The 57,671-nt window shown below is 72.5% G+C and carries 46 protein-coding genes (1 of these 46 running past the window's edge); 25 read left to right on the forward strand and 21 right to left on the reverse strand.

From position 1 onward, the window contains the following. Positions 1-201: 201 nt before the first annotated feature. The 3 genes from AB0C38_RS33785 to AB0C38_RS33795 all read right to left on the reverse strand — a co-directional run bounded on the left by AB0C38_RS33785 (position 202) and on the right by AB0C38_RS33795 (position 5,129). Entirely contained in the window at positions 202-3,384 is a 3,183-nt protein-coding gene (locus AB0C38_RS33785; RefSeq protein WP_360681391.1) for a TIM-barrel domain-containing protein, read from the reverse strand. Between the two features lie 195 nt (positions 3,385-3,579). Beyond that, the gene (locus AB0C38_RS33790; protein WP_360681393.1) at positions 3,580-4,068 is read right to left on the reverse strand and encodes a DinB family protein; all 489 of its coding nucleotides are present in this window, start codon (positions 4,066-4,068) and stop codon (positions 3,580-3,582) included. 17 nt (positions 4,069-4,085) lie between these two features. Further along, complete coding sequence (locus AB0C38_RS33795) at positions 4,086-5,129, reverse strand: LacI family DNA-binding transcriptional regulator (RefSeq protein ID WP_360681395.1); 1,044 nt, start codon at positions 5,127-5,129, stop codon at positions 4,086-4,088. A 132-nt stretch (positions 5,130-5,261) separates the two neighbouring features. Here AB0C38_RS33795 and AB0C38_RS33800 point away from each other — a divergent pair, with 132 nt between their 5' ends. From AB0C38_RS33800 to AB0C38_RS33815, 4 genes are all read left to right on the forward strand, one after another. Next, positions 5,262-5,654, forward strand: coding sequence for a hypothetical protein (locus AB0C38_RS33800; protein ID WP_360681396.1), 393 nt, complete (start codon positions 5,262-5,264; stop codon positions 5,652-5,654). 10 nt (positions 5,655-5,664) lie between these two features. Then, complete coding sequence (locus AB0C38_RS33805; protein ID WP_360681398.1) at positions 5,665-6,741, forward strand: sensor histidine kinase; 1,077 nt, start codon at positions 5,665-5,667, stop codon at positions 6,739-6,741. Then, positions 6,738-7,346 (forward strand): response regulator transcription factor, encoded by a 609-nt coding sequence (locus AB0C38_RS33810; protein WP_360681399.1) that lies wholly within the window; start codon positions 6,738-6,740, stop codon positions 7,344-7,346. The genes AB0C38_RS33805 and AB0C38_RS33810 overlap by 4 nt, the downstream gene beginning before the upstream one ends. Positions 7,347-7,412: 66 nt before the next feature. Beyond that, entirely contained in the window at positions 7,413-8,009 is a 597-nt protein-coding gene (locus tag AB0C38_RS33815) for a DsbA family protein (protein ID WP_360681401.1), read from the forward strand. Here AB0C38_RS33815 and AB0C38_RS33820 read toward each other — a convergent pair. Next, complete coding sequence (locus AB0C38_RS33820; RefSeq protein ID WP_360681403.1) at positions 8,006-8,767, reverse strand: NPP1 family protein; 762 nt, start codon at positions 8,765-8,767, stop codon at positions 8,006-8,008. The genes AB0C38_RS33815 and AB0C38_RS33820 overlap by 4 nt on opposite strands. 182 nt (positions 8,768-8,949) lie before the next feature. On the opposite strand from AB0C38_RS33820, the gene AB0C38_RS33825 reads away from it, so the two are divergent. Next, a complete protein-coding gene (locus AB0C38_RS33825; RefSeq protein ID WP_360681404.1) occupies positions 8,950-9,123 on the forward strand; it encodes a hypothetical protein in 174 nt (57 codons plus the stop codon). 125 nt (positions 9,124-9,248) lie between these two features. Here AB0C38_RS33825 and AB0C38_RS33830 read toward each other — a convergent pair whose 3' ends face one another. From AB0C38_RS33830 to AB0C38_RS33870, 9 genes are all read right to left on the reverse strand, one after another. After that, entirely contained in the window at positions 9,249-10,646 is a 1,398-nt protein-coding gene (locus AB0C38_RS33830; protein WP_360681592.1) for a rhamnulokinase family protein, read from the reverse strand. A gap of 5 nt (positions 10,647-10,651) precedes the next feature. Next, positions 10,652-12,073 carry an L-fucose/L-arabinose isomerase family protein gene (locus AB0C38_RS33835; protein ID WP_360681406.1) on the reverse strand — a complete coding sequence of 474 codons (1,422 nt, stop codon included), beginning with the start codon at positions 12,071-12,073 and terminating at the stop codon, positions 10,652-10,654. 19 nt (positions 12,074-12,092) lie between these two features. After that, positions 12,093-14,111, reverse strand: a complete 2,019-nt coding sequence (locus AB0C38_RS33840; protein WP_360681408.1) for a bifunctional aldolase/short-chain dehydrogenase — start codon at positions 14,109-14,111, stop codon at positions 12,093-12,095. 2 nt (positions 14,112-14,113) lie between these two features. Then, the gene (rhaI, locus tag AB0C38_RS33845) at positions 14,114-15,289 is read right to left on the reverse strand and encodes an L-rhamnose isomerase (protein ID WP_360681409.1); all 1,176 of its coding nucleotides are present in this window, start codon (positions 15,287-15,289) and stop codon (positions 14,114-14,116) included. Further along, positions 15,286-15,630 (reverse strand): L-rhamnose mutarotase, encoded by a 345-nt coding sequence (locus AB0C38_RS33850; RefSeq protein ID WP_360681411.1) that lies wholly within the window; start codon positions 15,628-15,630, stop codon positions 15,286-15,288. Before AB0C38_RS33850 ends, rhaI begins: the two co-directional genes overlap by 4 nt. A gap of 65 nt (positions 15,631-15,695) precedes the next feature. Next, positions 15,696-16,757 carry a rhamnose ABC transporter substrate-binding protein gene (rhaS, locus tag AB0C38_RS33855; protein WP_360681412.1) on the reverse strand — a complete coding sequence of 354 codons (1,062 nt, stop codon included), beginning with the start codon at positions 16,755-16,757 and terminating at the stop codon, positions 15,696-15,698. Between the two features lie 5 nt (positions 16,758-16,762). Next, complete coding sequence (locus AB0C38_RS33860; RefSeq protein WP_360681413.1) at positions 16,763-17,776, reverse strand: ABC transporter permease; 1,014 nt, start codon at positions 17,774-17,776, stop codon at positions 16,763-16,765. Beyond that, positions 17,769-18,806, reverse strand: a complete 1,038-nt coding sequence (locus AB0C38_RS33865) for an ABC transporter permease (protein WP_360681415.1) — start codon at positions 18,804-18,806, stop codon at positions 17,769-17,771. The genes AB0C38_RS33860 and AB0C38_RS33865 overlap by 8 nt, the downstream gene beginning before the upstream one ends. Then, positions 18,803-20,320 (reverse strand): sugar ABC transporter ATP-binding protein, encoded by a 1,518-nt coding sequence (locus AB0C38_RS33870; RefSeq protein ID WP_360681416.1) that lies wholly within the window; start codon positions 20,318-20,320, stop codon positions 18,803-18,805. Before AB0C38_RS33870 ends, AB0C38_RS33865 begins: the two co-directional genes overlap by 4 nt. A gap of 161 nt (positions 20,321-20,481) precedes the next feature. Between AB0C38_RS33870 and AB0C38_RS33875 the strand changes: the two genes are divergently transcribed. Beyond that, positions 20,482-21,516: a LacI family DNA-binding transcriptional regulator gene (locus AB0C38_RS33875; RefSeq protein ID WP_360681418.1), complete on the forward strand. Its 1,035-nt coding sequence runs from the start codon at positions 20,482-20,484 to the stop codon at positions 21,514-21,516. Positions 21,517-21,623: 107 nt separating this feature from the next. Then, positions 21,624-24,014: a glycoside hydrolase family 2 TIM barrel-domain containing protein gene (locus AB0C38_RS33880; protein ID WP_360681419.1), complete on the forward strand. Its 2,391-nt coding sequence runs from the start codon at positions 21,624-21,626 to the stop codon at positions 24,012-24,014. Between the two features lie 11 nt (positions 24,015-24,025). On the opposite strand, the gene AB0C38_RS33885 is transcribed toward AB0C38_RS33880, so the two are convergent. Then, entirely contained in the window at positions 24,026-24,391 is a 366-nt protein-coding gene (locus AB0C38_RS33885; RefSeq protein WP_360681421.1) for a DUF488 family protein, read from the reverse strand. Positions 24,392-24,447: 56 nt separating this feature from the next. Between AB0C38_RS33885 and AB0C38_RS33890 the strand changes: the two genes are divergently transcribed. The 6 genes from AB0C38_RS33890 to AB0C38_RS33915 all read left to right on the forward strand — a co-directional run bounded on the left by AB0C38_RS33890 (position 24,448) and on the right by AB0C38_RS33915 (position 33,388). Continuing rightward, a complete protein-coding gene (locus AB0C38_RS33890) occupies positions 24,448-25,038 on the forward strand; it encodes a hypothetical protein (RefSeq protein ID WP_360681423.1) in 591 nt (196 codons plus the stop codon). A gap of 218 nt (positions 25,039-25,256) precedes the next feature. Beyond that, entirely contained in the window at positions 25,257-28,205 is a 2,949-nt protein-coding gene (locus AB0C38_RS33895) for a BTAD domain-containing putative transcriptional regulator (RefSeq protein WP_360681425.1), read from the forward strand. 106 nt (positions 28,206-28,311) lie between these two features. Next, a complete protein-coding gene (locus AB0C38_RS33900) occupies positions 28,312-29,883 on the forward strand; it encodes an acyl-CoA synthetase (RefSeq protein WP_360681427.1) in 1,572 nt (523 codons plus the stop codon). A gap of 200 nt (positions 29,884-30,083) precedes the next feature. Further along, positions 30,084-30,305 (forward strand): hypothetical protein, encoded by a 222-nt coding sequence (locus tag AB0C38_RS33905; protein ID WP_360681428.1) that lies wholly within the window; start codon positions 30,084-30,086, stop codon positions 30,303-30,305. 107 nt (positions 30,306-30,412) lie between these two features. After that, positions 30,413-32,485 carry a putative Ig domain-containing protein gene (locus tag AB0C38_RS33910; RefSeq protein WP_360681593.1) on the forward strand — a complete coding sequence of 691 codons (2,073 nt, stop codon included), beginning with the start codon at positions 30,413-30,415 and terminating at the stop codon, positions 32,483-32,485. A 39-nt stretch (positions 32,486-32,524) separates the two neighbouring features. Beyond that, on the forward strand, positions 32,525-33,388 hold the full coding sequence (locus tag AB0C38_RS33915) for a GNAT family N-acetyltransferase (protein WP_360681430.1): 864 nt from the start codon (positions 32,525-32,527) through the stop codon (positions 33,386-33,388). On the opposite strand, the gene AB0C38_RS33920 is transcribed toward AB0C38_RS33915, so the two are convergent. After that, positions 33,313-33,693, reverse strand: a complete 381-nt coding sequence (locus AB0C38_RS33920; RefSeq protein ID WP_360681431.1) for an MmcQ/YjbR family DNA-binding protein — start codon at positions 33,691-33,693, stop codon at positions 33,313-33,315. The genes AB0C38_RS33915 and AB0C38_RS33920 overlap by 76 nt on opposite strands. Here AB0C38_RS33920 and AB0C38_RS33925 point away from each other — a divergent pair. Beyond that, on the forward strand, positions 33,692-34,516 hold the full coding sequence (locus AB0C38_RS33925; RefSeq protein ID WP_360681433.1) for a fructosamine kinase family protein: 825 nt from the start codon (positions 33,692-33,694) through the stop codon (positions 34,514-34,516). The genes AB0C38_RS33920 and AB0C38_RS33925 overlap by 2 nt on opposite strands. Here AB0C38_RS33925 and AB0C38_RS33930 read toward each other — a convergent pair. After that, the gene (locus AB0C38_RS33930) at positions 34,513-35,181 is read right to left on the reverse strand and encodes an HNH endonuclease family protein (RefSeq protein ID WP_360681435.1); all 669 of its coding nucleotides are present in this window, start codon (positions 35,179-35,181) and stop codon (positions 34,513-34,515) included. The genes AB0C38_RS33925 and AB0C38_RS33930 overlap by 4 nt on opposite strands. Positions 35,182-35,263: 82 nt before the next feature. Next, entirely contained in the window at positions 35,264-36,322 is a 1,059-nt protein-coding gene (locus AB0C38_RS33935; RefSeq protein WP_360681437.1) for a hypothetical protein, read from the reverse strand. Positions 36,323-36,469: 147 nt separating this feature from the next. Between AB0C38_RS33935 and AB0C38_RS33940 the strand changes: the two genes are divergently transcribed. From AB0C38_RS33940 to mftB, 4 genes are all read left to right on the forward strand, one after another. Then, on the forward strand, positions 36,470-37,300 hold the full coding sequence (locus tag AB0C38_RS33940) for an urea carboxylase-associated family protein (protein ID WP_360681438.1): 831 nt from the start codon (positions 36,470-36,472) through the stop codon (positions 37,298-37,300). Positions 37,301-37,401: 101 nt separating this feature from the next. Beyond that, on the forward strand, positions 37,402-39,006 hold the full coding sequence (locus AB0C38_RS33945) for a helix-turn-helix domain-containing protein (protein ID WP_360681439.1): 1,605 nt from the start codon (positions 37,402-37,404) through the stop codon (positions 39,004-39,006). A 93-nt stretch (positions 39,007-39,099) separates the two neighbouring features. Further along, a complete protein-coding gene (locus tag AB0C38_RS33950; protein ID WP_360681440.1) occupies positions 39,100-40,212 on the forward strand; it encodes an NDMA-dependent alcohol dehydrogenase in 1,113 nt (370 codons plus the stop codon). Between the two features lie 20 nt (positions 40,213-40,232). After that, entirely contained in the window at positions 40,233-40,496 is a 264-nt protein-coding gene (mftB, locus tag AB0C38_RS33955; RefSeq protein ID WP_360681441.1) for a mycofactocin biosynthesis chaperone MftB, read from the forward strand. Here mftB and AB0C38_RS33960 read toward each other — a convergent pair. Beyond that, positions 40,493-42,226, reverse strand: a complete 1,734-nt coding sequence (locus AB0C38_RS33960; protein ID WP_360681444.1) for a pyruvate dehydrogenase — start codon at positions 42,224-42,226, stop codon at positions 40,493-40,495. The genes mftB and AB0C38_RS33960 overlap by 4 nt on opposite strands. Before the next feature lie 71 nt (positions 42,227-42,297). On the opposite strand from AB0C38_RS33960, the gene AB0C38_RS33965 reads away from it, so the two are divergent. The 3 genes from AB0C38_RS33965 (at position 42,298) to AB0C38_RS33975 (ending at position 45,421) form a co-directional block, all read left to right on the forward strand. Then, a complete protein-coding gene (locus AB0C38_RS33965; RefSeq protein WP_360681445.1) occupies positions 42,298-43,200 on the forward strand; it encodes a LysR family transcriptional regulator in 903 nt (300 codons plus the stop codon). 51 nt (positions 43,201-43,251) lie between these two features. Next, the gene (locus AB0C38_RS33970; RefSeq protein WP_360681446.1) at positions 43,252-44,346 is read left to right on the forward strand and encodes an ionic transporter y4hA; all 1,095 of its coding nucleotides are present in this window, start codon (positions 43,252-43,254) and stop codon (positions 44,344-44,346) included. A gap of 190 nt (positions 44,347-44,536) precedes the next feature. Beyond that, entirely contained in the window at positions 44,537-45,421 is an 885-nt protein-coding gene (locus AB0C38_RS33975) for a cobalamin-binding protein (protein ID WP_360681448.1), read from the forward strand. Here AB0C38_RS33975 and AB0C38_RS33980 read toward each other — a convergent pair. Beyond that, on the reverse strand, positions 45,405-47,804 hold the full coding sequence (locus tag AB0C38_RS33980) for a SpoIIE family protein phosphatase (protein WP_360681450.1): 2,400 nt from the start codon (positions 47,802-47,804) through the stop codon (positions 45,405-45,407). The two genes, AB0C38_RS33975 and AB0C38_RS33980, sit on opposite strands and share 17 nt — an antisense overlap. Next, positions 47,801-52,348, reverse strand: coding sequence for a HAMP domain-containing protein (locus AB0C38_RS33985; protein ID WP_360681452.1), 4,548 nt, complete (start codon positions 52,346-52,348; stop codon positions 47,801-47,803). The genes AB0C38_RS33980 and AB0C38_RS33985 overlap by 4 nt, the downstream gene beginning before the upstream one ends. A gap of 321 nt (positions 52,349-52,669) precedes the next feature. On the opposite strand from AB0C38_RS33985, the gene AB0C38_RS33990 reads away from it, so the two are divergent. Then, positions 52,670-53,824, forward strand: a complete 1,155-nt coding sequence (locus tag AB0C38_RS33990) for an FAD-dependent oxidoreductase (RefSeq protein ID WP_360681453.1) — start codon at positions 52,670-52,672, stop codon at positions 53,822-53,824. On the opposite strand, the gene AB0C38_RS33995 is transcribed toward AB0C38_RS33990, so the two are convergent. Continuing rightward, a complete protein-coding gene (locus AB0C38_RS33995; protein ID WP_360681455.1) occupies positions 53,819-54,790 on the reverse strand; it encodes a magnesium transporter CorA family protein in 972 nt (323 codons plus the stop codon). The genes AB0C38_RS33990 and AB0C38_RS33995 overlap by 6 nt on opposite strands. 75 nt (positions 54,791-54,865) lie before the next feature. On the opposite strand from AB0C38_RS33995, the gene AB0C38_RS34000 reads away from it, so the two are divergent. The 3 genes in view from AB0C38_RS34000 to AB0C38_RS34010 are tightly spaced (each overlapping or abutting the next) and all read left to right on the forward strand, a layout consistent with a single transcriptional unit that may run on beyond the window. Next, positions 54,866-55,813 (forward strand): acyl-CoA dehydrogenase family protein, encoded by a 948-nt coding sequence (locus AB0C38_RS34000; protein WP_360681457.1) that lies wholly within the window; start codon positions 54,866-54,868, stop codon positions 55,811-55,813. Beyond that, the gene (locus tag AB0C38_RS34005) at positions 55,810-57,051 is read left to right on the forward strand and encodes a PIG-L family deacetylase (RefSeq protein ID WP_360681458.1); all 1,242 of its coding nucleotides are present in this window, start codon (positions 55,810-55,812) and stop codon (positions 57,049-57,051) included. Before AB0C38_RS34000 ends, AB0C38_RS34005 begins: the two co-directional genes overlap by 4 nt. Next, a protein-coding gene (locus AB0C38_RS34010; protein ID WP_360681460.1) for a glycosyltransferase crosses the window boundary here: on the forward strand, positions 57,048-57,671 show its 5' portion. The gene runs 93 nt beyond the window's last position; the window shows 624 of its 717 coding nt (coding positions 1-624); it begins with the start codon at positions 57,048-57,050; its stop codon lies beyond the right edge, outside the window. The genes AB0C38_RS34005 and AB0C38_RS34010 overlap by 4 nt, the downstream gene beginning before the upstream one ends.

A 57,671-nucleotide genomic window follows, 5' to 3' on the forward strand; every position in this document is an offset into this window, starting at 1 on the left:
CATTGAGGGACTTGAAGTCCCTCAATGTGGCCTTCACGGACTTGCGATTGAAGCTACAGCCTGAGCCGTGCGTCGATGTGAGCACGGATCGGGTTGTGGAGAGGGCCACCAACCCCACAGGGTGGCCGAGCCGGGCGCCGTCGGGGCCGCCACCCCACGTGGTGGCCCCGACGGCAATACCGGCTCCGCCCGCCGGCAGTCTCAGTACGTCACCGTCACCGGCCCATGCCCGCCGCCGTGGGCCGTCACGGTCAGCGTCTGCGTTGCCGCGTCCCACTTCCAGCTCTGCGACGGTGCCCAGCCCTCGCCGACCCGCACCCGGGAAGGTGCCGACGCCACGCCGAGGAACTTGACCGTCCACTCCCGGGAAGCGACCTGGGACCGGCCCCGGGTCGGCTCGACGGTCACCGTGTGGGCTCCGCGCCGCTCGGTGTACGAAATCCGCGTCGTCGCACTGTGCGAAGACGAAGTCCCGTTGTCCTCGTACAGCGAGAACGAACCCGACGCGCCCGGCGCCACCGTCACCGTCGCCCGGTTCAGCGGGCTCTGGACGTCGTTGGGGACGTCCGCCGTCCGGGTCACCGTGATGCCGCCCGCTCGCACGAACACCGGCATCGTCCCGAGGTCCGACGTCACCTGCTGCGTCGTGCCGCCGGCGTACGACTTGCCCGTGAAGTAGTCCGTCCACTGCCCCGGCGGGAACCACACCGAGGTCGTCGCCGACGTCCCCGGCGACGTCACCGGTGCCACCAGCATGTCCGGGCCGTAGAAGTACTCGCTCTGCGCCGCGGTGTACGCCGCCGGCTCGTCCGGGTACTCCACGTACGTCGGCCGCACCACCGGCACGCCCGTCGTCGCCGCCTGCTGGGCCAGCGTGTAGGTGTAGGGCACCAGGTTCTCGCGCAGGTTGAGGAACTTCGTCGCCGACGCCTTCGCCGCGTCGCCGTACTGCCACGGCAGCCGGTCGCTGTGGTTGCTGTGCAGCCGGTCGATCGGCTGGAACGCGCCGAGCTGGACCCAGCGCGCGTACAGGTCGTCGGGCAGCTTGAACGTCTGGTGCTGCTGCCCGCCCGAGGTGTACGTCTCGCTGCCGCGCAGGCCGGTCGTGTCGTTGTGGCCGCCGATGTCGTGGCTGATCGGCGACAGGCCGGTCGCCGCCGACTCCGCCGGCGTGATCCCGACCTCCATCCGCAGCGTGCCCCACGTCGACGACGTGTCGCCGGTGAAGTGGACGGTGCTGCGCTTGTCGGCCCACGGTCCGGTCGACAGCCCGACCGGGCCGCCGTACCCGCCGGCCTGCAGCGAGCCGTACGCCCGCGACGTCACGAAGCCCCGCTCGACCGCCGGTGCGGCCAGGTCGGCGTACTTCTGGTTGATCCACGAGTCGGGCGTGACGCCCGGCAGGCTCGACTTCGACGAGTCACAGCACCAGTCGAGCCACCAGAAGTCGTTGCCCTGGCTCATCATCTGCCCGTGCAGCTCCAGGTACGCCTTGAGCTGGTCGGGGTCGCCCCAGTCGAAGACGTAGCAGTCCGTGCCGCACCCGGACTTCACCAGCTTGCCCTTCGCCGTCGCCTGCGCGCGGGCGAACTGCGGGTCCGAACCCATGATGCTCGGGTGGATGTTGAGGGTGTTGTGCAGGCCCTGCGAGTGCGACCAGGCGAAGAACCCCGCCGGGTCCGGGAACTTGGTCTTGTCGAACTGCCAGCCGTTCCACGTGTCCGGCGCCTTGAAGTCGGTGTCGGTCACCAGGACGTCCAGCGGCACGCCCTCGCTGCGGAAGCGCGGCAGGATCCGGTCGCGGTAGTCGGCCGCGGTGCGGTCGAAGTACTCCGAGTACCAGACGCCGTAGGCCCAGCGCGGCAGCAGCTCCGACGGCCCGGTCAGGATCGACAGGTCCCGCAGGCCCGCCTTGTAGTCGTGCCCGAAGGTGAAGACGTAGCCGTCCTGGTAGGGGTTCCCGGCGTGCGACGGCCGCTGCGTCACCTTGCCGGCCGAGGCTTCGTACAGCGCGGAGGGTGTGTCGTCGAGCAGGTACCAGCCGTCCTGGTGCAGGAGCCCTTCGGTGAGCGACGGCGTGCCGTTGTCGCCGTTGACGCCGTCGAGGCCGCGCCGGTAGCCGCCGAGCGTGAGGTGCGGCTGGGGTGCGGCCGCCCCGGTGCGGGTGACCGCGACCGTGTCGACGTTGACGTGGCAGCTGGTGTCGTCGGGGCAGCCGAGGACGACGTCGTTCGTGCCGGCCTTGAGGTCGACCGGGACCGACGCCGTCCCCCAGGTGTCCCAGTTCTCGGTGATGGGCAGGGACAGCGTGCGGGTCACGCCCGACGCGGCGACCGTCGCGGTCCGGGTCTCGTGGCGGCCGTCTCCGCCGGTGCCGTTGGCGTAGCGGACGTCCAGCTGGTAAGTGCCGGCGGTGGGGACGGCCACGACGCGGTGGGTCAGCGACGAGCCGCGGTTCAGCTCGGCGACGAACCCGCGTCCGGCGTACCCGGTGTGGTCGGTCGCGACCACGGCCGAGCCCCCGCGCAGCCCGGATTCCGCCTCACAGCTGACGTCCAGGGCGCAGCCGGTGAACGCACGGGCCGACGCGGGCGGGAAGGCCGCGCCCGACGCGAGCACCGCGAGGGCGTCGATGTTGACGTTGCCGGAGTCGGCCGCGGTCCGCTCGAGGCGGAGGTTGTGGCGGCCGGCGCCGAGGGTGACCGGCACCGACGCCGTGGCCCAGGTGTTCCAGTCGGCCGTCGCGGGCAGGGTCAGCTTCTGCGCCGCACCGCCGTCGACGGACACGCTCAGCGTGCGCGTGACGTGCTGGCCGTCCCCGCCCTGGCCGTTGGCGAACCGCGCGGTCACGTTGTAGGTCCCGGCCGTGGCGGCGACGACGTCGGCGGTGGCCGAGGTGCCGGTGCTCTCGAACCCGGCGAGGAAGCCCTCCCCGGTGTAGCCGGGGTGGTCGGTGGCGACGCCCAGCCCGTCGGCCGTCAGGTCTTCGGCCTCGCACAGCGCACCGACCGCACAGGTCAGGTGGCGCCACGGCGCCGCGGTCACCGGCGCGGCGCCGGCGTTGGTGCGGATCTGGAGGTTCCCGGCGTCGAACGGCCCGGAGTCCAGCTTGTAGGTGAGGGTCGTCGCGCTGGTGCGGATGGTCAGCACCCCGTTCGACGTCGTGGACGTGAACGGCGGCGGCGTGAACGAGCCGCGGCCGACGGCGTTGAAGGTGGCGGCGTCGGTGAAGCGGCCGTCGCCCGCGTACTCCGTGCGGATCAGGGTCGGGGACAGGACCTGGAAACGCGCGTTCCCGGCGGTGACGGTCTGGCGTGCCGCGTGCCCGGCTTCGGCCGGGGTCCCGACGGTGATGACGGCCGCGGTGACGGCCAGCACGCTCACTAGATGGAGGGTTTTCGCTGCTCTCGTCCGCACGGCGGAACTCCGTTCCGGTCAGGGGGACCCAGCCACATTTACAACGTTGGAAAAGGCGATTTCGATCTGAGCACAGCCATCGGCCGGATGTCCAGACCACCGACCGGAACTGTCCGGACAGGCAGGGCTCCTTGCCCGACCGGCCACCCGGCGCGGTCCGGTTCAGCGGCCGGTGACGCCGTCGAGCTGCTCCCGCAGGATGTCGGCGTGCCCGGCGTGGCGGGCGGTCTCGCTCGTCATGTGCGCCAGCACCCACCGCAGGGTGTGGAAGGTGCCGTCGACCGCGACGGCCACCGGCCGCTCCGGGTCCCCCGCGGCGCGGATCGCCGCGTCGCTTTCCCCGATCGCCGCGCGGTAACCGGCCAGCACGTCTTCCGCGGTGAGCCCCTCGGGAACGTCCATCCCCAGGTCCCCGGTGTCCTCGCCGCCCGCGACGTGGTGGCCGAACCAGACCCGCTCGGCCCCCGTCAGGTGGTGGACCAGGCCGAGCAGCGTCGTGCCGGAGCCGACCAGGACCCGGCGCAGCTGCTCCTCGGTGAGCCCGTCCGTCTTCTTGAGGACGCACTCGCGCGCGAAGCTCAGGAACGCCGTCGCGGTGTCGAGCTCGCCACCGTCGTCGCGCGGGACGGGCTTCCGCTGGGTTTCGGCCATGGCGCCGAACCTATCGCTCAGGCCGAGTCGCGGACCACCAGCTCGGGGTCGAAGATCACCGACTCCGCGCGCCCGGCCGGGTCGGCCATGCGGTCCAGCACCATCCGGGCCATCGCCGCGCCCATCTCCTCCACCGGCTGGCGGACCGTCGTGAGGCGGGGGCGGCAGCTCAGCGCCACCCGGCTGTCGTCGAAGCCGATCACCGCGACGTCGTCGGGGACTCGCCGGCCCGCTTCGCGCAGCACGGTCAACGCGCCGTACGCCATCAGGTCGTTGGCCACGAACAGCCCGTCCAGCGCGGGTTCCTCGGCCAGCAGCCGCTCCATCGCCCGCTCGCCGCCGTGCTCGGTGAAGTCGCCCTCGGCGACCGCCACGTACGCGTGGCCGTGGCGGGCCATCGCGTCGCGGAACCCAGCCAGCCGGTCCTGGCCCGCCGGTGTCCCCGCCGGGCCCGCGATCGTCGCGACCCGGTGGCACCCGCGTCCGACGAGCCGCTCGGCCGCGAGCCGGGCGCCGTCCTGGTGGGCGACGTCGACGTAGCTCACCGGCGCCGCGCGGCCCGGCCGCGCGAACAAGGCCGTCGGGACGCCCGCGTCGGTCAGCATGCGCGGCAGCGGGTCGTCGGCCGGGTGCAGCGAGATCAGCAGCACCCCGCTGACCTGCTCCTGCCGCAGCTTCGGCACGAGCTGCGCCCGCTCTTCGTCACTGTCGACGACCATCAGCAGCGGGTGCAGCCCCTGGGGACGCAGGTGCGCGACCACGCCCTCGACCACCCGGCCGAAGAACGGGTCGCCGAACACGCCGCCGGTGAACGCTTCGACGTGCCGTTCCGGCTCGGACACCACCAGCGCGATCCCGCCCGTGCGGCGCGTGACCAGGGACCGGGCCGCGCGGTTCGGCACGTAGCCGGTGGTGGCGATGGCGCGTTCGACGGTCTCCCGCAGCTTCGGGTCGACGTTGCGCACGCTGTTGACCACGCGGGACACCGTGGCCCGCGAGACGCCGGCGACCCGCGCGACGTCCTCGAGGGTCGGCGGCGCCGGGGGCGGATGCGTCGTCACCCCTACTTTGTAGCACGCTGTGAGAGCGCTCTCCCAGCCCTTCACCCAGGTCGTGTCGATGACAAATGTCATGAGCGGCTGCTGAGGGACGGCACTGCCGTCCGGACACCCTGCGCGACGACCATTTCCGGCATGACCACCACGACTAGAACCGAAACCGCGGGCTTCCGGCCCGTGCTGCTGCTCACCGGCGGCTACGCCACGCTTTCCGTGCTCACCCTCGTCGCGATCGTCCTTTTCCGCAACGACCACGCGATGGTGACCGACGCGGTGTGGGTGCGCGCCGTCCTCGTCGTCGCCAGTTCGCTGCTGACGTTCGCCTTCGCCCGCAGCGCGGCCCGCGGGTCGAAGAAGGGCCTGCTGAGACTGCGGATCGTTTCCGCCGTCATGCTCGTGGCGATCGTCGTCATCGTCGCCCTGCCCGGGCTGTTCCCGATGTGGCTGCGGATCGAACAGGCCGTCTGCGGGCTGCTCCTGCTCGGGGTGACGGTGCTCGTCAACGGCCGGCGGGCGCGGGCCCGGTAGCGTTCCGGTGATGGACAGGACGGAGCCGGCCGACGTGCAGCGCTGGGTGCGCGGCTGGCGGGTGATGGTGCTCGACGCGGGCATGCTCGTCTACCCGGCGGTGACCGTGCCCGGCGTGCTGCAGCACTCCACCGGGAACGCCGCGGTCGCGGGCTGCGTGATCGTCGCCGTCTTCGTCGGCTGCTACGTCGTCGCGGCGCGCGCCGCGTCGCAGCGGGCGCCGCGGCGGTTCTGGCCACTGCTGGGGGTATTGGCCGTCCTCTTCGGCGCCGCGCTCCCCTTCGCCCACGCCGAGGCGTTCTTCCTCGCCACGGTCGTCGTGTCCCTCGCCGTGCCGCGGCTTCCGCGCTACTCCGGAGCGCTCGTGGTCGTCGTCGCGCTCGCGGCGCTGGTCGTCCCGTGGGTGGTGTGGGACACCGCGGGGTGGACGCAGGCGGTCGCGCTCGTGTTCACCGTCTTGGTCGTCTACGCCTTCGCCGAGGCGGTCCGGGCCAACGCCGCGTTGGTCGAGGCCCGGGCCGAGGTCGCGCGGCTGGCGTCCGAGGCCGAACGAACCCGGATCGCCCGCGACCTGCACGACCTGCTCGGCCACTCGCTGACCGCGATCACCGTCAAGAGCACCCTGGCCCGGCGGCTCCTGGACACCGACCAGGCCCGCGCGGGCGAGGAGATGACCGAGGTCGAGACGCTCGCCCGGCAGGCACTGACCGACGTGCGCGCGGCGGTGTCGGGCTACCGGGACGTCACGCTCGCCGGCGAGCTCGCCCGCGGCCGCGAGCTGCTGCGCGCGTGCGGCGTGACCGCCGACCTGCCGACCGCGACCGACGTCGTGGACCCGGCCCGGCAGGAGCTGTTCGGGTGGGTGGTCCGCGAAGGGCTCACCAACGTCGCCCGGCACGCGCGCGCGACGCGGTGCGCGGTCACGGTTACCGAGTCCACTGTGGAGGTTGTCGATGACGGCGTGGGCGGCTCCCCCGAGGAGGGCTCCGGGCTGGCCGGGCTCCGCGAACGCGTCAAGGCCGCCGGCGGGCAGTTCCGGGCGGGGCCGGTCCGGCCGCGTGGCTGGCATGTGCGGGTGACGCTGTGACCATCCGCCTGCTGCTCGCCGACGATCAGGAGCTGGTCCGCCAGGCGCTGTGCGCGCTGCTCGCGCTGGAAGACGACTTCGAGGTGGTCGCGTCCGTCGGCCGCGGCGACGAGGTCGTCGCCGCGGCGCGGGAACACCGGCCCGACGTCGCGCTGCTCGACATCGAGATGCCGGGCCTGGACGGGCTCGCGGCCGCGGCGGTGCTCGCCGCGCAGGTGCCGGACTGTCGCGTCGTCATGCTGACGACGTTCGGGCGCGCCGGTTACCTGCGCCGCGCGATGGACGCGGGTGCGGCCGGGTTCGTCGTGAAGGACGCGCCCGCCGACGTCCTGGCCGACGCGATCCGCCGCGTGCGGAAGGGCGAGCGGGTGGTGGATCCGGCGCTGGCGGTCGCGACGCTGGCCGCCGGCGAGTCGCCGCTGACCGCGCGGGAGCGGGACGTGCTCATCACCGCGCGGACCGGGGCCACGGTCGCCGAGATCGCGTCGCGGCTCTACCTGTCCGAAGGCACGGTCCGCAACTACGTCTCCGCGGCGATCACCAAGACCGGGGCGCGCAACCGCGTCGAGGCGGTGCGGATCGCGGACGAGCGCGGATGGCTCTGATTGGCCCGGTCCGGCACGCCGGAATTGGATCTTCTGCCGGGCCGGTCCCGTGGTTAGCGTGGCCGGGTGAAAACCGTTGACCTGTGGTTCGACCCCGTCTGCCCGTGGGCGTGGATCGCCTCGCGCTGGCTCCTCGAGGTGGAGGCCGTCCGCGAAGTCCGGACGCGGTTCCACGTCTTCAGCCTGGCGCTGCACAACGAAGGCCGCTCGGTGGACGACTGGTACCGGAAGTGGCTCGACGAACGCTGGGGTCCCGCGCGCGTAGCGTTGGCCGCTTCGCGGGCGCACGGGGACGAGGTGCTGCGCGGCCTCTACACGGCGCTCGGCACGCGCTTCCACCGCGACAAGGCACCGGTCTCGCGCGAAACGATCGTCGCCGCGCTGGCTTCCGTGGACCTGCCCGCGTCGCTCGCCGACGCCGCCGATTCGCCGGACCTCGACGCGGACCTGCTCGCCGGCAACCGCGCGGCGCTCGACCCGATCGGCGAGGACCTCGGCGTCCCGGCGATCCACGTGGACGGCACCGCCTTCTTCGGCCCGGTCGTCAGCCCGGTCCCGCGCGGCGAGGAAGCCGGGCGGCTGTGGGACGGCGTGCTGCTCGTGACCGGCACCCCGGGGTTCTTCGAGCTGAAGCGGGGCCGCAGCGCGCCGGTGACGAGCTAGGCGTTCTCGTCGAACGGGATCCCGCCCGGCTTCGCCTTGGCGAGGTTGCCGGTGAACTGGTCGTCCTTGATGCCGAAGGTGGCGCTGCCGAAGTTCGCCTGGGTCAGCTTGTCCCGGATCCCGGACGGGTAGCCGTCCCAGCCGACGAGCGTCGGGTACTGCCAGGCGCCCTTGTGGTTCTCCGGCGGGTCGTCGTTGCCGTTGGCGGCGCGGAAGCAGTGCGTCGAGCCGCCGTCCTTGTGGTAGACGACCTTCGCGTGCGTGCCCTCGAAACGCATGCTCGCGCGGTCGTGGATCGCGAAGCCGCCGTGCTGCGACGTCGCGACGTACTCGACCTGGTTGTCCTTGACCCACACGACGACGTGCTCCCAGTCGTGCCGGTGCCCGGCGCTGCCCGGGCCGAGGGAGGCCTGGTCCTTCTCGAAGTAGAGGGTGAACATCACGGCGCACCAGCCGTTGTTGCACTTCTCGCGTGAGTAGGAGTTCGTGGTGTCGAGGTCCCAGGAGTCGCGGCAGTGGCCGTTGGTGTCACCGCCGAGGGACAGGCCGGGAGCGAGCGTTCCATCGGGTCCGATCGCGGGGGTCGGGTAGCAGCCGTCCTTGTCGTAGTCGAAGGCCGGCTGGAAGGTCTTCTCGAAGTCGGTGGCGTTCCCGGGCAGGGCGCCCGGCGGATCGGCGGCGGCGGTTCCGGGTGCGATCAGGGAGAGGCCCAAGGCGACGACGGCCGCCACGGTCAAGGTGCGGGTTCGGTGCGCCATCGCGGTGCTCCCTCGGGTCTGGGCCGGATCCGTGCTCAGGCTCGCCGCCGGCCGCTCGGGCCCGCAACCGTGCTTCGGGGAGTGTGCCCGGGTCGGGCAGGGAGAAGGGGAAGATCGCGCATTTCTGTCCGGTGAGCGGCACTGCGGACAGAACGGGCGCGAATCCTCGGGGTTGGGACGTCATGAACGACTCGTTCATGTCGCCTGACGAGATGAACGACCCGTTCATGACGTTCGGGCCGGGTGGGCAGGTCGCCGCGGGAGGATCGGCGCGGGAGGGTCGCCGCAAGAAGGTCGCGAATGACTCATTCGGGACCTCCGGCGCCGCGAATGAGTCATTCGCGGCACTCTGGTGAGCGCGTGGCTCGGCGGGCGTGCCGATCCCGCCGGCCTGCTCGCTGCCGCAGGTGAGCGGGCGGCTCAGCGGGCCAGCTCAGCGGGCCAGCTCAGCGGGCCGGCTCGGCGGGCGAAGCGGCCCGGCTCAACTCGCCAGCCGGGCCTCGGCCGCGTCCCAGTCGTCGCGGGCCGAGGGCTCGTAGCGGTGGACCTCCTGCGTCTCGCGCACCAGAGCCCGCATCGCCGCCAGGTCCGGGAGGTCCTCCCCCAGCGCCCTCGCCTGCACCAGCACGTTGCCCAGCGCCGCCGCCTCGACCGGGCCCGCCAGCACCGGGACGCCGCACGCGTCCGCCGTCAGCTGGCACAGCAGCTCGTTGCGAGCGCCGCCGCCGACGATGTGGACCACGTCGATCGGGCGGCCCGTGATCGAAGACGCCGCGCGCAGCGTGCGGCGGTACGCCAACGCCAGACTGTCCAGGATGCACCGGACCACCGCGCCCCGCTCCGAAGGCAGCCGCTGGGCGGTCGCCGTGCAGGCGGCCGAAAGACGGGCCGGCATGTCGCCCGGCGGGAGGAACTCCGGCGCGTCGATGTCCACGACCGCCGCCAGCCCGGGCGACGCGGCGGCCGCGGCGAGCAGCCCCGGCAGGTCCGAAGTGGACCACGTCCGCAGCGTCTCCGACAGCACCCACAGGCCCATCACGTTGCGCAGGAACCGGATCGTGCCGTCGACGCCGCCTTCGTTCGTGAAGTTCGCGGCCAGCGCCGCGTCGCTCAGCTCCGGCGCCGGCAGCTCCAGGCCCGCCAGCGACCAGGTGCCGGACGAGATGTAGGCGAAGTTCGCCCCCGGCGAAGCGGGCACCGCGACCACCGCCGACGCCGTGTCGTGCGAACCGACCGCCACCACCGGCAGCCCGGACAGCTCGGCAGCCGTACCCACCACCGTGCCGGGGTCGCGCAACGGCGGCAGCAGCCCGGGCGGAATCCCGACCCGTGAGGCGAGATCGACCGCCCACATCCGCGCGCGCACGTCGTAGAGCTGCGTGGTCGACGCGTTCGTCCGCTCGGCCCCGATCGAGCCCGTGAGCCAGAAGTTCAGCAGGTCCGGGATGAGCAGCATGGTCCGGGCCGCGTCGAGCCGGTCACCTTCGGACACCAGCTGGTACAGCGTGTTGAACGGCAGCTGCTGCAACCCGGTGACGTCGTAGAGCTCCCGGTCGGACACCTTGGCCGCGACCTGTGACGGCACGCCGTCCGTGCGCGGGTCGCGGTAGTGGACGGGGTTGCCCAGCAGCGCGCCCCGCTCGTCCAGGAGCCCGTAGTCGACGGCCCAGGAGTCGATCCCGATGCCGTCCACCGCGCCGGCTTCCCGGATCCCGGCCAGCGTTTCGCGGTAAAGCCCCAGGACGTCCCAGTACAGCACCGGGCCCGCGCGGACCCCGCCGTTCGGGAAGCGCCGCACCTCCTCGACGCTCAAGACCGACGGACCGACCGTCCCGGCCATCACCCGCCCGCTGGACGCGCCGAGGTCGACGGCCGCCACCCGCTTCACGGGTTCACCACGGTCAGCTCCAGTCCGAGCAGGTCCGCGACGGCCGTCAGCTCGGCGACCCGGTGGCCGGTCCCGAGCGCCCAGTGGTGCGCGATCCCGCTGGCCGACCACGCGTCGGTCCACTCCCCCGGGTCACACCCGAAGTCGACGCGGGAGGTCGTGTTGCCGATCCGCAGCAGCGGCCCGGGCACGACCGTGCCTTCGGACGCGATGAGCGAAAACGTGCCGTCGAGGCCCTGCGCCAACCCGCACAGTGTCACCGGCCCGGGCTTGACGTCGAACTCGACCGACACACCCCAGCCGCGCTTGCCGTGGTAGACGCCCAGGCCGCGCAGCAGCGGCTTGCGGGCGCTGATACCGAGGTGCGCCGGGCCGTCGTGGCCCATCTCGACCACGTCGTCGCGGAAGTTCAGCGCCTGCAGCTCGGTGAACGAGCCGCCCGCGCCGAGGCGGTCCATGACCAGCATCGCCAGCGACGTCCGCAGCTCGTACTCCCCGACCGCCGGGATGCCGCGCGCGGTGAGCAGGGACGCGCCGAGGATGAACCCGGCACCGACGCGTTCGTGCGTCTCGCCGTCGAGACCTCGGTGGTAGTAGGCCAGCGAGTCGAGGGAGAAGTCCTCGACGAGCCGATCCAACGCCACGGAAACCCGGGCGCCCCAGGCGAAGTCCTCGTCCACAACGGACTCGTCCACAGTGAACACATCACAGGCCAGGGCGACCCGGTCGGCCGTCTCGCTGTCGGTGACCTTCTCGACGCGCACGCGCAGGTCGTCGACCTCGAGGATCTCGACGTGCCCGCCGAGCTGCCCGGACACCAGGGTCGGGTCCGTCGAGACGTCCATCATGCCCGGGTAGAGGTGCCCGAGCAGGCCGTGGCGCCCGTGCCGCAGCGCCGCCCGCACACCGGCCGCCTTGATCCAGCGCTCGATCCGCGTCCACGCCCGGGGATCCTCGAGGTACCCCGACACCGAGCGGAACTCGACGCCGACCCGGCGGAAGGTGTTGGCCATCTCCGGCAGCGGGCAGGCCCCGCAGTAGGCCAGCCACGCGCCGGTGTCGAAGGACTCGTGGTCCATCGCCTCGGTCGGCTGCAGGTTCAGCAGCAGCACCGGCGCGCCCGAGCGCTGCGCGACCGGCGCCAGCATGCTGGAGGTCAGGTACGTCGTGAGGAACCCGACGATCAGGTCGCACCCCGCCACCCGGAGCTTCTCCGCGGCAGCCGCGCCCTCCTGCGCGTCGGAGACGAACCCGGCGTCGACGACCTCGCAGTCCATTTCGGACAGTCGTGAAGCGACGCGCCGCGCGGAGGCCTCCAGCTGCGGCAGCAGCGAAGGGAACTGCGGCCAGTACGCGCCGAGCCCGCCCGCGACGAGGCCGACGCGGGTCTTGCGCGGGGTGATGCGGTCGAGGGTCATCGGAGCTCCTTCGGGCAAGTCAGCGCAGGAACGCGGCGGCCACCCCGGCGTCCACCGGCACGTGCAGGCCGGTGGTGTGGGTGAGGTCGCCGCCGGTCAGGGCGAAGACGGCGGCCGCGACGTGCTCGGGCAGCACCTCACGCTTGAGGATGGTCCGCTGGGCGTAGAACTCGCCGAGCTTCTCCTCCTCGACGCCGTACACCGCGGCGCGTTGCGCGCCCCAGCCGCCGGCGAAGATGCCGGAGCCCTGGACGACGCCGTCCGGGTTGACGCCGTTGACGCGGATGCCGTACACGCCGAGTTCGGCGGCCAGCAGCCGGACCTGGTGGGCCTGGTCGGCCTTGGCCGCGCCGTACGCGACGTTGTTCGGGCCCGCGAACACCGAGTTCTTGGACGAGATGTAGACGATGTCGCCGCCGTTGTCCTGGTCGATCATGGCCTTCGCCGCGGCGCGCGCGACGAGGAACGAACCCTTCGCCATGACGTCGTGCTGCAGGTCCCAGTCGCGCTCGGTGGTCTCCAGCAGCGGCTTGGAGATGGACAGCCCGGCGTTGTTGACGACCAGGTCGATCCCGCCGAAGGCGAGCACGGTCGCGTCGATCGCGGCCTGCACGGCGTCGGCGTCGGTCACGTCGGCCGTCACCGCGAGACCACCGATCTCCGCGGCGACTTCGGAAGCCGCGGCGGTGTTCAGGTCGGCGATCGCGACGCAGGCGCCTTCGGCGGCGAGCCGCAGCGCGATGGCCTTGCCGATGCCCGAACCGGCTCCGGTCACCAGGGCGATGCGCCCGGCGAGCGGCTTCGGCTTCGGCATCCGCTGCAGCTTGGCCTCTTCGAGCGCCCAGTACTCGATGCGGAACTTCTCGCTCTCGGCGATCGGGGCGTACGTCGAGACGGCTTCCGCGCCCCGCATGACGTTGATCGCGTTGACGTAGAACTCCCCCGCGACCCGCGCGGTCTGCTTGTCCTTGCCGAAGGAGAACATGCCGACACCCGGGACGAGCACGATGGCCGGGTCGGCGCCGCGCATCGCGGGCGAGTCCGGGGTCGCGTGCCGGTCGTAGTAGGCGCGGTATTCGTCGCGGTACTCGGCGTGCAGCTCCTTCAGCCGCGCGACGACGTCTTCCAGCGGCGCCGAGCTGGGCAGGTCGACGACCAGCGGCCGGACCTTGGTGCGCAGGAAGTGGTCCGGGCACGACGTCCCGAGCGCGGAGAGAGGCGCGAGCTTCTCACGGGCCAGGAACTCGAGAACGACGTCGCTGTCGGTGTAGTGCCCGACGACGCGCTGGTCGGTCGACGCGAGCCCGCGGATGACCGGGGCCAACGCGGCCGCGCGCTGCCGACGTGAATCGGCGGGCAGGGCCTCGAAGCCTGGCACAACCGGACCGAACGGTTCGGCGGAACCACGGGAGGCCAGGAACTCCTCAGCCGTGCGGATGATGTCGAGGGAGTTGCGCTCGCACTCTTCCGAGGTCGCGCCCCACGCGGTGATCCCGTGGCCGCCGAGGATGACGCCGATCGCCTGCGGGTTGGCTTCCTTGACCGCGGCGATGTCCAGGCCCAGCTGGAACCCGGGCCGCCGCCAGTCGACCCACGCGACGCGGTCCCCGAAGCACTCCTTCGTCAGCGCGGCGCCGTCGGCCGCCGTGGCCAGGGCGATGCCGGAGTCCGGGTGCAGGTGGTCGACGTGCGGGGCCTCGACCAGGCCGTGCATGGCCGTGTCGATCGACGGCGCCGCCCCGCCCCGCCCGTGCAGGCAGTAGTCGAACGCGGCGACCATCTCGTCCTCGCGCTCGACGCCCGGGTAGACGTCCACCAGGGACCGCAGCCGGTCCAGCCGCAGCACGGCGAGCCCGGCCTCCTTGAGCGTGCCGAGGTCGCCGCCGGATCCCTTGACCCACAGCACCTCCGTCGGCGCGCCGGTCACCGGGTCGGTGACGGCGCCCTTGGCGGAGGTGTTGCCGCCGGCGTAGTTGGTGTTGCGCGGGTCGGCCCCGAGCGCGTTGCTGCGCGCGATGAGCTGCTCCGGCACGGTCATGCTCATGCTCCCCATCCGGCCTGCGTGCCGCCGGCGCGCTCGGCCACGATCTTCTCCTGGTACCCGCTGCGGTGGTAGGCCGCGACGGGGTCCGGGTCGAGCCCGGTCTCCTCGCGCAGCTCGGCCAGCAGCGGCCGGACGTCGGTGTTGTAGGCGTCCATCAGCACGGCGTTCGCGCCGAGCACGTCCCCGGCCTGCTGGGCCACGCGCAACGCGGGGCGGTCGACGAGCAGCGCCTTGGCCGTGGCCTCCTGGACGTTCATCACCGACCGGATGATCGCCGGGATCTTGGCCTCGATGTTGTGGCACTGGTCGAGCATGAACGCGATTCCGTAGGACGGGTCGAGGGCCTCGCCGCGGACGATCTCGTACATGATCCGGAACAGCTGGAACGGGTCCGCCGCCCCGACCATGAGGTCGTCGTCGGCGTAGAAGCGCGAGTTGAAGTCGAACGCGCCGAGCTTCCCGGCCCGCAGCAGGAACGCGACGATGAACTCGATGTTCGTGCCCGGGGCGTGGTGGCCGGTGTCGATGCACACCGTCGCCTTCTCGCCGAGCTCGATGCAGTGCGCGTAGGACGTGCCCCAGTCCGGGACGTCGGTGGCGTAGAAGGCCGGCTCGAAGAGCTTGTACTCCAGCAGCATCCGCTGGTCGTCGCCCAGCCGGTCGTAGGCTTCCTTCAGGGCCGCGGCCAGCCGGTCCTGGCGGTCGCGGATGTCGTCCTGGCCCGGGTAGTTGATGCCGTCGGAGAACCACAGCTTGAGGTCGCGCGAGCCCGTCGCGTCCATGATCGAGATCGCCTCGAGCAGGTGGTCGGTGGCCTTGCGGCGGATACCGGCGTCCGGGTTGGTGACCGAGCCGAGCTTGTAGTCCTCGTCCTGGAACACGTTCGTGTTGATCGCGCCGACTTCGATGCCCTGGTCGCGCGCGAACGCCGTCAGGGCGCCGTAGTCGTCGACGCGGTCCCACGGGATGTGCAGCGCGACGCTCGGCGCGACCCCGGTGAACCGGTGCACGGTCGCCGCGTCGGCGATCTTCTCTTCGGGCGTCCGCGGGACGCCGGGTTGGGGGAACACCTTGAACCGGGTACCCGAGTTCGCATACGCCCACGACGGCGTTTCGATGCGCTGGGCCCGCAGGGCCTGTTTCACGGCCGTCAAGTCGCCCACGGCGATCACTGTCCTTCCGCGACGGTGGAGGGTTCGAGGTGGAAGACCTCTTCGAGGAGCTGAAAGCCTTCGTCGGGCGGACCGCCATCGAGACCGGTGAAGAACTCCGCCATCTCCGCCTGCCAGCGGGCGTTGACCTCGGTCCCGGCCATCGCCGCCTGTGCGGCGTCGAGGTCGTCGGCTTCGACGTAGCCGATCAGGAGGCCGTCCTCGCGCAGGAACAGCGAGTAGTTGCGCCAGCCGGTATCGAGCAGGGCCTGCCGCATTTCGGGCCACACCGCACGGTGCCGCTGCGCGTACTCGGCCTTCCGGTCCGGCTTCACCTGCAGGCAAAAGCAGTATCGGGGCACTGTCCATCCTTGGGGGAACCCGCGGCCGGACCGGGGCGGCGATCCGGTCCGGCCGCGGAGACTCGTCAGAAGTTGAACTTGTCGATGTTGTTCGCGTCGAAGGTCGTCGGCGGGCCGAGGACGATCTCACCGCTCGCGCCGATCTTGTAGTCGCCGAGCTTGCCCGCCTTGAAGGTCTCGCCTTCCTTGCCCGAGATCTGGCCGGACTTGAGCGCGACGCCCGCGTAGGCGGCGAGGTAGCCGATGTCGGCCGGGTTCCACAGCGCGAACTGCTTCACGGTGCCGTCCTTGACGAACGCGCGCATCTGGTTCGGCGTGCCGAGCCCGGTCACCGCGACCTTGCCCTTGTAGCTCGACGAGCTGACGTAGCGCGCCGCGGCCGCGATGCCCACGGTGGTCGGCGAGACGATCACCTTGAGGTTCGGGAACGACTGCAGCAGGCCCTGGGCCTCCTGGAACGACTTCTGGTCGTCGTCGTTGCCGTAGGCGACCTTGTCCAGCTTGATGTTCGCGTACTCCGGCTTGGCCAGCTCCTTCTTGAGGACCTCGATCCAGGCGTTCTGGTTGGTGGCGTTCGGCGTCGCGGACAGGACCGCGATCTCGCCGGAGCCGCCGGAGAGGTCCTTGGCCTGCTTGGCCAGCGCCTCGCCGATGCCCTGGGTGGTGGCCTGGTTGATGAAGACGTCGCGGCAGTCCTTGGCGGCGTCGGAGTCGAACGCGACGACCTTGATGCCGGCGCTGCGGGCCTGGTTGAGCGACGGGCACACGGCGTTCGGGTCGTTCGCGGCGATGCCGATCACGTCCTGCTGCTGCTGGATCAGCGTGTTGATGTAGCTGACCTGCGAGGACGCGCTCGCGTCGTTCGGCCCGACCAGCTTGTACTCACCCTTCAGCTCAGCCAGCGCGTCCTTGCCGCCGCTGACCTCGATGTCGCTGTAGGGGTTGTTGAGCTGCTTGGGGAGGAACGCCATCTTGACGCCCTCCTTGGCGGCGGCGTTCGGGTTCGCCGCCGCGGTGGACTGCTGGGCGCCGGAACCGGCGCTGTCGTCCTTCGTCGTGCCGCCGCAGGCGGCCAGCACGAGCACCAGCCCGGCCGACACTGCGCCGGTGATGATCCGTCGGGACATCTTCGTCACCTTTCTGGGGATACCGCGCTGGGAGCTGTGGCCCGGTTCCGCCGGCGGAGTGCCGTACGGGCCGAGGACACGATGTTGGGCAGCAGGACCGACACGATGAGGAGCACGCCGGTCACGATGTTGAGGGCTTCGTTCGAGACGTCCTGCAGGCGCAGCGCGTTCTGCAGGGTCGCCAGCAGGACCACCCCGGCGAGCACGCCCGGGAGCGTGCCCTTGCCGCCGAAGATGGACACGCCGCCGAGCAGCACGGCGGCCACGACGGCCAGTTCGAGGCCGAAGCCGTTGTCGGCGCGGGCGCTGGAGTAGCGCAGCGTCCACAGCACCCCGGCGATCCCGGCCACCGCGCCGCTCACGACGTAGAGCCAGAACTTGAGCCGTCCGGTGCGGATCCCGGCGAACCGCGCGGCCTGTTCGCCCGCGCCGGCTGCGAAGACGCTGCGGCCGATCGGCGTCGCGTGCAGTACGAGGCCGAAGAGGGCCGCCACCACGATCAGCGGGATCAGGACGTTCGGGATCGGGCCGTCGCCGATGGTCCCGGTGACCCAGCTCGTGTAGACACGCGGGAAGTCGGCCACGGCGCCGTCACCGAGGACGACGAAGGCCAGGCCGCGGTACAGCGCGAGCGTGCCGATCGTGACGGCGAGGGCGGGCAGTTTCAGGACGGTGACGAAGAAGCCGTTCACCGCGCCGAGGACCGCGCCGAGCAGGATGCACAGCGGGATGATCGTCTCGATCGACAGGCCGGCGTCCCACAGCGAGCCCATCACCGCGGACGTCAGCCCGAGCGTGCTCGCCACCGAGAGGTCGATCTCGCCGGTGACGATGATGAACGTCATCGGCAGCGCGATCAGCGCGATCGGCAGCAGGTCGAGCAGCAGGAAGGTGAAGTTGCGGCTGGTGCCGAAGTTCTCGACGGCGCCGGAGGCCACCAGCACCACGACGACCGTCACGAGCACGACGGCGGCGTCCCAGCTGAGCAGCCGGCCGAACCGGTTCCCGGTGTCAGACATGGGAATCCCTCTTCTTCAGTGCCTTGGCGACCCGGACGGCGACCAGCCGGTCGGCGCCGATCGCCAGCAGGATCAACGCGCCGACGATCGCCTGCTGCCAGAACTGGTTGATGTCGAGCACGGCCAGGGCGCTGCCGATGACCGTGAGCAGCAGCGCGCCGAGGCCGGCGCCCCAGACCGAGCCGCTGCCGCCGAACACCGCGACCCCGCCGACGACGGCCGCGGCGACGACGTTCAGCTCGTAGCCGGTGCCGGCCGCCGCGTCGACGGTGCCGAACCGCGCGGCGAACAGGACGCCGGCCAGGCCGGCGAGCGCGCCGCTGACCAGGAACGCGGCGCTGGTGTTGCGGCCGACCTTGATGCCCGCGAGCTTCGCCGCCTGCGGGCTGGAGCCCATCGCGTAGAGCTCGCGCCCGGCGCGGTAGCTGCGCAGCACGATCCCCGCGATCACCAGCACGACGAGGGCGATCAGCACCAGCCACGGGATCCCGAGCACCGACGCCGTGCCGAAATCCAGGAAGGACTGGGGCAGCTTGTCGGCGTTGATCTGCTGGCCGCCGGCCCAGAAGAAGCTGACCCCGCGGAAGGCGTACAGCGTGCCGAGGGTGACGACCAGCGCCGGCACCTGGCCGAACCGGACGAGCACCCCGTTGAGCAGGCCGCAGACCGCGCCGACGACGAGCCCGGCGAGCAGCGCGGCGATCACCGGGAGACCGGGGTTGTCGCGCATCAGCGAGCCGACGGCGAACGCCGAGAGCCCGAGCACGGACCCCACCGACAGGTCGATGTTGCGGGTGATGATCACGACGGCCTGCCCGACGGCCAGCACCGCGAGGATCGCCGTGCCGAGCAGGATGTCGCGGACGCTCTGCCCGGACAGGAACCGGGAGTTCTGCGTCGCGGTGAACACGACCAGGACGATCAGGGCGAGCACGATCCCGGATTCGCGGGCCTTGAACACGTTCGCGGTCCACGACCGTCGTTCGACCGACGATTCCCGCGGTGGCGCGGCCACCTTGGTCGCGTTCACGCGGCGGCCCCCTGTCCCATCGCGGCGAACATGACCGAGTCTTCGGTGGCTTCGGCGCGCGGGAGCTCGGCGACGATCCGCCCCTCCCGCATCACCAGCACGCGGTCGGCCATGCCCAGCACCTCCGGCAGTTCGGACGACACCATGACGACGGCGACGCCTTCGGCCGCGAGCGACGACATCAGCCGGTGCACCTCGGCCTTCGTGCCGACGTCGATGCCGCGGGTCGGTTCGTCCACGATCAGCACCTTCGGCGCCATCGCCAGCCACTTGGCCAGGACGACCTTCTGCTGGTTGCCGCCGGAAAGCGTGCCGACGGGGTCACCGAGGCGGCGGTACTTGGTGCGCAGCCGCTCGGTCCAGCGCTGCGCCTCCTGCCGTTCGCTCCCGCCGGTCAGGAACCCGAAGTTCGCGAGCGCGCCGGAGCGCGGCAGCGTCACGTTGCGCTCGATCGACAGGTCCATGATCAGGCCCTGCTGGCGCCGGTCCTCGGGGACCAGTGCCATCCCCGCGTTCATCGCGGCCCGCGACGAGTGCGCCTTGAGCTTCTTCCCGTTCACCCGCACGACTCCGGCGTCGCGTTCGTCCACTCCGAACACGGCCTGGACGACCTCGGACCGGCCGGACCCGACGAGCCCGGCGAACGCGACGATCTCGCCCGCGCGCACGGAGAAGGAGATGTCGCGGAAGACGCCTTCCCGCGCCAGGCCTTCGACTTCGAGGACCACCGCGCCGGGTTCGACGTCCTGCTTGGGGAACAGCGCGTCCAGGTCGCGGCCGACCATGCGCTTCACCATCTCGTCGACCGTGACGTCGGCGACGAGGTCGGTGGAGACGTGCTTGCCGTCGCGCATGATCGTCACGCGCTGGCAGAGCTCGGTGATCTCCTCGAACCGGTGCGAGATGAACATGATCGCCGCGCCTTCTTCGCGCAGCGTCCGCGCGACCGTGAACAGCCGCTCGACCTCGACGCGGCTCAGCGCGGCGGTCGGCTCGTCCATGATCAGCACGCGGGCGTCGGCACTGAGGGCCTTGGCGATCTCCACGATCTGCTGGTCCGCGATCGAAAGCCCGCGCGCCGGGCGGGCCGGGTCGATCCGGACGCCGAGCCGGGTGAACAGCCGGTCGGCTTCGGCGCGGATCGCGGCCCGGTCGATGCGGCCGAGGCTCTTGCGCGGGTGGCGGCCCATGACGATGTTCTCCGCGACCGAAAGGTCCGGGAACAACGTGGGTTCCTGGTAGATCACCGCGATGCCGGCGGCCTTCGCGTCGGCCGGCGAGCCGAACGAGACCGGTTCGCCGTCGAGCAGCAAGGTGCCGTCGTCGGGCTTGTGCACCCCGGCGAGCATCTTGACGATCGTGGACTTGCCGGCGCCGTTCTCGCCGACGAGCGCGTGGGCCTCCCCGGCGTGCAGGGGGAAGGACACGCCGGCGACCGCCGCGACGGCGCCGAACGACTTGGTCACGCCGCGCACCTCCAGCAGAGGCACTCGGCCCGGGTCCTGCCGCGTCATCGCGACCTCCGGTTCGAAGGGGCATTGAAAGGTTTCACAAACCTGGCGCGGTGACGCTACTATGCGGTCGGAGAACAAGTCAATGAATCCACCGAACCGTGGCCGAACGTCTTCAAGGCCGGACTGTTCGTGGCGATGTTACGTTTCAATGAGGGGGTTCCATGACGGTCCAGGAGTCCGGTGCCGAGCCGAGGACGGCGGGCATGAAGGACGTCGCCGCGGCCGCGGGCGTCTCCCTCGGCACGGTGTCCAACGTGCTCAACCGGCCCGACCGCGTCAGCCCCGCCACGCGCGCGAAGGTCGAGGCCGCGATGGCCGAGCTCCGGTTCGTGCGCAACGAGTCCGCGCGGCAGCTGCGGGCCGGGCGCAGCCGCGTGCTGGCGTACGTGATGCTCGACGGCAGCAACCCCTTCTTCACCGACGTCGCGGCCGGCATGGAAGACGCCGCCGACGCGGGCGACCTCTCCCTCTTCCTCTGCAACAGCGCCCACCAGCCCGCGCGGGAAGCGGCCTACCTCGGCCGCCTCGAACAGCAGCGGGTGCAGGGCATCCTCATCACGCCGGTCGACCCGGACGCCCCGCTGCTGGGCGAGATCGCGCACCGCGGCACACCGGTCGTGGTCGTCGACCGGACCCCCGGCGGCACCAGCCACTGCTCGGTCGCGGTCGACGACGTCTACGGCGGCGAGATCGCCGTCCGGCACCTGGTCGAGCAGGGCCACGACCGCATCGCGTTCATCGGCAACCACACCACGGTCGGGCAGGTCCGCGACCGCCGGCTGGGCGCGTTGCGGGCGCTTCGCGCGGCCGGGCTCGGGCCCGACCACCTCGTCGACCTCACGACGACGGCGCTGACCGTGGCCGACGGCCGCGGCGCGGGCGAGCGGCTGGCGGGGCTGCCGGCGTCGATCCGCCCGACCGCGGCGTTCTGCGCCAACGACCTGGTCGCCCTCGGCCTGCTGCAGACGTGCGCGAACCTGCGCATGAACGTCCCGGACGACCTGGCGATCGTCGGCTACGACGACATCGAGTTCGCGGCGGCGGCCGCGGTCCCGCTGACGTCGGTCCGCCAGCCCCGGCGCCGCCTGGGCCGCACGGCGGCCGAGCTGCTGCTGGCGGAGTCCGAGCCGGGCCACGAGCACCGGCAGGTCGTCTTCACCCCCGAGCTGGTGGTCCGCGCTTCGACCCTCCACTGAGCAACCCGCCGATCCTCTGTGACGTCTGAACCTCCGGAAGCGATGCACGGTGGGGGCACACTGGAGCCGTCGGGCCACGGGTGCTCGCCGGAGCACGGAGGACGTCGATGGCCGACTCTCAGCCGGGCGTTTCGCGGCGCGGGTTCCTCGCCGCGAGCGGCGCCGCGCTGCTCGGGGTCGCCGCCGTCGGCACCGTCGCCGGGTCGGCCGGGCTCGGCGAGCCGGACCCGGATGCCGTGCGGCTGGGCGATTTCTGGCTGTTCGGGCGGTACGAGGACGGCTGCGCGGACCTCGGCTTCGACGAGATCGACCTCTCGCCGGTGCAGCTCCCCCACTGCGTGACGCCGCTTTCGTGGACCGGCTGGGACCCGTCGTCCTGGCAGGACCGGTGGATCTACCGCAAGCACTTCACCGTCACGGCGACGATGACCGCCGACCGCGTCCGGGCCCGCTTCGACGGCGTCATGACGAATGCGGCGGTCTACCTCAACGGCTCGCTCGTCGCGACTCACGAAGGCGGCTACCTGCCCTTCGAAGTCGAGCTGCCGCAGGTCACTGTGGGCGACAACGTCCTCGCCGTGGTCGTCGACGGACGCTGGCAGCTCGACGTCCCGCCCAACCTGCCGGGCTCCGGCCCGTCGGCGATCGACTTCTACCAGCCGGCCGGGATCTACCGCCCGGCCTCGATCGGCACCGTGCCGCGGACCCGGCTGGCCGATGTCTTCGCCCGCCCGGTCGACGTCCTGGGTCCCGCCCGGTCGCTGCACCTGATGTGCGAACTGGACACGACAGTCGCGATCGGAGAGCCGCTGCAGGTGACCGCGTCGGTGCGGCAAGCCGGCCGGGAGATCGCTCGCGGCAGTACCGGCGTCGCGCCGATGCCGGTCGGCACGAGGACCGTCGAGTTAGACGTCGGCGGGCTGGGCGCGGTCCGGCTGTGGGACGTCGAGGACCCGGCGCTCTGCGACGTCGTCGTGAGTGTCCGGTCCGGACCGCGCGCGCTCGACCAGCAGATCGTGCGGGTCGGGTTCCGCGAAGCTGAGTTCACCCCCGACGGCTTCTTCCTCAACGGGCGGCGGCTCAAGCTGTTCGGCCTCAACCGGCACCAGTGGTACCCGTTCGCGGGCGGCGCGCTGCCCGACCGCGTCCAGCGGCGCGACGCCGAGATCCTGCGGCGCGAGCTGAACTGCACCATGGTCCGCTGCTCGCACTACCCGCAGTCGAGCGCGTTCCTCGACGCGTGCGACGAGCTGGGCCTGCTGGTGTGGGAGGAGATCCCCGGCTGGGGCCGGATCGGGGACGCCGCCTGGCAGCAGCAGAACTTCCGGGACGTCTCGGGGATGATCATCCGAGACCGCAACCACCCCAGCATCGTCGTGTGGGGCACCCGCGTGAACGAGGCCAACGGCACGACGGCGATGTACGGCCGGACCGGGCGGCTCGCGCGGAAGCTCGACCCGTCCCGGCCGACGAGCGGGGCGCTGGCCAGCTCCACGGGCGCGCGGTTCGCCGGCAGCGACGTCGAAGTCCTGGCCTACAACGACTACACGGCCCGCCGCGGCGCGCCCTTTCAGCTGCGCCCGCCGCGCGCGGGGGTCCCGTACCTGGTCACGGAGACGATCGGGACCCTGGCCGGCGCCCGCGCCTACCGCCGGACCGACCCGGCCGCGACCCAGCAGCAGCAGGCCGAGCTGCACGCGAAGGCCCACGACCTGGCCGCCGCCGACGACCGCTACTGCGGGCTGCTGGCGTGGTGCGCGTTCGACTACCCGTCGGGCTGGCAGCGCTCGATGGGCGGGTCGAAGTTCCCGGGGGTGTCGGACTTCTTCCGGATCCCCAAGCCCGCGGCGGCGTTCTACGCGTCGCAGGGCGACCCGCGCGCGCGGGCGGTCGTCGAGCCCGGCTTCGCCTGGGACTTCACGGCGTCCCCGGCCGGGCCGGGACGCGAGGCGACGATCTGGTCGAACTGCGACCGGCTCCTGCTGTTCCTCGACGACCGGGCGCTCGGTGAGGCGCGCAGCCGGCGGGCCGACTTCCCGCACCTGCGGTACCCGCCGTTCGCGGCCGACCTGACGGTGCCGCGCGGGCAGCGTCCCCAGCTGCGCGTCGACGGTTACCTGGGTGACCGGCTGGTGGTGTCCCGCCGGTTCAGCGGCGACCGGAGCCGCGACGTGCTGGGCTGCGTCCCCGACGACCCGCAGCTGCGCGCCGACGGCGGCGACGCGACCCGGGTGGTGGTGTCGGCTTTGGACCGTTTCGGGACGTTGCGCGGGGGCGCGACCGGCAAGGTGACACTGGCGCTGACGGGCCCGGGCGAGCTGGTCGGTGAACCGACGCTGGACCTGGGCGCGACGGGCGGCGCGGCGGCGGTGTGGCTGCGGCCGTTCGCGGGTCCACCGGGAACGCTGACACTGACCGCCCGCCACGACACGCTGGGCTCGGCGACGGCCACGGTGACCACGACCGCGAGCGGCTCGGAAAGCGGGTCCCGGTCGTGACCGGGGATCCGTCAGCCGTCACCGGTGAGCAGCTCGGCCAGCACCGCCGCCTGGCTGATCGGTGGCGAGCCGCTCGCCGTCAGCAACGTCAGCGGCCGGCCCGCCGCCAGCTCACGCAGCCGCTCCAGCGCCGCCACCTGGTCCGGTTCCCGCAGCTCCGCGCGGTATCGCTCGGCGAACTCCGGGAACCGCTCCGGGTCGTGGCCGTACCAAGTACGCAGCTCGTCGGACGGGGCCAGCCCGCGGTACCAGCCGTCCAGGAGCACCGACGTGCGGGCGGTGCCGCGGGGCCAGAGCCGTTCCACGAGCACGCGGACGCCGTCGGCGGGCCCGGCCGGGTCGGCCAGGCGCGCCACCCGGACGACCGTCGGCTGCATGCGCGCATTCTGCGGTGCGCCCCCGCGCGCCGCCACTCCGGGAAGCGAGGGCGCCGGTGCGCAACCGCGTGACCCCGGCCGGGGACATCGTCGACGTCGCCCTGCGCGGCGCCTGGACCGGCAACCGGGGCGTCGTGCACCGCGGCCACGAGATCGTCCGCTTCCACGGCGGCGACCTGTGGATCACCTGCGCGCTCGCCTTCCGGGACCGGTGGCGCGAGCAGTGGCTCCCGAACCGCTACACCCACCTGTACTTCCACGACGAAGCCGTCTCGTTCGCCGCCGGGCACCGGCCTTGCGGCGAGTGCCGCCGCCCCGCGTACACCGCCTACCGCGACGCCTGGCCCGGCACTCCGTCGGCGACCGCGATGAACCGGCGGCTGCACGCCGAACGCCTGGTCCGCGGGACCCACACGCGACGGCTGCACGAGCTCAGCTGGGCCGGCCTCCCGGACGGCGCCTTCGTGCTCCGCGACCACCACCCGGAGCTCGTCGTCGACGGGCACCTCACCACGTGGACGACGGAAGGCTACGGCCGGAGACAGCAGCTGCCCACGGCAGGAACCGTCCCGGTTCTGACCCCACCGGCCACGATCGCCGTCCTGCGCGCCGGCTACCCCGTGCAGATCGACGACAGCGCCCGCTGAACGGGCGAAGGGCCACCACGGCGACCGGGGGTGGAAGGTCGCCGGGGTGGCCCTACCCCCAGCTCGTGCCGCCTGAGGGAGCGGCAATTCCGCACCGGCGGGGCGAGTCGGCCGTGGACGTCGTCGGGGTGACGTCCTTCGACCGGGCCAGCATCGTCGATCAAGCTTGCACCCCGCTTGCAGTACGGTGACGTGCCCGGCGGAACGGAGGTGACGGGGTGGAGTTCCGCGTCCTCGGCACCGTCGAGGCGACGGCGGACGGCGCCCCGGTCGACCTCGGTTCCCGCAAGCAGCGGCTCGTCCTCGCCGTCCTGCTCCTCGAAGCCGGCCGCCCGGTGTCGCTCGACCGGCTCGTGGACCTGCTCTGGCCCGTCGTTCCCCCGGCGAGCGCGCGCAACACCGTCCAGGCGCTGGTTTCGCGGCTGCGCGCGGTGTTCCGCGCCGCGGACGGCCCCGAGCTGGTCACCGAAGGGCCCGGCTACGTCCTGCGGGCCGATCCCGGAACGGTCGACGCCCACCGGTTCGCCACGCTCGTCCGGCAGGCCCGCACGGCCGGCGACGACGCCGCGGTCGCGCTGCTCGACGAGGCGCTCGCGCTGTGGCGGGGCGACGCCCTCGCCGGAGCCGCGTCTGCCGATCTTGCCGACCGGCTCCTCGCGGGGCTGAACGAGGCTCGCTGGAGCGCACGGGAAGACCGGTTCGACGCGCAGCTGCGGCTCGGCCGCGGCCGGGACGTGCTCGCCGAGCTCACGACCCTGGTCGCCGCGCACCCGCTGCGGCAGCGGTTCGTCGGCCAGCTGATGCTCGCCCTGCATCGCGAAGGCCGCACCGACGCCGCCCTCGCCGCCTACCGCGACCTGCGCACCCGGCTCGCCGCCGACCTCGGCCTCGACCCGGCGCCGGAGCTGACCCGCCTGCACGCGGCGATCCTCGCCGCCGACTCGGCGCTGGACGCCGTCGCGGAGCCGGTCCGCCCGGCCCAGCTGCCCCACGACGTCCGCGGGTTCACCGGCCGCGCCGCGGAGCTGGCCCGCCTCGACGAGCCCGCCGAAACCGGCCTCGACATCCGCGTGCTCACCGGCACCGCCGGCGTCGGCAAGACCGCGCTGGCCGTGCGGTGGGCGCACCGCGTCCGCGACCGCTTCCCCGACGGCCAGTTCTACCTCGACCTGCGCGGTTTCGACCCCGACCACGAGCCGCTCACGTCGTCCGTTGCCGCCGCGCAGCTGCTGCGGGCCCTCGGGACCGACCCGCGCACGATCCCGCCGGACCCGGCCGGACGCACGGCACTGTGGCGCTCGCTGCTGGCCGACCGCCGGGTGCTCGTCCTGCTCGACAACGCCCGTGACAGCGCCCAGGTGACGCCGCTGCTGCCGCCGTCGGGCACCGTTCTGGTGACCAGCCGCCAGCGGCTCGGCGACCTGATCGCCCGCACCGGCGCGCGGCCGGTGCCGCTGGCCGTGCTGCCGGCGGACGACTCCCGGCGGCTGCTGGAGACCGTGCTCGGCCCGACGGCGGTGGCGGCCGAACCGGCGGCGGCCGCGGAGCTGGCGCGGCTGTGCGGCCACCTCCCCCTGGCCCTGCGGCTGGCCGCGGCGAACCTCGGCGCGGGCGAGGCAGCCGGGATCGCCGAGCTGGCCCGGGAGCTCGCCGGCGACGACCCCCTCTCCGGGCTGAGCGTCGACGGCGCCGAGGAAAGCGCCGTCACGACCGCTTTCTCCGTGTCGTACCGCGCGCTGCCCGCCGAGCACCGCCTGCTGTTCCGGCGGCTCGCGCTCGTGCCGGGCCAGACGTTCACCGCGCCGGCGGCCGCGACGCTCGCGGACGTCGCGCCGGGGCGGGCCGGGCAGCAGCTCAAGGCGCTGGCCGCGGCCCACCTCGTCGAGCGGCACCTGCCCGGCCGCTACCGCTTCCACGACCTGCTGCGCAGCTACGCGGCCGGCCGGGTGGCGGCCGACGACGCCCCCGGTGACGCGGACGCGGCGCGGCGGCGGCTGTTCGACCACTACCTCACGACGGCCGACGCGGCGGGGCGCCGGCTGATCCCGCACTTCCTCCGGCTGCCGCGGCCCGAGCCGTCGCCAGTCTTCGAGGGCACCGAGGACGCGCTGGCCTGGCTGGACACCGAGTGGCCGAACCTCGCCGCCGCGGTCGAGCACCCCGCGGCGCGGGAGTACGCCTGGCACCTGGCCGACGCGCTGCGGGCGTTCTTCCACCACCGCGGGCACCACACGGAGTGGATCGACACGGCGACGACGGCGCTGACCGCGGCCCAGGCCGCCGAGGACCGGCAGGCGCAGGCGGCGATGCGGCTGTCGATCGCGCTCGCCGGCGTCAACAACGGCCGCTACGCCGACGCCCGCACCCACCTGACAACGGTTCTGGACGGCGGGCTGGCGGCGGACTGGCCGGCCGGCCGCGCGGCGGCGCTCAACAACCTGAGCGCGGTGCACCAGCGCCTCGGCGACCCGCACGAGGCCATCGCGTGCGGGTCGGAGTCGCTGGCGCTGTGCGAGGAGCTGGCGATTCCGGGGGTCACGATGGCGCTGGCCAACCTGGGGTTCGCGTGCGGCCAGGTCGGCGACCTCGACGCGGCGCTCCGGCACTTCGGCCGCGCGCTGGAGATCGCCGAACGCGACGGCGCGCGGTTCAGCGTGGCGGTGGTGCTGGTCGACCTCGCGCACATCCACCGCGACCTCGGCAACACCGTCGCGGCCGAGCTCTACGACCGGGCGCTGACGGCCAACCGCGAGCTCGGCTACCAGTACGGCGAAGCGGCGGCGCTGTCCGGCCGCGCGGTCCTGGAGGCCCGCGCGGGCGACGAAACCCGCGCCCTGGCCGACGCGGCCGAAGCGGTGGAGCTGACCCGCCGCATCGGCGACCGCGGCACGGAGGCCTCGGCTTTGGCGTCGCTCGGCGAGGTGTGCCGGCACCTGGGTCACCCGGCGGGCCCGCACCTCAGGGCGGCGTTGGAGATCGCCCGGGAGACGAGCTTCACGTGGTGCGAAGCGGCGGCGTTGACGGGCCTGGCCGAGACATCACTCGCCGACGGAGACACCGTCCAAGCGCGAGTACACGGCGAGGCGGCGGTGAAGCTCGCGGTCGAGGCGGGATACCGGCCTCTCGAGACACGGGCGGCCGCCGTTCTCGGGAAGCTGCCCGGCTGAGCGGTCTTCCGCAGCTGGTCCTGAGACAGCACACAGCGTTCCAACCCTGTTCCTCACTCACGACCACGGGCTTGCGCGTCCCACCGTCGCGGCCGAGACTGCCGGGATGGACCAGCACCTCGTCGACCGCGCCCGGCAGCATTCGCTCGGTGATCTGCTTCGCCGTACCGCTTTGCGGCTGCCGGACAAGCTCGCCGTCGTCGACGGCAGCGAGAAACTCACCTTCGCCGAGTTCGAGGCCGCCGCCAACCGCTGTGCTCATGCCCTCGCCGCCCGGGGGCTGCGCAAGGGTGACCGGCTCGCGCTGCTGAGCCACAACTCCTGGCAGTACGGTGTCCTCGCCTTCGCCACCGCCAAGCTCGGTGTCCTCCTCGTGCCGGTCAACTTCATGCTCGGCGCCGAGGAAATCGCCTACCTCCTCCGGCACGCCGAGGTCGAAGCGTTCGTCGCCGAGGACGCCCTCGAACCGACCGCCGCCAAAGCCCTCGAGCTGGCCGGGCGACGGGACGTCGTCAAAGGCCGCATCCCGAAGAGCGGCGGTGGCGAGTGGGAGGACGTCGGCACCTGGCTGTCCGAAGGGGACGCCACCGCGCCCGACGTCCTCGTCGCCGACGACGACCCGCTGCGGATCATGTACACCTCCGGTACCGAGTCGCGCCCCAAGGGCGTGCTGCTGTCGAGCCGGTCGCTCCTCGCGCAGTACGTCTCGTGCGTCATCGACGGCGGCATGAGCGCCGACGACGTCGAGGTGCACTCGCTGCCGCTCTACCACTGCGCCCAGCTGGACTGCTTCTTCTCCGTCGACGTCTACCTCGGCGCCACCAGTGTGATCCTGCCCGGCCCGGACCCCGCCGCGCTGCTGGCCGCCGTCGAGCGGGAACGCGCGACGAAGCTGTTCGCGCCGCCGACGGTCTGGATCTCCCTGCTGCGCCACGAAAACTTCGACCGGACCGACCTTTCCAGTCTGCGAAAGGGGTACTACGGCGCGTCGGCGATGCCGGTCGAGGTGCTGCGCGAGCTGCGCCGCCGCCTGCCCGACGTCGAGCTGTGGAACTTCTACGGCCAGACGGAGATGGCGCCGCTGGCCACGATCCTGCGCCCGCACGAGCAGCTCGACCGCGCCGGCTCGGCCGGGCGGCCCTCGCTCAACGTCGAGACGAGCATCGTCGACGACGAGGACAACCCCGTGGCACCGGGCGAGATCGGCGAGATCGTGCACCGCAGCCCGCACGCCACCCTCGGCTACTACCGCGACGAGGCCAAGACGGCCGAAGCGTTCCGCGCCGGCTGGTTCCACTCCGGCGACCTCGGCGTCGTCGACGAAGACGGCTATCTGTCCGTCGTGGACCGCAAGAAGGACATGATCAAGACCGGCGGCGAGAACGTCGCGAGCCGCGAAGTCGAAGAAGCGCTGTACCTGCTCGACGGCGTCGCCGAGGTCGCCGTCTTCGGGATCGGCCATCCACACTGGATCGAAGCAGTGACCGCGGTCGTCGTGCCGCGCGAAGGCGTCATTCTCGACGCTGCGCAAGTGGTCGACCACGCAAAGGCACACCTCGCCGGTTACAAATGTCCCAAGTACGTCGTGTTCGCGGACCGCCTTCCCAAGAATCCCAGCGGAAAGATCGTCAAGCGCGAATTGCGGGAACGACACAAAGGACTCGCGACCGAGGGCTGAGCCACCGAAAACTCCTTGCGTGGCACCGGAGACGACGGATACCGTCAGGTCACCACCGCCACCTTCCGAGGAACGCGGGACACGTGTCCCACCAGGGCCGTCCGGCCCGGAAACGAATCAGCCGAAAGCCATGGCGCGCGACGTCCGTCGGGTCTAGTAATGAGGCCGTTCCTCGTTCCCGAACCCCGAAAGGATCTCTCGTGTCCGTTTTCCTCGCCGTCCTGCTCGCCCTGGCCGCGGGGCTGCTGGTCGGCAGCCGCGTCCACAGCGCCCGCGAGGCCCGCTCCAACTACTCCGCTTACCGGGCCCGCACCGCCAAGGGGTTCGGGGAGATGGTCCGGTCCGCGGTCTCCGCCCTGGTCGCGGTGGCCGGGGCCCTCGTGCTGCTCTTCATCCTGCTCAACGTGCTCCAGCAGGCCTGATCGCGGAACCCGACTCATGGCGGGTTGTTGCCGCCCCGGCGGCAGCGCACGCTTTCTCCTGGCCCCGACGGACGGGGCCGGGAAAGGACTCCCCCATGAGATCGAGGGTGCTTTCTGCTGCGCTCAGTGCGGCCGTGGGCCTACTGGGCACAGTCGTCGTCGCCGCGCCGGCCGAGGCCGCCGCGGTCTGCGGTGACCAGGTCGTCGGCAACGGCGGGTTCGAGAGCGGTACCGCCCCGTGGACCCAGACCAGCGGCGTGATCTCCGCCGCCACCACGGCGGAGCCCGCGCACGGCGGGACGATGGACGCCTGGCTGGACGGCTACGGCAGTACGCACACCGACACCCTGTCCCAGGCGCTGACGCTCCCCGCCGGCTGCGCTTCGGCGTCGCTGTCCTGGTGGGCGCACGTCGACACCAAGGAAACGACGACCAGTACCGCCTACGACAAGCTGGTGGTGCAGGCGGGCTCCGACACCCTCGCGAGCTACTCGAACCTCGACAAGAACACCGGGTACGTCCAGCGCACCGTCGACGTGTCGCGCTACCTGGGCCAGACCGTCACGCTCAAGATCACCGGCACCGAGGACTCGAGCCTCGCCACCAACTTCCTCCTCGACGACTTCTCGCTGACCACGACCGGGTCGAGCAACCCGCAGTCGCCGGTCGTGACCTCGCCGGGCGCGCAGTCGAGCGCCGCCGGCCAGGCCGTGTCGCTGCAGGTCCAGGCGAGCGACCCGCAGAACGACGCGCTGACCTACACCGCGACCGGCCTGCCCGCCGGGCTGGCGATCGGCGCGAGCACGGGCAAGATCACCGGCACGCCGACGACCGCCGGGTCGTCCTCGGTGACCGTGACGGCCAAGGACCCGGCCGGCAACAGCGGCAGCGCCACTTTCGCCTGGACCATCACGGCGGCGCCCGCGGACTCGACCCGCACGCCGATCAACCCGGCGTACACGGTGAACCTCACCTCGAACACCGCCGGCACCAGCTGGACCGGGCACCAGAGCGTGCGCTTCACCAACGGCTCGGCGACCGCGCTGCCCGAGGTCTACCTGCGGCTCTGGGACAACTACCACGGCAGCTGCCCGACGACGCCGATCACGGTCACGAACGTCACCGGCGGCACGGCGTCCGCGCTGAGCGTCGATTGCACCGCCATGAAGGTCACGCTGCCGAGCCCGCTGGCCCAGGGCCAGTCGGCGACCATCGGCTTCGACCTGGGCATCGTCGTGCCCAGCGGCGCCGACCGGTTCGGCCACGACGGCGCGTACAACATGATCGGCAACGCGCTGCCGGTGCTCGCGGTCCGCGACGGCGCGGGCTGGCACCTCGACCCGTACACCAACAACGGCGAGGCGTTCTACACGGTGATCGGCGACTTCGACGTCACCCTGGTGCACCCGACGTCGCTGCTGACGCCGGCCACCGGCTCGTCGACCGAGACGACCAGCGGCAGCACGACCACCACGCACGCGGTGGCGAACAAGGTGCGTGACTTCGCGTGGGCGGCCGGGCCGTTCGCGAAGATCACCACGACGTCCGGCAAGGGCGTGCGGGTCAACGTCTACTCCGTCAGCGGGATCTCCACCAGCAGCGCCAACCAGATGCTGACGCTGGCCGCCGACTCCATCGACGTCCACTCGGGCCGCTTCGGCGACTACCCGTACGGCGAGGTGGACGTGGTGCTGGACAACAACTTCTGGTTCGGCGGCATGGAGTACCCGGGCTTCGTGCTCGACCTCGTGTCGACCACGGCGCTCCCGCACGAGCTGGCGCACCAGTGGTTCTACGGGATCGTCGGCGACGACGAGTACACCTCGCCGTGGCTGGACGAGAGCTTCACCGACTACGCCACCGACCTCTACCGCGGGGTCACCGGCAGCGGCTGCGGCATCACGTGGCAGTCGAGCGCGGAGAAGCTGACCAACTCGATGGCCTACTGGGACGCGCATTCGTCGCGGTACTCGACCGTGGTCTACAACTACGGCAAGTGCACGCTGCACGACTTGCGGCGGTTGATCGGCGACACGGCGATGGCGAACCTGCTGAAGTCGTACGCGCAGTCGCACTGGTACGGCGTGTCCACGACGGCCGAGTTCAAGGCCGCGGCGCAGGCGGCGGCCGGGTCGACCGACCTGACGTCGTTCTGGGCGTCACACCGGGTCGAGGGTTAATCGGTTGGTTCCCGCTCGTGCGTCCGGCAGTCTGGGCGCATGGGCGGGGACCGGCTTTTCTGCGACACCGCGCTGGCCGCGCGGATCGAACGCGCCGAAGCGCGGCTGACGGCCGAAAGCAGCGACGCCGCGCGGGCCCGCCGTGGGGACACGGTCGGCTTCGCGCGGCCGCTCGCCGGCGGGGTCGCCAGCTTCGCCGAAGCGGACTCGCCGTTCAACAAGATCATCGGGCTCGGCTTCGACGGCCCGCCTCCCGCCGCGGACCTCGACGAGGTCGAACGCGCCTTCGCCGAGCTGGGCGCGCCGGTGCAGGTCGAGCTGTGCCAGCTGGCCGACTCCTCGGCGGGGGTGTTCTTCACCGAGCGCGGGTACCGCCTGGAGTCGTTCGAGAACGTGCTGGGCCGGCGGCTCGGTGACGCCGAGTTCCCCGAGGACGTCCGGCTCAGCCGCGACGACGAGCTGGAGACCTGGCTGTCCGAGGTCGCCGACGCCGTCGCGGTGGCCGACACCGAAGGCCTGCCGGCGCACGAGGACTTCCCGCGCGAGACCGTGCTGAACGCGATGCGCGACATGGCCGGCGTCCGGCGGTACCTCGCGGAACGCGGCGGCGAGTTCGCGGGCGGCGCGAGCTTCCGCGTCACCGACGGGATCGCGCAGTTCACCGGCGCGGCGACCGTGCCGGCCCACCGCCGTCGCGGCGTGCAGACGGCGTTGCTGCGGGCGCGGCTGGCGGCGGCCACCGCGGCCGGGTGCGACGTCGCCGTCGTCACCACGCAGCCGGGGTCGAAGTCGCACCGGAACGTGCAGCGGCAGGGGTTCGACCTGCTCTACGCCCGCGCGATCCTGGTGAAGGGGACCTCGGCGACGAGCTCCTCCGGCGCCGAGAGCCGCCAGGCCTCGTAGATCAGCTCGGCGACCTCGTCGGGCTCGACGCCGTCGAGGTACACGACTACCCAGCCGAAGCCGCCTGCGGTGAACTGCACTTCGAAGAGGTCGGGGCGTTCGGAGACCAGGGCGAGCTGCTCGGAGATCGTCTGCTTCAGACCGAGCGTCCGCGTCCGCGGCCAGTAGTACCCGAACCGCTTGCCGCGCACGCTGAACGACGAGTAGTCGCGGGCCTCGGACCGTTCGACGTCCGCCAGCTCGCCGAGCACCCGTTCGAAATCCTGCACCGGCCCACGGTAGCGCGCCGGTACCGTGCGGGACATGACCGAGCCCGTGGCCCGGCTCACCGGGCACGCCGTCACCGAGTGGCGCCCGATGCCGGGATACCTTCGCGAAGCCGTCCTCGACGACGGCCGCGTGGTCGTGGTCAAGCGGGGGCACGAGCCGGGTGCGACCGCGGCCGAGGCTGCGGGCCTGCGCTGGCTGGCCGCCGCGGAGGCGGTCCCGGTGCCGTCCGTGGCCGGCCACGACGACGACTGGCTGGTGGTCGACCGCGTCCTGTCCGGGCGGTCTTCGGCGGCGGCGGCCGAACGGCTCGGGCGCGGACTGGCGCGCCTGCACGCGGCGGGGGCACCGGCGTTCGGCGCGGCTCCCCCGGGCGGGCCCGCCGACGCGTGGATCGGCCTGGCGCCGATGGCGAACGCCCCCGGGGACGACTGGGCGTCGTGGTACGCGTCGGACCGCGTGCTGCCGTACGTCCGGCGAGCGGTCGACGCGGGGACGTTCGACACGGCCGACGCGGCGGTGTTCGAGCGCGCGTGCGAGCGGATCCCGGCCTCGCCCGAGCCGCCAGCCCGCCTGCACGGCGACCTCTGGACCGGCAACGTCCTGTGGGACGGCCGCGAGGCGTGGCTGATCGACCCGGCCGCCCACGGCGGGCACCGCGAGACGGACCTGGCGATGCTGCACCTGTTCGGCTGCCCGCACCTCGACCGCGTCCTGGGCGCGTACGAGGAGGTCGCGCCCCTGGCCGAGGGCTGGGCCGGGCGGATCGGGCTGCACCAGCTGTTCCCGCTGCTCGTGCACACCGTCCTGTTCGGCCGGTCCTACGCCGGGCAGGCGGTGGCCGCGGCGCGCACGTTCTAGCAGCGCTGAAGCATGCTTTCCAGCGCCGACTTCTCGGGGACGGTGATCGTGAGGGCGTAGTTGCTCTTGACCACGATCCAGTCGGTGGCGTAGGTGCACCAGTAGGAGACCAGCGGCGGTTTCCACTGGTCCGGCGCCTTGTCGCTCTTCTGCTCGTTGAGGTTGTCGGTGACCGCGTGCAGCTGCGGGCGGATCAGGTCGTTCGCGAACTGCTCGCGCCGCTCCTGGGTCCACGACTTCGCGCCGCTCGCCCAGGCCTGGCCGAGGGGCACCATGTGGTCGATGTCCACATCGGACGACTTCTGCCAGGTCTCGCCGTCGTACGCGCTGACCCAGGTGCCGGACTTCGGGGCGCAGTCGGAGTTCGTGGTGACGTCCTTGCCGTCGCGCTTGAGAACCTGCTCGCGGGTGTCGCAGGCGCCGTCGACCTTGTCCCAGTGCGGGAACTTCTCGCGGCTGTAGCCGTCCATGGTGCCGCGCACGGCGATCTTGAGCTGCGCGAGCTGAGCTTTGGCCTCGGCGGGCGCGATCGGCGGCGCGGCGGCGGTCCCGGTGGCCTGGGACCCGGCTTGAGAGCCCGACGCGAGTCCGTCGGGCACCTTGCAGCCGGTGAGGGACGCGCCCGTGAGGACGGCCAGCAGAACGAGCGCTCGGGTGCGCGGCATCGTGAACCCCTTTCACGTCTACCGGGAGGTGCCCAGCCGACGCGTCGGGGAAACGGTGCAGATGGCCTAGTTGGCGCGAAACTCACGAGCCGTGGAAGACCTGCGCGACGAAGACGGCGGCGATCACGCCCACGGTGACGAGCAGGGTCAGCACGAAGACCAGCCCCCACGGCACTTGCCGGATCGGCCGCGGTCGCGGGAAGTCGGCCGGCCCCCGCGACCGGGGGCCCAGCGGACCGGGATCGTCGTCGGCCGCGGGAACGGGCGGATCAGGCGGCACGGACACGACGGCGGGGAGCTCGGGCAGCCGCGCGAGCGTCGGGAGGCGGGCGGGGAAGCCGTCGGCGAGCAGCGCCGACCGGGGCGGGGCGAGGTGGGCGAGGGAGAGGGCGTAGCAGGCGTCGAGGACGTCATCGGCCGACCAGACGGTCCGCCACCGGTTGTGCTGCCCGATGATCCGCCGGAGCCCCCGCGGATCCGCGAGCACGACGGCGACGCCGGGGAAGGAATCGGCTTCGTACCAAGGTGGGGCCGGCTCCGGCCAAGCTTGATCCGGTTCCGGCTCGACCGGAACGTGCTCGCTCCACGCGGAGTCCGCCTCACGCCAGTCGCGACCCGGTTCGTGCCAGGCTTGGTCCGCTTCCGGCTCGACCGGAACGTGCTCACCCCAGCTCGGCTCCGGCCCGCTTCGAACCGGCTCGTACCCGTCGGTCTCCCCCGCTCCTTCGTACAGCCGCGACTCCGCCACCGGATCGCGCGGCTCCGGCAGCTCGGGCACGTCCGCCCATTCACTCCCGGGGACCGGCGGAACGACCGCGACCAGCCCCGTCACGTACCGCCCGCCGTCGTGCGCGGCCAGCGCCCCCTTCGCCGCCGCCACTCCCGCTCCGGCCCGCTCGCCCGGGCCGGGAGACAGCCACGGCCCCGGCGAGTGCGCCGCGATCACCACCACCCCCGATCGCGTGAACACCAGCGCGTCCACCGCCCGGGGGCCGAGGCGGCTCGGGACCGTGATCCCGGTCAACGCCAAGCCCGTCAGATGGGCCGGTCCCCGGCCCCAGGAACGCAGCAACTCCACGAGGTGCTCCGCCGCTGCGGGCAGGCGCCGCAGCTCGCCGGTGCGCTGGAAGGCCACGAGCACCGCCGGTCACTCCTCCCACGAAAACTGCTCCCTCGACGGTAGGAGCCCGACCGGTCACCGCCCCAGCAGCCGAACGAGTGGTCGAACGCCACCGTGCGTAGCCGAGGCATGCTGGGAGCCGTATCCGCACCGCACGAGGGAGACCCGATGCCCCCAGCCGCCTACCAGGGCCCCGCGCTCGACGTCGACCGGCCGTTCTACCGGCGGCTCGCCGAGGAGCCCGGCCGGGAGCTCGTCGACGCGTTCGAGGTGCCGATCCGCTCGGGCCGCGCGTGGCGGGTGCCGCGGGGGCACCTGTGCCGCCTGCGGACCGTCGAAGGCCCGCAGGTCGGCGACCTCAACCTGTGGAACGCCGACGACCCCCGCGAGCGCTTCTGGGCCTCGCGCACCCGTCAGCTCCAGCGCGCCCACGTCAGCACGTTCGACCGGCTCTGGTCGACACTCCCCTTCCTCCGCCCGCTCGCGACGATCACCGCCGACACCCTCGAGAGCCACGGCGAGGACGAGGACGGCGGCCGCGTCCACGACCTGCTCGGCACCCGCTGCGACCCCTACGTCAACCGGATGCTCACCGGCGAGGACTTCGACTTCCACTGCCACTCGAACCTCGTGCGCGCGGTCGCGCCGTTCGGGCTCACCGAGTTCGACGTGCACGACGTCCTGAACGTCTTCCAGTGCACCGGCCTCAACGACGAGGACCGGTACTTCATGAAGGCCTGCCCCGCCCGCCCGGGCGACCACTTCGAGTTCTTCGCCGAGCTGGACCTGCTGTGCGCGCTGTCCACCTGCCCGGGCGGCGACCTGTCGATCCCGCTGTGGGGGCCGGGCGCCCGCGACCCGATCGACGTCTGCCACCCGATCGGCGTCGAGGTCTTCAAGCCCCGCCCCCACCTGCTGGAAAACTGGCGCGAACCGGAGCGCGCGGCCTACCGCGGCCTGCACGGCGCCCGGCTGCCGGAGTGGGGCACTCGCGGCTAACCGTTGTCCCGCAACGGAAACCGGCGCGAAGGTTCTCCCCGCGCCCGGTCCGTGTGATGATGGAAACCCGGGGACACCGATCGGCTCGGCGAGGAGTGCGAGTGGACCTGCGGACCGAGATCGCGCAGTCGTGGCGGCGGGCGGAGCTTTCCGGGCTCTCGCCGGCCTCGTCCGTCGAGCGGCTGAACGTCACCGACGTCGACCGCCGCAGCCGGCTGCTGCGGGCCGCCTCGCCGGTGCTGGACGAGCTGGCCCGGCAGCTGGCCGGCACGCGGTTCTGCGTCGTGCTCGCCGACGACGAGTGCCGGATCGTGGCCCGGCGGTTCTCCGAGCGGTCGGTCGAGCTGGCGCTGGAGAACATCAGCGCCGTGCCCGGCTGCCAGTTCCTGGAGGAGCGGACCGGGACGAACTCCCTCGCGACGCCGTTCGAGACCCGCCGCGGCGTCTCCGTCGACGGCGACGAGCACTTCCTCGAAGCCATGAAGCAGTTCACCTGCTACGGCCACCCGCTGGTGCACCCGACGACGCGGCGGCTGGCCGGCGTCCTCGACATCACCGGCCCCGCGGGCGACGCGAACCCGTTGCTCGGCCCCTTCCTGCGGCGCGCGGTCGCCGACATCGAACGGCGGCTGCTCGACGGCGCGAAGCTCGCCGAGCAGCAGCTGCTGGCCGCGTTCCAGTCGGTGCAGCACCGGGCGTGCGCGGTGCTGGCGCTCGGCCAGGACGTCGTGCTCGCGAACACCGCGGCGACCGAGCTGGTCGACACCGCCGACCACCGGCTGCTGCGCGAGCTGGGCCGCACGCAGCGGGGCCACGGCCGGCTCCGGCTGACGTCGGGCACGCCGGTCGAGGTGCGCGTCGAAGCGGTGTCGGCGAGCGCCGGGCTGCTGTTCGAGCTGGCGCCGGTGCGGACGTCGAGCCCGGTCGTTTCCCGGCCCCGGAGTTCACGTGGCCTGTTCCCCGCCCAGGTCGACGAGCGGCTTCGGAGCGCGGGGCGTGCCCGGCGGCGCGTGCTGGTCTCCGGCGAGCCGGGAGCCGGCCGGACGACGGCGGCGCGCGTCGTGGCCGGGGACGAACCGGTGCACGAGTTCGACGCGTCCGACGTCGTCGCCGGCGAGGCCGAGTGGTGCGCGCGGGTGGAGGCATCGGCGTCGGCGCGCGGCCTGCTGGTCATCGACGGCATCCAGCTGCTGCCCCCGCTGGCCGCGGTCCGCCTGGCCCGGCTGCTGGACACGACGTCGGCGTGGTTCGTGCTGCTCAGCGGGCCGTTGCCGGAACTGCGCGGCGAGCAGGCGACCCTGGCGGCGCGCATGCACCGGCGGATCGAGCTGCCGCCGTTGCGCGAGCGCCGCGACGAGATCCCGGCGATCGCCCGAGCGTTGCTGCGCGGCTCGCTCCGCTTGACCCCGGGTGCCCTGGAGCTGCTGAGCTCCCAGCAGTGGCCGGGCAACCTGCGCGAGCTGGAGGGAGTCTTGGCGGGCGCGGCCGACCGCCGCTCGGCAGGCGACCTGACGGCGGCCGACATCGCACCGGGCTGCTCGGACACGGCCCCGGGCGCGGCACTCAGCGGCTGGGAACAGGCCGAGTACGACGTGATCGTCCGGACGCTGCGAGCCTGCGACGGCAACAAGGTCCGGGCGGCCAAGCAGCTGGGCATCAGCCGCTCCACGCTCTACAACCGGATGCGCGCCCTGCGGGTCCGCTGACCGCGGTGTCCGGGATTTGGACACTTCGCCCCCTCCCCCGCTCCACACAATCGAGGCACGAAGGGTGCACCGCCGCACGTGGAGGAGATGGCCGTGAAGACCAAGGCAGCCGTACTGTTCGATGCCGGAAAGCCGTTCGAGATCATGGAACTGGACCTCGACGGCCCGGGTCCCGGCGAGGTGCTCATCAAGTACACCGCCGCCGGGTTGTGCCACTCGGACCTGCACCTGATCGACAACGACCTCGTGCCGCGCTTCCCGATCATCGGCGGCCACGAAGGCGCCGGGATCATCGAGGACGTCGGCCCGGGCGTGACCAAGGTGCAGCCCGGTGACCACGTCGTCTGCAGCTTCATCCCCAACTGCGGCACCTGCCGCTACTGCTCCACCGGCCGCCAGAACCTGTGCGACATGGGCGCCACCATCCTCGACGGCCACATGCCGGACGGCACCTTCCGCTTCCACGCCGGCGGGCAGGACTTCGGCGCGATGTGCATGCTCGGCACGTTCTCCGAGCGCGCCACCATCTCGCAGCACTCGGTCGTCAAGGTCGACGACTGGCTGCCGCTGGAGACGGCCGTGCTGGTCGGCTGCGGCGTCCCGACCGGCTGGGCCACCGCCAACTACGCCGGCGGGGTGCGGGCCGGGGACACCACCGTCGTCTACGGCATCGGCGGCATCGGCATCAACGCCGTGCAGGGCGCCGCGCACGCCGGCGCGAAGTACGTCGTCGCCGTGGACCCGGTGGAGTTCAAGCGGGAGGCCGCGCTCAAGTTCGGTGCCACCCACGCCTTCGCGACCGCGGCCGAAGCCGCCGAGAAGGTGAACGAACTGACCTGGGGCCAGCTGGCCGACCAGGCGCTGATCACCGTCGGCACCGTCGAAGAGGACGTCGTCAGCGAGGCGTTCAACGTCGTCGGCAAGGGCGGAACGGTCGTCATCACCGGCCTCGCCAACCCCGAGAAGCTGACCGTGCACGTCTCCGGCGGCGTGATGACGCTCTTCGAGAAGACGATCAAGGGCACGCTGTTCGGCTCGGCCAACCCGCAGTACGACATCGTCCGGCTGCTGCGCCTTTACGACGCCGGCAAGCTCAAGCTCGACGAGCTGGTGACCCGCAAGTACACCCTCGACCAGGTCAACGAGGGCTACCAGGACCTGCGCGACGGCAAGAACATCCGCGGCGTCATCGTCCACTCCGCATAGCCGGGGCCGCGAAGTCCACAATGGACCTCGACGCCGCGTACCGGGTCAACCCGCTGGTGGCGTTGCGCCCCGAGCCGTTCGGGGCGCTCGCCTACCACACGGGCGACCGGAAGCTGTCCTACCTGACCTGCCCGGAGCTGGTGCGGTTCGTCCGCGCGCTGGTGATGCACGCCTCGCTCCGCGACGCACTCGACGCCGCGGAGCTGGGCGGCACCCGCCGGGCGCGGATCCTCGCCGACCTGGAAGCACTGGCCGACACCGGTGTCATCGTCGCGGACCCCTAGGGCCGCGGCGCGTTGCGCAGGTTGGTGCGCGCCAGGTCGACCATCTTGCCGACGCCGCCGTTGAGCACCGTCTTCGTCGCGCCCAAGGCGAACCCGCGCACCATCTCGCCGGTGATCCGCGGCGGGATCGACAGCGCGTTCGGGTCGGTCACCACCTCGACCACCGCCGGGCCGGGGTGGGCGAACGCCTTCACCAGCGCGTCGCGGACGTCACCCGGGTCCTCGACCCGGATCGAGAACACCCCGCACGCGGCGGCGATCGCCGCGAAGTCGACCGGTGGGTGGTCGGTGCCGAAGTCCGGGAGGCCGTCGACGAGCATCTCCAGCTTCACCATGCCGAGCGTGGCGTTGTTGAACACCACCACCTTCACCGGAACGTCGTAGGCCGGAAGCGTCAGCAGGTCGCCCATCAGCATCGCGAGGCCGCCGTCGCCCGAGAGCGACACGACCTGGCGGCCGGGCTGGGCGAGCTGCGCGCCGATCGCGTGCGGCAGCGCGTTCGCCATGCTGCCGTGCCGGAACGAGCCGAGCACGCGGCGGCGGCCGTTCGGGGTCAGGTAGCGCGCGGCCCAGACGTTGCCCATGCCGGTGTCCACGGTGAACACCGCGTCGTCGGCGGCGACCTCGTCGAGCACCGAGGCGACGTACTCCGGGTGGACCGGCCGCCGGTGCTCGATCTTCGTCGTGTACGCGCCGACGACCTTTTCCAGCTTCCGCACGTGCTCGCGCAGCATCCGGTCGAGGAACGTCCGGCCGGTGCGGGGACGCAGCAGCGGGAGCAGCGCGCTCAGCGTTTCCTTCACATCGCCGTGCACCGCCAGCTCCAGCGGCGTCCGCCGGCCGAGGCGTGCCGCGTCGTGGTCGAGCTGGATCGTGCGGGCCTGCGGGAGGAAGGTGTCGTACGGGAAGTCCGTGCCCAGCAACAGGATCCGGTCGGCCTCGTGCATCGCGTCGTAGCAGGCGCCGTAGCCGAGCAGGCCGCTCATGCCGACGTCGAACGGGTTGTCGTACTGGATCCACTCCTTGCCGCCGAGCGAGTGCCCGACCGGCGCGCCGAGCTTTTCCGCCAGCGCCATGACTTCGTCGTGCGCGCCGCGGACGCCGGCACCGGCGAAGAGCATCACCTTCTCGCCCGAGTTCAGCAGCTCCGCGAGCTCTTGGACGACGGACGCCGGCGGTACCGCGGGCGACGGCGTCACCAGCGGGAGGCGCTCGGTCAGCGGGCCGGTGGCCTTGCGGTCGGCGAGGTCGCCGGGGATGGTCAGCACCGCGACGCCGCCTTTGCCGACGGCGGTCTGGGTCGCGATCCGCAGGAGCCGCGGCAGCTGCGCCGGGTCCGCGACGACCTCGCTGAAGTGGCTGCACTCGGCGAAGAGCCGGTCCGGGTGCGTCTCCTGGAAGAAGCCGGTGCCGATCTGGTTCGACGGGATGTGCGACGCGATCGCCAGCACCGGCGCGCCGGAACGGTGCGCGTCGAACAGGCCGTTGATCAGGTGCAGGTTTCCGGGCCCGCAGCTGCCCGCGCACACCGCGAGCTTGCCGGTAACCTGCGCTTCGGCCGCCGCGGCGAAGGCGGCGGTCTCTTCGTGCCGGACGTGCACCCACTCGATGCCGTCGGTGCGGCGGACCGCGTCGACGATCGGGTTGAGGCTGTCGCCGACGATGCCGTAGATGCGTTCGACGCCCGCGTCCCGCAGGGTCCTGACCAGCTGTTCTGCCACGGTTGCCATACCCTCCAGGGTGGCCCGTGCCGACCGATGCGTCCAATGCCTGATTGGATGAAAATCCATACACTGGAGGCATGGACGTCCAGACGTTGCGGCTCTTCCGCGAGGTCGCCGGCGGCGCGACCGTGACGGAGACCGCGGCCGGGGCCCACCTCACCCAGCCCGCGCTGTCCCGCGCCCTGCGACGGCTGGAGCGCGACGCGGGCGCCGAGCTGTTCCGCCGGTCCGGGCGCGTGCTGCGGCTGACGCCGGCCGGGCACGCCTTCAAGCGGCACGTCGACGTCGTGCTCGACCAGCTCGACCAGGGCCTGCGCGAGGTCGGCGAGATCGTCGCGCCGGGCACCGGCGTCGTCCCGCTGGCGTTCCTGCACACGTTCGGCACGTGGCTGGTGCCGTCGGTGCTGAGCGGGTTCCTGCGCGAGCACCCCGGCGCCCGGTTCGAGCTGCGCCAGCACGGCGAGGCCGGGCTCGAAGCGGAACTGCTCGACGGCACCGCGGACCTCGTCATCACCAGCGGCGACCCGGGGCACGCGCAGCTGCACTGGGAACGCCTGCTCGTCGAGCCCCTGCGGCTCGCGGTCCCGCCGCACCACCGGCTCGCCGGGCGCCGGCGGGTCCGCCTCGCCGACCTCGCGGACGAGACGTTCATCCTGCTGCGAGCGGGTTACGCGCTGCGCGAAACCACCGAGCGGCTGTGCGCCGAAGCCGGGTTCACGCCGCGGATCGGCTTCGAGGGCGACGAGGTCGAGACCCTGCGCGGGCTCGTCACCGCCGGGCTCGGCGTTTCCGTGCTGCCGCTGCCCCACACGGCCGCGTTCCCGGCGCCGCACCTCGAACTGACCGATGTGGACGCTGCCCGCGACATCGGTCTCGCCTGGGCGGCCGGGCGCACTCTCCCGCCGCTGAGCGAAACCTTCCGGCGCCACGTCCTCGCCGTCGTCCCGGCCGGCTTCGACCGTCCACAAGGGACGATGTGAGAATCGCCTTACGACCACGCAAAGTGACCGCCGGTGTGACAGGGTGGAGGCATGGCCGCGCTGAGATCCTTCCTGACGTCCTGGACCTCCGTCACCCCGGTGCTCGCCGTCGTCGTGCTGGCGCTGGCCTGGGGCCGCGACCTCGGCCCGGTGTTCGTGGCCGTCGTCGCGATCGCGCTCGGCGCGACGGTGCTCGCCGCGGTGCACCACGCGGAGGTCGTCGCGCACCGCGTGGGTGAGCCGTTCGGGTCGCTCGTGCTCGCGGTCGCCGTCACCGTCATCGAGGTCGCGCTGATCGTCACGATGATGGTCTCCGGCGGTCCCGAAGCGGGCTCCCTGGCGCGGGACACCGTGTTCGCCGCGGTGATGATCACGACCAACGGCATCGTCGGCATCTCGCTGCTCGTCGGCGCGCGGCGCTACGGCGTCACCCTGTTCAATTCGGAAGGCAGCGGCGCCGCGCTCGCCACGGTCGCGACGCTGGCCACGCTCAGCCTGGTGCTGCCGACGTTCACCTCCAGCACTCCCGGCCCGGCGTTTTCGCCGGCGCAGCTGGCCTTCGCCGCGGTCGCGTCCCTGGCGCTGTACGCCACGTTCGTGCTGACGCAGACGATGCGGCACCGCGACTTCTTCCTCCCGGTGGCCGCCGACGGCGAGGTCAAGGAGGACGACCACGCCGACCCGCCGACGAACCGCGCGGCGCTCGGCAGCCTCGCGCTGCTGCTGGTGGCCCTGGTCGCGGTGGTCGGGCTGGCCAAGGTGGAGTCCCCGGCGATCGAGGCGGGCGTCAGCGCGGCCGGGTTCCCGCAGTCGTTCGTCGGGGTGGTGATCGCGTTGCTGGTGCTGCTGCCGGAGACCCTCGCGGCGACCCGCGCGGCCCGGCGCGACCGGATGCAGATCAGCCTCAACCTGGCCTACGGCTCGGCGATCGCGAGCATCGGCCTGACCATCCCGGCGATCGCGCTGGCGTCGATCTGGCTGCCGAGCGAACTGCTGCTCGGCCTCGGCTCGACACAGATCGTGCTGCTGGCGCTGACCGTCGTGGTGAGCGTCCTGACGGTAGTCCCGGGCCGCGCGACCCGCCTGCAGGGCGGCGTGCACCTGGTCCTGCTGGCCGGCTTCCTGGTGCTGGCGGTCAACCCCTGACGCCGTGTCGACCTTCCAATCACGCGTGATGCCCCTCTGATCACGGCCGATGCCCCTCCGATCACGCTGATGCCGGTTCCACCCCGGGCGGGAAACGGCATCTCGCGTGATCGGGGAGGCATCACGCGTGATTGAAGGGGCATCACCCGTGATCGGGCGGTCGACACGGCGGGGCGGTTACCGTGCACCGATGCGCATCGTCTCGCTGCTGCCCGCCGCGACCGACCTCGTCGCGGTGCTGGGCCGGCTGCCCGATCTCGTCGGCCGGACGCACGAGTGTGACTGGCCGGCCGGGGAGATCGACCGCGTCCCCGTCGTGACGCGGGCCGGGTTCGACCCGGACGCGCTCAGCAGCCGGGAGATTTCCGAGGCGACCCATCGGGGGTCCGGGCTCTACACGCTCGACAGCGCGCTGCTGGCCCGGCTCGCCCCCGACGTCGTGCTCACGCAGGACCTGTGCGAGGTCTGCGCGGTGTCCTACCGGCAGGTGTCCGAAGCGGTGCGCACGCTCGACACCGGACCGCTGGTGGTGAGTCTTGAACCGGCCACGCTGGACGGCGTCCTCGACTGCCTCCGCCAAGTCGGCGAAGTGCTCGACGTGCCGGACCGGGCCGCAGCCGAAATCGCCGCGCTGCGGCGGCGCCTGGACGCGCACGGTTCGCGACTCCCCGGACAGCGGGTCGTCGCTCTGGAGTGGCTGGACCCGATCTGGCCCGCGGGGCACTGGGTCCCCGAGCAGATCGCCCTGGCCGGCGGCGAACCCCTGCTGGCCACGGCGGGTGAGCACACCCGGCCCGTGCCGTGGGACGCGGTGGTGGAGGCCCGGCCGGACGTGCTGCTGCTGATGCCGTGCGGGTTCGCGCCCGAGCGCACGCTCGCCGAGGCGCCGGCGCTCGCGGACCTGCCCGGCTGGGCGGACCTGCCGGCCGTGCGCGCCGGGCAGGTCTGGGTGCTCGACGGCCCGGCGTACTTCAACCGGCCCGGCCCGCGGGTGGTGCGGGGCGCCGAGATCCTGGCGGAGATCCTGCGCGGCGGCGAACCCGGCGAAGCCCGGCGGCTCACTTCCCGCCGGTGACCTCGATCCCGACCACGCACGTGTCGTCGTCGGTGTCCGCCGTGCTGTACGTCAGCAACGTGTCCAGCTGGTTCTCCAGCCCGCCGTCGTGGCCCTTCACCAGGCTCACCAAGCGCGACACCGTCTCCTGGACCGGGCGGTCGCGGCGCTCGATCAGCCCGTCGGTGTAGATCAGCAGGATGTCGCCCTCGCCGAGCTGGAGCTCCTCCTCCTGGTACGTCACGTCCCGGACCGCGCCCAGCAGGGAACCGCGCAGCAGCGGCAACGTCGTCGCGCCGCCGTCGCGGTGGCGGACGATCGGCGGCAGGTGGCCGGCGCGCGCCCAGCGGAGCTTGCGGGTCGCCGGGTCGTACACGGCCGCGACCGCGGTCGCCGTCACGTGGTCGGTCAGGTGGTAGGCCACCAGGTTGAGCCACGTGAGCAGCTGCGCCGGGCCGGCGCCGGTCGCCGCGAGGCCGCGCAGCGCGTTGCGCAGGCTCACCATCCCGGTGGCCGCGTCGATGCCGTGCCCGGCGACGTCGCCGACGCACAGCAGCACCTCGCCGGTCGGCAGCGCGACCGCGTCGTACCAGTCGCCGCCGACCAGGTGCTCCTTCTCCGCGGGCCGGTAGCGGACCGCCGCGCGCAGGCCCGGCATGTCGATCGGGCCGGTGGCCGGCGGCATGATCGCGTGCTGCAGCTGCAATGTGAGCCGGTTGCGCTCGATCGCCTGCTGCTCGGTCTCGGCCAGCCTGTCCCGCGTCGCGGCCAGCGCCACCTCGGTCCAGTGCTGCGCCGAGACGTCCTGGTAGGCCCCGCGGACCGCGACGAGCTCGCCGCGGCCGTCGACGACCGGCTCGGCGACGACCCGGATGTGCCGGGCGACACCGTCGGAGCGCTGCAGCCGGAACGCCGTCGACGACGGGCGCCGGTTGTGCAGCACCGCCCGCAGGAACCGGCCGATCGCCTGCGCGTCGTCCGGGTGCGCGTGCGCGGCCAGCTCGTTCAGCGACAGCGGGGTCGCGGTGGCGGGGAGGCCGTACAACGCGAACAGCTCGGTGTTCCAGGTGATCGCCGCGGTCACGACGTTCTCTTCGAAGCCGCCGATGCGGCCGAGCCGCTGGGCGTGCTGCAGCAGCACGGCGAGCTTGGCCGCGTCGTCCTGGATGCGCAGGATCAGCAATACGTTGCCGGCGAACCGCGTCACGCTGATGTCGGTGAGGACGGTCAGCGGTACCTGGTCGACGAGGGTGGTGACCGCCATGCTGTCGGCGCGGAACGGCTCACCGGTGGCGTAGACCCGCTGGATCTTGTCCAGCAGCCCGCTCTCCTCGGCGGCGAGCGGGTACGTCTCCAGCAGCCGCGTGCCGACGAGCCGGCTGCGCGGGCGCCCACCGGGGTCGGCGAAGCGGACGTTGGCGTGGTGGATGCGGAAGTCGCTCAGCCGGCCGCCGTCGACGCACGGCGACAGCAGCACGGCAGGGTCGTGCAGCCCGTCGACGAAGTCCACCAGCTCGCCGAGGAAGTCACCCGAACCGTCGGCGGCCACCGGGGCGACCACGCCGTCCCAGGTGTCGAGCGTGTGCGCGCACAGCTCGGCCAGGGCCTCCAGCTGCCGCCGCAGCCGCCCCGGCTCGGCGGGCAGCGGGTCCGGCCAGCACATCTCGACGACGCCGATGATCCGGCCGCCGGTGCCGGTGGGCACGGCGACGCGGCCGCCGCCGGCGAGGGTGTGCTGCCCGATCGACGGCAGCCCGGCGCCGGCCAGGGTCGGGTGCCAGACCAGGTCGCGCTCGAGCAGCGCGCTGCGGGCCGGGGTCGCGACGCCGGGCGGGACGTAGCGCCAGCGCGCCGCCTCCTCGGCCGAAAACCCGGCCGACCCGGCGAGTGTCAGCGACCCGTCGGGACCGGCGAGCCACACCGCGACCGCGGTCGCGCCGAGCGGCCGCAGTGCGTGCTCCAAAATGGACTCCGCGACGCGCTGGGTGTCGCCCGCCGCGAGCACGCCACTTTCGGCGGTGCGCAGCCGCACCGCGACGGACTCCTCGCCCTCGGCGCGGGCCAGGAACTCCTGCGCCACCTCGGTGATCCGGTCCTCGGCGGCTTCGCCGACGACGTCCGCGGCGAACTCCAGCGCGGTCAGCCCCGCGCGCTCCGCCAGCGTCTCCAGCTGCCGGGCGGCGTCGGCGGGCGTGCAGTGCAGGCGTTCCATCAGGACGCCCTTGGCGAGCTCGATCAGCGCGCGGCCGTCGGCCACGGCCTGGGCGTGGTCGACCTCACCGCGCAGGCGCGCGACGGTGTCGGCGAGCCGGGCGAGGTTGGCGGACACCTGCGACGCCGGCACCGGGACGATCTGCTCGTCAACGGTCTGTTCGTCGGCGGTCAAGCTCTCGTCGCCGATCACGCCGTCACGTGCCGCTTGATGCGGGCGATGAGATCGTCCGCGTCCACCGGTTTGGTCACGTAGTCGGTGGCACCCGACGCGAGGCTCTTCTCCCGGTCGCCCGGCATCGCCTTCGCCGTGACCGCGACGATCGGGATGCCGGCGTGCTCGGGCATCGCGCGGATCTTCGCCGTCGCGGTGTAGCCGTCCATCTCCGGCATCATCACGTCCATCAGGATCAGGTCGATGCCGGGGTGCGCGGCGACGGTCTCGACGCCCTTGCGGCCGTCTTCGGCGTGCAGCACCTGCATTCCGTGCAGCTCCAGGATCCCGGTCAGCGCGAAGACGTTGCGCGGGTCGTCGTCGACGATCAGCACCGTGCGCCCGGCCAGGGTCGTGTCGACGTCGGCCGCCCGCACCGGCGCGGCCGGCTCGTCCGGGCGGACCAGCGGCAGCACCGCCCCGGGTTCCTCCGCCGACAGGTGCAGCGCGATCCGCTCGCGCAGCTCGTCGAGCCCGGACAGCACTTCCAGCGACTGCACGTCCGCGCGCGACTGCACCAGCTGTTCCAGCTCGCCGTCGAGCCGGCGGCTGTTGTGCGCGAGCACCGGCACCATCCGCAGCGCGCTGTCGCCCTGCATCGCGTCCAGGAAGCCGAACGCGGTGCGGTCCGGCAGGTCCAGGTCCAGCACGACGCAGTGGTAGGCGTCGGTGGCGAGCGCGGCCGCGGCCTCCTGCGTGCCCACCGCCGTCACGACTTCGACCTCGGCGGGCGAGATCCCGATGTCCCGGCTGTCGGCGAGGTCCGCGGCGGCGCTCTCGGCGACGAGCGTCAGCAGCCCGTGCTGGCGCTCCTCCACGACCAGCAGCCGCCGGTGGGCGCGCGGCGCCGAGGTCGTGACGGCGGCACCGGCGTCCCCGATCGCGACGGCCGTGCCGGGGTGCTCGCCCGCGGGGAGCGTCGCGAAGTCCGGCCGCGCGATCGGCAGGGAGAACGTGAACGAGCTGCCCTCGCCGGGCGTGCTTTCGGCGGTGATGAACCCGCCGAGCAGCTGAGCGATCTCGCGGCTGATCGACAGGCCGAGCCCGGTGCCGCCGTACTTGCGGCTGGTCGTGCCGTCGGCCTGCTGGAACGCGCCGAAGATCGACTCCAGCTGGTGTTCGGCGATCCCGATGCCGGTGTCGGTGACCCGGAACGCCACCGCCGGCCCGTGCGCGCGCAGCGGCCGCGGCAGGGCTTCCGGGTCGACCGCCTCGATGTGCAGCTCGATCCCGCCGACCTCGGTGAACTTGACCGCGTTGGACAGCAGGTTGCGCAGCACCTGCCGCAGCCGCGAGTCGTCGGTGAGCAGCCCGGGCGGCGAGCCCGGGGCGACGGTGATCCGGAAGTCGAGGTTGCGCTGCGACGTCATCGGCCGGAACGTCGCCTCGACGTAGTCCAGGAGGCCGCGCAGCGACACCTGCTCCGGGGTGACGTCCATCTTCCCGGCCTCGACCTTCGACAGGTCGAGGATGTCGTTGATCAGCTGCAGCAGGTCCGACCCGGCGGAGTGGATGATGCCCGCGTACTCGACCTGCTTCGCGCTGAGGTTGCGGGTCGGGTTCTGCGCGAGCAGCTGGGCGAGGATCAGCAGGCTGTTGAGCGGGGTGCGCAGCTCGTGGCTCATGTTGGCCAGGAACTCGGACTTGTACTTCGACGCCAGCGTCAGCTGCTGGGCCCGCGCCTCCAGCTCCTGGCGCGCCTGCTCGATCTCCAGGTTCTTCGTCTCGATGTCGCGGTTCTGCGTGACCAGCAGCGCCGCCTTCTCCTCCAGCTCGGCGTTGGACGACTGGAGCTCCTCCTGCCGCGCCTGCAGCTCCTCCGAGCGGGCCTGCAGCTCCGCGGTCAGCCGCTGGGACTCGCCGAGCAGCTCGTCGGTGCGGGCGTTGGCGACGATGCTGTTGACGTTGACGCCGATCTGCTCCATCAGCAGTTCGAGGAACGCCCGGTGCACCGCCGTGAAGCCGTGCACCGACGCCAGCTCGAGCACGCCCAGCACCTGGTCCTCGACCACGATCGGCAGCACGATCAGGCTGGCCGGCGCGGTGCTGCCGAGGCCGGAGGAGATGGTGGCGTAGCCGGGCGGGACGTCGTTCACCGCGATCGGGCGGCGGCTGCGCGCGGCCTGCCCGACGAGGGACTGGCCGATCCGGAACCGCACGACCGGGCCGTCGCCTTCGGGGTGACCGTACGCGCCGACCAGCCGCAGCTCGGGCACCTCGGCGGTGTCGTCGGCCAGGTAGAACGCGCCGAACTGCGCGTTGACCAGCGGGACGAGCTCGTCCATCACCGCGGCCGCGACGACGGCGAGGTCGCGGCGGCCCTGCATCAGCCCGGTGATGGTGGCCAGGTTCGACTTGAGCCAGTCCTGCTCCTGGTTCGCCCGCGTCGTCTCGCGCAGCGACTCCACCATCGAGTTGATGTTGTCCTTCAGCTCGGCGACCTCGCCGGAGGCGTCGACGGTGATCGAGCGGGTCAGGTCGCCCTCGGCGACGGCGCTGGTGACCTCGGCGATCGCGCGGACCTGCCGGGTGAGGTTCCCGGCCAGCTCGTTGACGTTCTCGGTGAGCCGCTTCCACGTGCCGGACACGCCCTCGACCTCGGCCTGGCCGCCGAGGCGGCCCTCGCTGCCGACCTCGCGCGCCACGCGCGTGACCTCCGCGGCGAACGCCGAGAGCTGGTCGACCATCGTGTTGATCGTGGTCTTGAGCTCGAGGATCTCGCCGCGGGCGTCGACGTCGATCTTGCGGGTCAGGTCGCCCTGCGCGACGGCGGTGGTCACCTGGGCGATGTTGCGGACCTGCCCGGTGAGGTTGTTCGCCATCGAGTTGACGTTGTCGGTGAGGTCCTTCCAGGTGCCCGCGACGTTCGGCACGCGTGCCTGGCCGCCGAGCATGCCCTCGGTGCCCACCTCGCGGGCCACGCGGGTGACCTCGTCCGCGAACGCCGACAGTGTGTCGACCATCGTGTTGATCACGTCGGCCAGCGCCGCGACCTCGCCCTTGGCCTCGACGGTGATCTTGCCGGACAGGTCGCCGCGCGCGACGGCCGTCGCGACCTGCGCGATCGAGCGGACCTGGCCGGTCAGGTTCGACGCCATCACGTTGACGTTGTCGGTGAGGTTCTTCCAGGTGCCGGACACGCCGCGGACGGTCGCCTGGCCGCCCAGGTTGCCCTCGGTGCCGACCTCGCGCGCCACCCGGGTGACCTCGTCCGCGAACGCGGACAGCTGATCCACCATCGTGTTGATGGTGTCCTTGAGCTCGAGGATCTCACCGCGGGCGTCGACCCGGATCTTCTGCGACAGGTCACCCCGCGCGACGGCCGTGGTGACCTGGGCGATCGAGCGGACCTGCGCGGTGAGGTTGTCGGCCATGACGTTGACCGACTCGGTGAGGTCCTTCCAGGTGCCGGAGACGCCCTTGACGTCGGCCTGACCGCCCAGCCGGCCCTCGGTACCCACCTCACGGGCCACTCTCGTGACCTCGTCCGCGAACGCGGACAGCTGATCCACCATCGTGTTCAGCGTGTCCTTGAGCTCCAGGACCTCGCCGCGGGCGGTCACGTTGATCTTCTGCGACAGGTCACCCTTCGCCACCGCCGTGGCGACCTGGGCGATGTTGCGGACCTGGTCGGTCAGGTTCCCGGCCATGAAGTTCACCGAGTCGGTCAGGTCGCGCCAGGTGCCGGAAACGCCCTTGACGTCGGCCTGGCCGCCCAGCCGGCCCTCGGTGCCGACTTCGCGGGCCACTCTGGTGACCTCGTCGGCGAAGGACGACAGTTGGTCGACCATCGTGTTGATCGTGCTCTTGAGCTCGAGGATCTCGCCCCGGGCGTCGACGGTGATCTTCTGCGACAGGTCACCCTTCGCCACCGCCGTCGTCACCTGGGCGACGTTGCGGACCTGGTCGGTCAGGTTCCCGGCCATGAAGTTCACCGAGTCGGTCAGGTCGCGCCACACGCCGCCGACCCCGGGCACCTGGGCCTGCCCGCCGAGCCGGCCTTCGCTGCCTACCTCACGGGCCACTCTCGTGACCTCGTCCGCGAACGACGACAGCTGGTCCACCATCGTGTTGACGGTGTCCTTCAGCTCCAGGATCTCGCCGCGCGCGTCGACGTCGATCTTCTGCGACAGGTCACCCTTCGCGACCGCCGTCGCGACCTGCGCGATGTCCCGGACCTGGGTGGTGAGGTTGCCGGCCATCGCGTTGACCGAGTCGGTGAGGTCCTTCCAGGTGCCGGAGACACCCGGGACCTTCGCCTGCCCGCCCAGCTGCCCCTCGCTGCCGACCTCGCGCGCGACGCGGGTGACCTCGGAGGTGAACAGCGACAGCTGGTCGGCCATGCCGTTGAACACGGTGGCGATCTCGCCGAGCAGGCCGTCGGCCCCGCCGGGCAGCCGGATGCCGAAGTCCCCGTCGCGCACGGCGGTCAGGCCGGCCAGCAGCCGGCGCAGCTCCTGCTCCCCGGCCTCCCCCACGCCCGAGGCGTCCGCCCCCGCACCCGGGCGCGTCCCCTCGACCATTGCCCCACCCATCCGCCACCCGTTTCTTCGCTTGTCGGCACCCCGGCACCGTCCCGGTGTGCCCACCGGGACGACCCAGCATAGTGCAGCTGCACTATGCTGAGCGGCAACGGTTGAGCAACCAGCCGCGCCCGTGCCCACGCGCGCTCTCCAGGCGGTGCTCGCAAGCCTTTCCTTCCCTCCCAGGCCATCCGGCCACATTGACCCGTTCGGCTGAACGCCGTACGACGTCCGTGTCGCCGCCTGTCGTGCTGCGTCCACAGTGGACATTCCACTGTGGAGTCAAGTGTGCGCGCCGCCCGGAGCGGGTACTCCCGTCGCATGGATGCCCAGAACCTCGTCGTCATCGGCAGCGGCCCGGCCGGCGTGTCGGCGGCTCGCGCCTACCGGGAAGCGGGCGGACCGGGCCCGGTCGACGTCCTCACCGCGGACACCGACCCGCCCTACGAGCGCCCGCCGCTGTCGAAGGAGTTCCTGCGCGGCGAGTCCGGCCTCCCGTCGCTGGCGGAGGACTACCTGGCCGGGCACGACATCACCGTCACCCTGGGCGACCCGGTCACGGAGCTGGGCGACGGCCGGCTCCGCACCGCCTCCGGCGTGGTCCACCGGTTCACCACCTGCGTGCTGGCCACCGGCTCCGAACCGGTCCGGCCGGAGATCCCCGGCGCCGACCACCCGGACGTCCGGACGCTGCGGTCGGCCGCCGACGCCCGCGCGCTGCGTGAGGCCGCGTCCGGGGTGCGCAGCGCGATCGTCGTCGGCGCCGGGTTCATCGGCTGCGAGGCCGCGGTCTCCCTCTCCCGGCTCGGGCTCCAGGTGACCGTCGTCTGCCCCGACGACGTCCCGCAGGAGAGGCGGCTCGGCCGCGAGGCGGGCGCGTTCCTCCTGCGCTGGCTCAAATCCGAGGGCGTCAGCGTGCTTCGCGGCACGAAGCTGCTGTCGATCGAGGGCGGCTACCGGATCCGCACCGACCTGGTGCCGATCCTCGACGCCGGCTTCGTCGTGCTCGCGACCGGCGTCCGGCCCCGGATCGAGCTGGCCGAGGCGGCGGGGCTCACCGTCGAGCGGGGCCGGATCCGCACCGACGAGCACCTGCGCACGAGCATGCCCGGCGTGCTCGCGGCGGGCGACATCGCCCTCGCCTACCACCCGGCGGCCGGCCGCGCGCTGGCCGTCGAACACTGGGGTGAAGGCCTGGCGATGGGTGAGGTGGCCGGGCGGACCGCGGCCGGTGAAGACGCCGTGTGGGACGAGGTCCCCGGCTTCTGGTCGGTGATCGGCGACCGCGTGCTGAAGTACGCCGCCTGGGGCGACGGCTTCGACCGCGCCCACCCCCTGCCGCGCGACGACGGCGGCTTCACGGTCTGGTACGAACGCGACGGCAAGACGGTCGGCGTCCTCACCCACGAAGCCGACGACGACTACGAGCGGGGCCAGGAGCTGGTCCGGCGCGGTGCCCCGGTGCCCGGGTCATAGCCAGTCCTTCTTCTTGAAGAGCGCGTACAGGCCCACCGAGAGCACCAGCACTGCGATCGTCGAGGCCCAGAAGCCGCTCACCGCGCCGTTGCCCGGGTACGGGACGTTCTGGCCGTAGAACCCGGTCACCGCGGTGGGCACCGCGATCACCGCGGCCCACCCGGTGACCTTCTTCATGATCAGGTTCAGCCGGTTGCCCTGCAGGTTCAGCTGCGTCTCCCGGATCGTGGTCACCAGCTCCCGCAGCGCCTCGGTCTGCTCCGCGGCCTGCCGGGCGTGGTCGTGGACGTCCTCGAAGTACGGGCGGGTCAGCTCGTCGGCCAGCCGCAGGTCCGGGCGCATCAGCGCGCTGACCACCTCGCGCATCGGCAGCACCACCTTGCGCAGCGCGGTCAGGCTCTTGCGCAGCCGGAACGAGCGCCGCTGCAGGTGCGACTGGTCGGGCCGGTCGTCGAACACGAGGTCCTCGAGCGCTTCGACCTGCTCGTCGAGCGACTGCACGGCCTCGTAGTGGCCGTCGACGACGAAGTCGAGCAGGCCGTGCGCCAGGAACGGGACGCCGGACTTCGCCAGCTCGGAGTTCTCGTCCCAGCGGCGGACCACCGCCTCGATGTCGAAGCCGTCGTCCTTGCGCACCGTCACCAGCGCCCGCCGGGTGAGGAACGCGGCCAGCTCGGACATCGCGACCTCGCCGGTTTCCGCGTCGAACCGCACGGCGTAGGCGGTCAGGAAGGCGTGCCCGTCGTAGCGGTCGAGCTTGGGCCGCTGGTGCTCCTGGACGGCGTCCTCGATGGCGAGCCGGTGCAGGCCCAGCTCCCCGGCGAGCTCGGTCAGGTCCGCTTCGGACGGTGCGCAGAGGTCGACCCACACCGCCGTGTCCGGTTCGGCCAGGAAGTCGGAAACGTCGGCGAGGGGGAAGTCTTCCTTGTGCAGCACGCCGTCGCGGTAGGCGCGGGTTCTCGTCATACCCCGAGGATGCCCGGCCGTGAAAGCGTTCACACGCCCGCGTAACCCGCCGGAAAGGGGGTAACCGCCGATCTTGTGAACGCTCTGCTGGCGGAGACCCCGCCGAAACCCCTGCCGTCGCCCCGCACCACCGCGTCGGTCGGCGCCGAGCTGCGCTCCCTGCACGCCGCGGGCGAGCTCGACCTGCCGTTGCCCGGCGAGGGGCGGACCGCGGCGCGCTGGGCGGCGCTGGCCTCGTTCGGCCGCCGCGACCTGACCCTGGCCCGGCTCGCCGAGGGCCACGCCGACGCCATCGCGATCCTGGCCGAGGCCGGCCGCTCCCCCACCGTTGGTGCGCTCTACGGCGTGTGGGCGGCGAAGTCCGGCGGCACCGGCGCGGTCCTGGAAGACGGCGCGCTGACCGGGACGGTCCGGTTCTGTTCCGGGCTGTCCCTGCTGGAACGCGCGCTGGTCGCGGCAGGTGACCGGCTGGTCGAGGTGGACCTCGCCGATCCCGGCGTCCGGCGGCACCCGGACGCGTGGCAGGCCGTCGGGATGGACGCCTCCGACAGCGGTGACGTGGTGTTCGATCGCGTGCCCGGAACCCTCGTCGGGCCGCCCGGCTGGTACGTGGCCCGGCCCGGGTTCGCGCTCGGCGGGGCCGGCGTCGCGGCCGTCTGGCTCGGCGGCGCCGCCGGCGTCCTCGACGGCGCCCTCGCCTACCTGCGCGACCGGGGCGCCGCGGACGAGCACCAGCTGGCCCACGTCGGCGCGATGCACACCGCACTGAGCTGCGCGGAAGCCGTGCTGGCCCAAGCCGCCTCGAATGATGTGAACGCGCTGCTCGCTGGCACCTGCCGAGCGGCGGCGGAACGCACTGCCGTCGAGGTCCTCGAACGGGCGCTCAAAGTCACCGGGCCGACCCCGGCGTGCCGTGACCGGCGCTTCGCCCAGCGGGTCGCCGACCTGCCGGTGTACGTGCGCCAGCACCACGCCGAACGCGATCTCGCCGCGCTCGGCCGCGCGGTGCTGGGCGCGGCATGATCGCGGACTGGCCGGAAGAGCCGTTCGAGCGCGCCCTCGTCGTCGCCGCGCACCCGGACGACGAGACGCTCGGGGCGAGTGGCCTCCTGCAGCGCCTGCACGCCGCCGGCACCGCGGTGACGCTCGTCGTGGCGACCGACGGCGAGGCCGCCTTCCCCGCCGCTGGTGCCGCGGAACGTCGTGAGCTGGCCCGGACGCGCCGGCGCGAACTGGCGGATTCCCTGCGGGCGCAAGGGCTCTCCGCCGTCGAGCCCGTGTGGGCCGGGCTGCCGGACTCCGGGCTGGCCGCGCACGAGGACGAGCTGACCGACGCGCTGCGTTCGCACGTGGCCGGGCACGATCTGTGCCTGATGCCGTGGCCGGACGACCCGCACCCCGACCACCAGGCCGCCGCCCGGGCCGCCTTGGCCGCGGCGCCGGTGTCCGCGCAGTGCTGGTCGTACCCCATCTGGCTGTGGCACCGGCTGCGTTCCGACGACCCGGCCATCCCGTGGAGCCGCGCGCGGTCACTGCGGCTCACGGGAGCGGAACGGGAAGCCAAGGCCGCCGCGATCGCGACGTTCACCTCGCAGCTCAAGCCCGGCCCGCGGGGCGAGGACCCGATCCTGCCGGAGGAGGTGCTGGCCCACTTCGCCGGCGGCACCGAAGTGCTCTTCCGCGAGCCGCCGCGGACATCGGCGCCGGTGAGCCGGTTCGCGTCGCTGTACGCCGCCGCGGAGGACCCGTGGTCGGTGGGGACGAAGTGGTACGAGCGGCGGAAACGGGCGATGGTGCTGGCCTGCCTGCCCGACGAGCACTACGGCACGGTCGTCGAGCCCGCTTGCGGCGTCGGGGCGCTGACCCGGGATCTCGCGGCGCGCGCCGACCGCGTGCTCGCGTTCGACCCGGTACCCGCGGCGGTGGAGCGCACGCGCGCGGCCGTCGCCGACCTGTCCCATGTGGACGTCCACATCGGAGCGGTGCCTTCGGGGATCCCCGCCGGACCGGCCGACTTGCTGGTCCACAGCGAGCTTTTGTACTACTTGGACGATGACGCGCTCGACGCCACGATCGAGGCGTCGGCGGCGGCCCTGCGGCCCGGCGGGCACCTGCTGGCCGTGCACTGGCTCCCGTGGGCGCCCGAAGCGCCGCGCGACGGCCGGGACGCGCACGCGCGGCTGCTCGCACACCCCGCGTTCGAGCCCCTGGTGGAGCACATCGACGAGCAGTTCCTGCTGCACGTGCTGAGGCGCCGGTGATCACGGCGGTGGGCGTCGTGGTGCCCGCACGGGACGAAGCTTCGTTGGTCGGTGCGTGCATACGCGCGGTGGATCTCGCGCTGCGGCGGCTGCCCGCCGGAGTCGCGGGCGCGGTCTGCGTCGTCGCGGACCGGTGCGGCGACGCGACGGCGTCCGTGGCCCGCGCGGCGTTCGGGGAGGTGCCGGGCGTGGTCGTGGTCTCCCGGTCGGCGACGACCGTCGGCGAGGTGCGCGACCTGGGCGTGGCGCGGGTCCGGGCGGTGCTGGGCGCACCGGCGGCGCGGACGCTGCTGCTGAGCACGGACGCCGACTCGCGCGTGACGCCGGGCTGGGCGCGGGCGCACCTGGCCCGGGCGCGCCAGGGCTATCACGCGATCGCGGGAACGGCGGAGCTGTCGGGCCCGTTCAGCATGTCGGCCCACGCGCTTTCGCGGTACGACGACGTCCTCGACCGCGCGCGCACGACCGAGGGACACGGGTCGGTGTACGGCGCGAACCTGGGCGTCCGGGCGGACGCGTTCGACGTGGTGGGCGGCTTCGGTCCCCGCGCGACGGGCGAGGACCACGACCTGTGGCGACGGCTCGGCCAGGCGGGCTTCCACCGCTGCTACGAGTCGGCC

The organism is Amycolatopsis sp. NPDC048633, assembly GCF_040650695.1.
Classification (GTDB): Bacteria; Actinomycetota; Actinomycetes; order Mycobacteriales; family Pseudonocardiaceae; genus Amycolatopsis.

Excerpts from the sequence above, each read along its gene's own strand:
- rhaS (WP_360681412.1), bottom strand. The coding sequence starts at position 16,757 with ATGTCCCGACGGATCATCACCGGCGCAGTGTCGGCCGGGCTGGTGCTC.
- AB0C38_RS33880 (WP_360681419.1), top strand. The coding sequence starts at position 21,624 with ATGGCCGACTCTCAGCCGGGCGTTTCGCGGCGCGGGTTCCTCGCCGCG.
- AB0C38_RS33995 (WP_360681455.1), bottom strand. The coding sequence starts at position 54,790 with ATGACGAGAACCCGCGCCTACCGCGACGGCGTGCTGCACAAGGAAGAC.
- AB0C38_RS33990 (WP_360681453.1), top strand. The coding sequence starts at position 52,670 with ATGGATGCCCAGAACCTCGTCGTCATCGGCAGCGGCCCGGCCGGCGTG.
- AB0C38_RS33825 (WP_360681404.1), top strand. The coding sequence starts at position 8,950 with ATGAACGACTCGTTCATGTCGCCTGACGAGATGAACGACCCGTTCATG.
- AB0C38_RS33915 (WP_360681430.1), top strand. The coding sequence starts at position 32,525 with ATGGGCGGGGACCGGCTTTTCTGCGACACCGCGCTGGCCGCGCGGATC.
- AB0C38_RS33870 (WP_360681416.1), bottom strand. The coding sequence starts at position 20,320 with ATGACGCGGCAGGACCCGGGCCGAGTGCCTCTGCTGGAGGTGCGCGGC.
- AB0C38_RS33985 (WP_360681452.1), bottom strand. The coding sequence starts at position 52,348 with ATGGTCGAGGGGACGCGCCCGGGTGCGGGGGCGGACGCCTCGGGCGTG.
- AB0C38_RS33925 (WP_360681433.1), top strand. The coding sequence starts at position 33,692 with ATGACCGAGCCCGTGGCCCGGCTCACCGGGCACGCCGTCACCGAGTGG.
- AB0C38_RS33970 (WP_360681446.1), top strand. The coding sequence starts at position 43,252 with ATGGCCGCGCTGAGATCCTTCCTGACGTCCTGGACCTCCGTCACCCCG.
- AB0C38_RS33840 (WP_360681408.1), bottom strand. The coding sequence starts at position 14,111 with ATGACCGTGCCGGAGCAGCTCATCGCGCGCAGCAACGCGCTCGGGGCC.
- AB0C38_RS33860 (WP_360681413.1), bottom strand. The coding sequence starts at position 17,776 with ATGTCTGACACCGGGAACCGGTTCGGCCGGCTGCTCAGCTGGGACGCC.
- AB0C38_RS33930 (WP_360681435.1), bottom strand. The coding sequence starts at position 35,181 with ATGCCGCGCACCCGAGCGCTCGTTCTGCTGGCCGTCCTCACGGGCGCG.
- AB0C38_RS33900 (WP_360681427.1), top strand. The coding sequence starts at position 28,312 with ATGGACCAGCACCTCGTCGACCGCGCCCGGCAGCATTCGCTCGGTGAT.
- AB0C38_RS33885 (WP_360681421.1), bottom strand. The coding sequence starts at position 24,391 with ATGCAGCCGACGGTCGTCCGGGTGGCGCGCCTGGCCGACCCGGCCGGG.
- AB0C38_RS33800 (WP_360681396.1), top strand. The coding sequence starts at position 5,262 with ATGACCACCACGACTAGAACCGAAACCGCGGGCTTCCGGCCCGTGCTG.
- AB0C38_RS33790 (WP_360681393.1), bottom strand. The coding sequence starts at position 4,068 with ATGGCCGAAACCCAGCGGAAGCCCGTCCCGCGCGACGACGGTGGCGAG.
- AB0C38_RS33940 (WP_360681438.1), top strand. The coding sequence starts at position 36,470 with ATGCCCCCAGCCGCCTACCAGGGCCCCGCGCTCGACGTCGACCGGCCG.
- AB0C38_RS34005 (WP_360681458.1), top strand. The coding sequence starts at position 55,810 with ATGATCGCGGACTGGCCGGAAGAGCCGTTCGAGCGCGCCCTCGTCGTC.
- AB0C38_RS33805 (WP_360681398.1), top strand. The coding sequence starts at position 5,665 with ATGGACAGGACGGAGCCGGCCGACGTGCAGCGCTGGGTGCGCGGCTGG.
- AB0C38_RS33965 (WP_360681445.1), top strand. The coding sequence starts at position 42,298 with ATGGACGTCCAGACGTTGCGGCTCTTCCGCGAGGTCGCCGGCGGCGCG.
- AB0C38_RS33960 (WP_360681444.1), bottom strand. The coding sequence starts at position 42,226 with ATGGCAACCGTGGCAGAACAGCTGGTCAGGACCCTGCGGGACGCGGGC.
- AB0C38_RS33975 (WP_360681448.1), top strand. The coding sequence starts at position 44,537 with ATGCGCATCGTCTCGCTGCTGCCCGCCGCGACCGACCTCGTCGCGGTG.
- AB0C38_RS33920 (WP_360681431.1), bottom strand. The coding sequence starts at position 33,693 with ATGTCCCGCACGGTACCGGCGCGCTACCGTGGGCCGGTGCAGGATTTC.
- AB0C38_RS33835 (WP_360681406.1), bottom strand. The coding sequence starts at position 12,073 with ATGACCCTCGACCGCATCACCCCGCGCAAGACCCGCGTCGGCCTCGTC.
- mftB (WP_360681441.1), top strand. The coding sequence starts at position 40,233 with ATGGACCTCGACGCCGCGTACCGGGTCAACCCGCTGGTGGCGTTGCGC.
- AB0C38_RS33875 (WP_360681418.1), top strand. The coding sequence starts at position 20,482 with ATGACGGTCCAGGAGTCCGGTGCCGAGCCGAGGACGGCGGGCATGAAG.
- AB0C38_RS33820 (WP_360681403.1), bottom strand. The coding sequence starts at position 8,767 with ATGGCGCACCGAACCCGCACCTTGACCGTGGCGGCCGTCGTCGCCTTG.